This window comes from Streptomyces sp. NPDC047453 (assembly GCF_040643155.1).
Taxonomy (GTDB): domain Bacteria; phylum Actinomycetota; class Actinomycetes; order Streptomycetales; family Streptomycetaceae; genus Streptomyces.
Map to the genome: position 1 here is coordinate 168,718 of NZ_JBEYTS010000006.1, position 57,671 is coordinate 226,388.

General features: G+C 72.8%; 49 protein-coding genes and 2 pseudogenes (2 of these 51 only partly in view). 25 read left to right on the plus strand and 26 right to left on the minus strand.

All coding sequences use genetic code 11. The annotated features are described in order from the left end of the window. The 12 genes from ABZ818_RS08675 to ABZ818_RS08730 form a co-directional block, all read left to right on the plus strand. Positions 1–1,044, plus strand: the 3' portion of a protein-coding gene (locus tag ABZ818_RS08675; RefSeq protein ID WP_361412363.1) for a hypothetical protein. The gene continues 294 nt to the left of window position 1, outside the view; 1,044 of the gene's 1,338 nt are visible here — the last part of the coding sequence; its start codon lies off the left edge, out of view; its stop codon occupies positions 1,042–1,044. Positions 1,045–1,191: 147 nt separating this feature from the next. Continuing rightward, positions 1,192–1,764, plus strand: coding sequence for a GNAT family N-acetyltransferase (locus ABZ818_RS08680; protein WP_361412365.1), 573 nt, complete (start codon positions 1,192–1,194; stop codon positions 1,762–1,764). Between the two features lie 418 nt (positions 1,765–2,182). Then, positions 2,183–3,874 carry a nitrite/sulfite reductase gene (locus tag ABZ818_RS08685; protein WP_361412367.1) on the plus strand — a complete coding sequence of 564 codons (1,692 nt, stop codon included), beginning with the start codon at positions 2,183–2,185 and terminating at the stop codon, positions 3,872–3,874. Next, entirely contained in the window at positions 3,871–4,053 is a 183-nt protein-coding gene (locus tag ABZ818_RS08690) for a hypothetical protein (protein ID WP_361412369.1), read from the plus strand. Before ABZ818_RS08685 ends, ABZ818_RS08690 begins: the two co-directional genes overlap by 4 nt. Further along, positions 4,050–4,760, plus strand: a complete 711-nt coding sequence (locus ABZ818_RS08695) for a phosphoadenylyl-sulfate reductase (protein WP_361412371.1) — start codon at positions 4,050–4,052, stop codon at positions 4,758–4,760. The genes ABZ818_RS08690 and ABZ818_RS08695 overlap by 4 nt, the downstream gene beginning before the upstream one ends. Then, positions 4,757–5,356: an adenylyl-sulfate kinase gene (gene cysC / locus ABZ818_RS08700; protein WP_361412476.1), complete on the plus strand. Its 600-nt coding sequence runs from the start codon at positions 4,757–4,759 to the stop codon at positions 5,354–5,356. The genes ABZ818_RS08695 and cysC overlap by 4 nt, the downstream gene beginning before the upstream one ends. Further along, positions 5,353–6,297 carry a sulfate adenylyltransferase subunit CysD gene (gene cysD / locus ABZ818_RS08705; protein WP_361412373.1) on the plus strand — a complete coding sequence of 315 codons (945 nt, stop codon included), beginning with the start codon at positions 5,353–5,355 and terminating at the stop codon, positions 6,295–6,297. Before cysC ends, cysD begins: the two co-directional genes overlap by 4 nt. A 2-nt stretch (positions 6,298–6,299) precedes the next feature. Continuing rightward, on the plus strand, positions 6,300–7,634 hold the full coding sequence (locus ABZ818_RS08710) for a GTP-binding protein (RefSeq protein ID WP_361412375.1): 1,335 nt from the start codon (positions 6,300–6,302) through the stop codon (positions 7,632–7,634). Between the two features lie 225 nt (positions 7,635–7,859). Continuing rightward, a complete protein-coding gene (locus tag ABZ818_RS08715; RefSeq protein WP_361412377.1) occupies positions 7,860–9,008 on the plus strand; it encodes an aliphatic sulfonate ABC transporter substrate-binding protein in 1,149 nt (382 codons plus the stop codon). Between the two features lie 36 nt (positions 9,009–9,044). Then, positions 9,045–9,824 (plus strand): ABC transporter ATP-binding protein, encoded by a 780-nt coding sequence (locus ABZ818_RS08720; protein WP_361412379.1) that lies wholly within the window; start codon positions 9,045–9,047, stop codon positions 9,822–9,824. After that, positions 9,811–10,701, plus strand: coding sequence for an ABC transporter permease (locus ABZ818_RS08725; protein WP_361412381.1), 891 nt, complete (start codon positions 9,811–9,813; stop codon positions 10,699–10,701). Before ABZ818_RS08720 ends, ABZ818_RS08725 begins: the two co-directional genes overlap by 14 nt. A gap of 6 nt (positions 10,702–10,707) precedes the next feature. After that, a complete protein-coding gene (locus ABZ818_RS08730; protein ID WP_361412383.1) occupies positions 10,708–11,454 on the plus strand; it encodes a sirohydrochlorin chelatase in 747 nt (248 codons plus the stop codon). A 231-nt stretch (positions 11,455–11,685) separates the two neighbouring features. On the opposite strand, the gene ABZ818_RS08735 is transcribed toward ABZ818_RS08730, so the two are convergent. Both ABZ818_RS08735 and ABZ818_RS08740 read right to left on the minus strand, forming a co-directional pair. After that, complete coding sequence (locus ABZ818_RS08735; protein ID WP_361412385.1) at positions 11,686–12,303, minus strand: DsbA family protein; 618 nt, start codon at positions 12,301–12,303, stop codon at positions 11,686–11,688. A gap of 229 nt (positions 12,304–12,532) precedes the next feature. After that, a pseudogene (locus ABZ818_RS08740) lies at positions 12,533–12,664 on the minus strand (2-dehydropantoate 2-reductase N-terminal domain-containing protein); the annotation flags it as partial. 59 nt (positions 12,665–12,723) lie between these two features. On the opposite strand from ABZ818_RS08740, the gene ABZ818_RS08745 reads away from it, so the two are divergent. Beyond that, a complete protein-coding gene (locus tag ABZ818_RS08745; protein ID WP_361412387.1) occupies positions 12,724–13,563 on the plus strand; it encodes an aldo/keto reductase in 840 nt (279 codons plus the stop codon). A 39-nt stretch (positions 13,564–13,602) separates the two neighbouring features. Here the strand turns inward: ABZ818_RS08745 and ABZ818_RS08750 are convergent, their stop codons facing one another. After that, complete coding sequence (locus ABZ818_RS08750; RefSeq protein WP_361412389.1) at positions 13,603–14,151, minus strand: DUF1697 domain-containing protein; 549 nt, start codon at positions 14,149–14,151, stop codon at positions 13,603–13,605. A gap of 259 nt (positions 14,152–14,410) precedes the next feature. Between ABZ818_RS08750 and ABZ818_RS08755 the strand changes: the two genes are divergently transcribed. Next, the gene (locus ABZ818_RS08755) at positions 14,411–16,663 is read left to right on the plus strand and encodes an MMPL family transporter (RefSeq protein ID WP_361412391.1); all 2,253 of its coding nucleotides are present in this window, start codon (positions 14,411–14,413) and stop codon (positions 16,661–16,663) included. A gap of 21 nt (positions 16,664–16,684) precedes the next feature. Here the strand turns inward: ABZ818_RS08755 and mgt are convergent. After that, positions 16,685–17,924: pseudogene (gene mgt / locus ABZ818_RS08760) on the minus strand (macrolide-inactivating glycosyltransferase). Positions 17,925–18,066: 142 nt separating this feature from the next. Here mgt and ABZ818_RS08765 point away from each other — a divergent pair. Further along, positions 18,067–18,930, plus strand: a complete 864-nt coding sequence (locus ABZ818_RS08765; RefSeq protein WP_361412393.1) for an aminoglycoside phosphotransferase family protein — start codon at positions 18,067–18,069, stop codon at positions 18,928–18,930. A gap of 337 nt (positions 18,931–19,267) precedes the next feature. Here ABZ818_RS08765 and ABZ818_RS08770 read toward each other — a convergent pair whose 3' ends face one another. After that, complete coding sequence (locus tag ABZ818_RS08770) at positions 19,268–19,990, minus strand: 3'-5' exonuclease (protein ID WP_361412395.1); 723 nt, start codon at positions 19,988–19,990, stop codon at positions 19,268–19,270. Positions 19,991–20,099: 109 nt separating this feature from the next. Next, a complete protein-coding gene (locus ABZ818_RS08775) occupies positions 20,100–21,368 on the minus strand; it encodes an SAV2148 family HEPN domain-containing protein (protein WP_361412478.1) in 1,269 nt (422 codons plus the stop codon). Positions 21,369–21,836: 468 nt separating this feature from the next. On the opposite strand from ABZ818_RS08775, the gene glgX reads away from it, so the two are divergent. The 3 genes from glgX (at position 21,837) to ABZ818_RS08790 (ending at position 27,778) form a co-directional block, all read left to right on the plus strand. Next, on the plus strand, positions 21,837–23,954 hold the full coding sequence (glgX, locus tag ABZ818_RS08780; RefSeq protein ID WP_361412397.1) for a glycogen debranching protein GlgX: 2,118 nt from the start codon (positions 21,837–21,839) through the stop codon (positions 23,952–23,954). Between the two features lie 161 nt (positions 23,955–24,115). Next, positions 24,116–26,470: a malto-oligosyltrehalose synthase gene (gene treY / locus ABZ818_RS08785; RefSeq protein WP_361412399.1), complete on the plus strand. Its 2,355-nt coding sequence runs from the start codon at positions 24,116–24,118 to the stop codon at positions 26,468–26,470. A gap of 57 nt (positions 26,471–26,527) precedes the next feature. Further along, positions 26,528–27,778: a M14 family zinc carboxypeptidase gene (locus ABZ818_RS08790; protein WP_361412401.1), complete on the plus strand. Its 1,251-nt coding sequence runs from the start codon at positions 26,528–26,530 to the stop codon at positions 27,776–27,778. 110 nt (positions 27,779–27,888) lie between these two features. Here ABZ818_RS08790 and ABZ818_RS08795 read toward each other — a convergent pair whose 3' ends face one another. From ABZ818_RS08795 to ABZ818_RS08805, 3 genes are all read right to left on the minus strand, one after another. Next, positions 27,889–28,314: an SSI family serine proteinase inhibitor gene (locus tag ABZ818_RS08795; RefSeq protein WP_361412403.1), complete on the minus strand. Its 426-nt coding sequence runs from the start codon at positions 28,312–28,314 to the stop codon at positions 27,889–27,891. Next, entirely contained in the window at positions 28,311–29,633 is a 1,323-nt protein-coding gene (locus ABZ818_RS08800) for a M14 family zinc carboxypeptidase (protein ID WP_361412405.1), read from the minus strand. The genes ABZ818_RS08795 and ABZ818_RS08800 overlap by 4 nt, the downstream gene beginning before the upstream one ends. Positions 29,634–29,813: 180 nt before the next feature. Further along, positions 29,814–30,365 (minus strand): DUF1707 and FHA domain-containing protein, encoded by a 552-nt coding sequence (locus ABZ818_RS08805; RefSeq protein ID WP_361412407.1) that lies wholly within the window; start codon positions 30,363–30,365, stop codon positions 29,814–29,816. 173 nt (positions 30,366–30,538) lie between these two features. On the opposite strand from ABZ818_RS08805, the gene treZ reads away from it, so the two are divergent. Continuing rightward, positions 30,539–32,293 (plus strand): malto-oligosyltrehalose trehalohydrolase, encoded by a 1,755-nt coding sequence (gene treZ / locus ABZ818_RS08810; protein WP_361412409.1) that lies wholly within the window; start codon positions 30,539–30,541, stop codon positions 32,291–32,293. A gap of 25 nt (positions 32,294–32,318) precedes the next feature. On the opposite strand, the gene ABZ818_RS08815 is transcribed toward treZ, so the two are convergent. The 6 genes from ABZ818_RS08815 to ABZ818_RS08840 all read right to left on the minus strand — a co-directional run bounded on the left by ABZ818_RS08815 (position 32,319) and on the right by ABZ818_RS08840 (position 39,432). Continuing rightward, positions 32,319–33,281 (minus strand): aminoglycoside phosphotransferase family protein, encoded by a 963-nt coding sequence (locus ABZ818_RS08815; RefSeq protein ID WP_361412411.1) that lies wholly within the window; start codon positions 33,279–33,281, stop codon positions 32,319–32,321. A 45-nt stretch (positions 33,282–33,326) separates the two neighbouring features. Beyond that, on the minus strand, positions 33,327–34,454 hold the full coding sequence (locus ABZ818_RS08820; protein WP_361412413.1) for an aminopeptidase P family protein: 1,128 nt from the start codon (positions 34,452–34,454) through the stop codon (positions 33,327–33,329). 237 nt (positions 34,455–34,691) lie between these two features. Continuing rightward, positions 34,692–35,270 (minus strand): PDZ domain-containing protein, encoded by a 579-nt coding sequence (locus ABZ818_RS08825; RefSeq protein WP_361412415.1) that lies wholly within the window; start codon positions 35,268–35,270, stop codon positions 34,692–34,694. Between the two features lie 34 nt (positions 35,271–35,304). Next, positions 35,305–37,467, minus strand: coding sequence for a germacradienol/geosmin synthase Cyc2 (cyc2, locus tag ABZ818_RS08830; protein ID WP_361412417.1), 2,163 nt, complete (start codon positions 37,465–37,467; stop codon positions 35,305–35,307). Positions 37,468–37,583: 116 nt separating this feature from the next. Then, on the minus strand, positions 37,584–38,762 hold the full coding sequence (locus ABZ818_RS08835) for a damage-control phosphatase ARMT1 family protein (RefSeq protein WP_361412419.1): 1,179 nt from the start codon (positions 38,760–38,762) through the stop codon (positions 37,584–37,586). Positions 38,763–38,784: 22 nt separating this feature from the next. After that, entirely contained in the window at positions 38,785–39,432 is a 648-nt protein-coding gene (locus ABZ818_RS08840) for a ScbR family autoregulator-binding transcription factor (RefSeq protein WP_361412421.1), read from the minus strand. Positions 39,433–39,731: 299 nt separating this feature from the next. Between ABZ818_RS08840 and ABZ818_RS08845 the strand changes: the two genes are divergently transcribed. Further along, entirely contained in the window at positions 39,732–40,727 is a 996-nt protein-coding gene (locus tag ABZ818_RS08845) for a lytic polysaccharide monooxygenase (protein ID WP_361412423.1), read from the plus strand. A gap of 34 nt (positions 40,728–40,761) precedes the next feature. Here ABZ818_RS08845 and mgtA read toward each other — a convergent pair whose 3' ends face one another. Both mgtA and ABZ818_RS08855 read right to left on the minus strand, forming a co-directional pair. After that, complete coding sequence (mgtA, locus tag ABZ818_RS08850; protein WP_361412425.1) at positions 40,762–43,395, minus strand: magnesium-translocating P-type ATPase; 2,634 nt, start codon at positions 43,393–43,395, stop codon at positions 40,762–40,764. Continuing rightward, positions 43,385–43,741: a metalloregulator ArsR/SmtB family transcription factor gene (locus ABZ818_RS08855; RefSeq protein WP_225075702.1), complete on the minus strand. Its 357-nt coding sequence runs from the start codon at positions 43,739–43,741 to the stop codon at positions 43,385–43,387. Before ABZ818_RS08855 ends, mgtA begins: the two co-directional genes overlap by 11 nt. Positions 43,742–43,939: 198 nt before the next feature. Here ABZ818_RS08855 and ABZ818_RS08860 point away from each other — a divergent pair, with 198 nt between their 5' ends. Further along, positions 43,940–44,395, plus strand: a complete 456-nt coding sequence (locus ABZ818_RS08860) for a TerB family tellurite resistance protein (RefSeq protein WP_141357183.1) — start codon at positions 43,940–43,942, stop codon at positions 44,393–44,395. A 103-nt stretch (positions 44,396–44,498) separates the two neighbouring features. Here ABZ818_RS08860 and ABZ818_RS08865 read toward each other — a convergent pair whose 3' ends face one another. From ABZ818_RS08865 to ABZ818_RS08885, 5 genes are all read right to left on the minus strand, one after another. Continuing rightward, positions 44,499–45,458, minus strand: coding sequence for an ABC transporter substrate-binding protein (locus ABZ818_RS08865; RefSeq protein ID WP_361412428.1), 960 nt, complete (start codon positions 45,456–45,458; stop codon positions 44,499–44,501). Positions 45,459–45,681: 223 nt separating this feature from the next. Continuing rightward, positions 45,682–46,350: an ABC transporter permease gene (locus tag ABZ818_RS08870; RefSeq protein ID WP_361412430.1), complete on the minus strand. Its 669-nt coding sequence runs from the start codon at positions 46,348–46,350 to the stop codon at positions 45,682–45,684. Then, the gene (locus tag ABZ818_RS08875; RefSeq protein WP_361412432.1) at positions 46,347–47,063 is read right to left on the minus strand and encodes an ABC transporter permease subunit; all 717 of its coding nucleotides are present in this window, start codon (positions 47,061–47,063) and stop codon (positions 46,347–46,349) included. The genes ABZ818_RS08870 and ABZ818_RS08875 overlap by 4 nt, the downstream gene beginning before the upstream one ends. After that, a complete protein-coding gene (locus ABZ818_RS08880) occupies positions 47,060–48,256 on the minus strand; it encodes an ABC transporter ATP-binding protein (RefSeq protein ID WP_361412434.1) in 1,197 nt (398 codons plus the stop codon). The genes ABZ818_RS08875 and ABZ818_RS08880 overlap by 4 nt, the downstream gene beginning before the upstream one ends. Positions 48,257–48,628: 372 nt before the next feature. After that, a complete protein-coding gene (locus tag ABZ818_RS08885) occupies positions 48,629–48,994 on the minus strand; it encodes a DUF6479 family protein (RefSeq protein ID WP_361412436.1) in 366 nt (121 codons plus the stop codon). A 387-nt stretch (positions 48,995–49,381) separates the two neighbouring features. On the opposite strand from ABZ818_RS08885, the gene ABZ818_RS08890 reads away from it, so the two are divergent. After that, entirely contained in the window at positions 49,382–52,024 is a 2,643-nt protein-coding gene (locus ABZ818_RS08890) for a SpoIIE family protein phosphatase (protein ID WP_361412480.1), read from the plus strand. A 71-nt stretch (positions 52,025–52,095) separates the two neighbouring features. On the opposite strand, the gene msrB is transcribed toward ABZ818_RS08890, so the two are convergent. The 4 genes from msrB to ABZ818_RS08910 all read right to left on the minus strand — a co-directional run bounded on the left by msrB (position 52,096) and on the right by ABZ818_RS08910 (position 55,487). Continuing rightward, positions 52,096–52,503, minus strand: a complete 408-nt coding sequence (gene msrB / locus ABZ818_RS08895) for a peptide-methionine (R)-S-oxide reductase MsrB (protein ID WP_361412438.1) — start codon at positions 52,501–52,503, stop codon at positions 52,096–52,098. 14 nt (positions 52,504–52,517) lie between these two features. Next, positions 52,518–53,906, minus strand: coding sequence for a UDP-N-acetylmuramate--L-alanine ligase (gene murC, locus ABZ818_RS08900; RefSeq protein ID WP_361412440.1), 1,389 nt, complete (start codon positions 53,904–53,906; stop codon positions 52,518–52,520). Between the two features lie 73 nt (positions 53,907–53,979). Then, on the minus strand, positions 53,980–54,453 hold the full coding sequence (locus ABZ818_RS08905) for an indole-3-glycerol phosphate synthase (RefSeq protein WP_361412442.1): 474 nt from the start codon (positions 54,451–54,453) through the stop codon (positions 53,980–53,982). 206 nt (positions 54,454–54,659) lie between these two features. Beyond that, entirely contained in the window at positions 54,660–55,487 is an 828-nt protein-coding gene (locus tag ABZ818_RS08910) for a pyrimidine reductase family protein (protein WP_361412444.1), read from the minus strand. Positions 55,488–55,524: 37 nt separating this feature from the next. Here ABZ818_RS08910 and zapE point away from each other — a divergent pair, with 37 nt between their 5' ends. The 3 genes from zapE to ABZ818_RS08925 all read left to right on the plus strand — a co-directional run. Continuing rightward, the gene (gene zapE, locus ABZ818_RS08915) at positions 55,525–56,673 is read left to right on the plus strand and encodes a cell division protein ZapE (protein ID WP_361412446.1); all 1,149 of its coding nucleotides are present in this window, start codon (positions 55,525–55,527) and stop codon (positions 56,671–56,673) included. A gap of 99 nt (positions 56,674–56,772) precedes the next feature. Continuing rightward, complete coding sequence (locus ABZ818_RS08920; protein ID WP_361412448.1) at positions 56,773–57,351, plus strand: carbonic anhydrase; 579 nt, start codon at positions 56,773–56,775, stop codon at positions 57,349–57,351. A 122-nt stretch (positions 57,352–57,473) separates the two neighbouring features. Then, positions 57,474–57,671, plus strand: the beginning of a protein-coding gene (locus ABZ818_RS08925) for a slipin family protein (RefSeq protein WP_361412450.1). The gene runs 768 nt beyond the window's last position; only the first 198 of its 966 coding nucleotides appear in the window; it begins with the start codon at positions 57,474–57,476; its stop codon lies beyond the right edge, outside the window.

The following is a 57,671-nucleotide window of genomic DNA, read 5'->3' on the forward strand; positions in this document are numbered from 1 at the left end:
GCGGACGAGTGCAGCGCCCACGAGAAGAAGGCGCTGCCCGTCGAGCCGGCGGCCACGCGCGCGTACTGCTGGGACCCCGCGGACTCCGCCACCCGCCGGTGGCGGCCGGAGTCGGTGACCACCTCGGGGGACGCCGAGGACAACGGCCGGTGGGGCGCGCACCGGGTGATCCTCTCCGGCTGGACGCACGACACCGACGACGGCCGCGGACTGGCCCGGGTCGCCTTCGTCAACGCCGACGACCCCGGCCACCTCACGTACACCTGGGCGCTGCTCGCCGTCCCGGTCGACGGGGGACGCGACTTCCGCGGGCTCGTCTCGCGTGTGTCGGGGATGGTCTGGTACCGGGACAAACTGCTGGTCACCACCTCCGGCGGCGAGCGCGACGCGCTGTACGTCTACGACCTGCGCCGCATCCACCGCGCCACGGTCGACGGCCAGGAGGTGGGCCGGGTGCCGGGCGGCTGGTCGGCGCACGGCTACCGGTGGGTGCTGCCCGCGGTCGCCTCCTACCGCCCGGCCGACGGCAACTGCGTCCGGGCGGCCGGCGCGGACCTCTCGGCGCTGCCCTGCCCGGACGGCCTCTCCCTGGACCGCAGCTCCGCGCCGGCCAGCCTGGTCGCGAGTCAGGCCGCGCCCACGGACGGCGGCCGCCACACGCGCCTGTGGCGCTACTCCTTCAGCCTGGACCCCGTCCGCTCCGGCCTGCTGGCCACCGACTCCGGTGGCACGGCGGCCTCGGACGAAGCCTACGGGACGAAGGCGGAGGACGTCCGGGGCGTCCTGTCGCACCGTCCGGGCCCGTCCACGGAACCGGACTGGTACCTGGGCCGCCCCGCGGACGAGGGCACCCACGGCACGCTGTGGCGGCAGGACGAGCGCGGCGCGAAGGCCGCCGAGTGCGGCTCCGAGGACACCCACCGCTGCTGGGGCGACGGCACCGGCTCCCTGTCCTACTGGCAGGAGACCGGCGACGTCTGGTCCCTGTCGGGCCGGATGCTGTTCGCGCTGCCGCTGTCCGCGGTCGAACGGGAGCTGCGCTAGGCCGTCGAACGGGACCGCGCCAGGTCTCCGAGCCGGAACCGCGCCGGGCCGACGCACGGGAACCGCGCCGGGCCGACGGGCGCGTCCCGGGTGAGACCCCGCACTCCCGATCGACACGGGCCCGGCGCGGATGATTCCCTGACCGGCATGACGAGCATCGCCGTGACCACCTGGTCCCTGGAGCAGACCTCCCCCACCGACCTCCTGCCGGCCGCCGTGCCCGAGGGGGACGTACGGGTCGTCCGCTCCGAGGTTCCCTCCCCCGAGTTCAGCCGGTTCCTGTACGCCTCGGTCGGCGGCGACATCCGCTGGACGGACCGGCTGGGCTGGACGTACGCGCGGTGGCGGGAGCACCTGGAGCGTCCGGGTGTCGAGACATGGGTGGCGTACGACCGCGGTACTCCGGCCGGTTACGTCGAGCTGGAGGCACAGGACGAGGGCGTCGTGGAGATCGTCTACTTCGGGCTGATCGAGGCCTTCCGCGGCCGGCGGATCGGCGGCCACCTGCTGTCCAGCGGCACCGCCCGCGCCTGGGACCTGGCAGACCGCTGGCCCGGGCGCACGCCGACGAAGCGGGTGTGGCTGCACACGTGCAGCAAGGACGGCGAGTACGCGATGGACAACTACCAGCGTCGTGGCTTCAAGCTCTTCGACACCAAGGTCGAGGAGGAGGCGGAGGTGGCCACTCCGGGGCCCTGGCCGGGGGCTTACCCGGCCTGACCTGCAGGTGCGCGCACGATCGCGGCCGACGCGCCGAACGACACCCCTGTCCTGAATGCCGGGACAGGGGTGTCCGCATGCCGGACGAAGCTGGACGCTGTCCAGATCGCCGTGCCAGGCTTTCCACCATGTCTGGAACTGGAGTCGCCTTGGTGAGCCGACGGCACGTCGACCACGGCCGCATGTCCAGCGCCATCTGTCCGGCGAGCTGACCTCACCCGCTGTGGCCTGACGGCCACGGGCCCGGGTCCATCGGTTTCCCGATCTCCCGTTTTGCTGCTTTTCCGTTTTCCCCGGTTTTCCGCTTTCCCCCGCTTTCCCCCTGCGCACAGACGCGCATGCCTGCCCGTCTGCCCATGTGCCCTGCGCCCGCACAGTTCAGAGCCGCATTCCCGCTGTCCCGAAGGACGTATCGACCATGGCCGCCTCTCCGCAGAACCCCACCGCGCCCCGCCGCAAGGTGAGCCGTCACCGCGGCGAGGGGCAGTGGGCCGTGGGGCACCTGACCCCGCTCAACGGCAACGAACAGTTCAAGAAGGACGACGACGGTCTCAATGTGCGGACACGCATTGAGACGATCTACTCCAAGCGCGGTTTCGACTCGATCGACCCCAACGACCTGCGCGGCCGGATGCGCTGGTGGGGGCTCTACACCCAGCGCAAGCCCGGCATCGACGGCGGCAAGACCGCGATCCTGGAGCCGGAGGAGCTGGACGACCGCTACTTCATGATGCGCGTGCGCATCGACGGTGGCCGGCTCACCACCCGGCAACTTCGGGTCATCGGCGAGGTCTCGCAGGAGTTCGCGCGCGGCACCGCCGACATCACCGACCGGCAGAACATCCAGTACCACTGGATCCGGATCGAGGACGTGCCGGAGATCTGGAACCGCCTGGAGGCCGTCGGCCTGTCCACCGTCACCGCCTGCGGCGACACCCCGCGCGTGATGATCGGCTCCCCCGTCGCCGGCATCGCCGAGGACGAGATCGTCGACGCCACCCCCGCGCTGGAGGAGATGCAGCGCCGCGTCCTGGGCAACAAGGCGTACTCGAACCTCCCCCGGAAGTTCAAGACGGCCATCTCCGGCTCCCCGCTGCTCGACGTGGTCCACGAGATCAACGACGTCGCGTTCGTGGGCGTGCGCCACCCCGAGCACGGGCCCGGCTTCGACCTGTGGGTCGGCGGCGGCCTGTCCACCAACCCCAAGCTGGGCGTGCGGCTGGGCGCCTGGGTGCCGCTGGAGGAGGTCCCGGACGTCTACGAGGGCGTCCTGTCGATCTTCCGTGACTACGGCTACCGGCGGCTGCGCAACCGGGCCCGGCTGAAGTTCCTGGTCGCCGACTGGGGCGCGGAGAGGTTCCGCCAGGTGCTGGAGGACGAGTACCTGAAGCGCAAGCTCGTCGACGGGCCCGCCCCCGAGGAGCCGGTCCAGCAGTGGCGCGACCACGTCGGCGTGCACCGGCAGAAGGACGGCCGCCACTACGTCGGTTTCGCCCCGCGGGTCGGCCGTATCGACGGCGCCACCCTGACGAAGATCGCCGAGCTGGCCGAGGCGCACGGCTCGGGACGGGTCCGTACCACCGTCGAGCAGAAGATGATCATCCTCGATGTCGAGGAGGGCCAGGTCGACTCGCTGGTCGCCGGTCTGGAGGCCCTGGACCTCACCGCCCGGCCGTCCACGTTCCGGCGCGGCACCATGGCCTGCACCGGCATCGAGTTCTGCAAGCTCGCCATCGTCGAGACCAAGGCGCGCGGCGCCACGCTGATCGACGAACTCGAGCGCCGGCTGCCGGACTTCGACGAGCCGATCACCATCAACCTCAACGGCTGCCCCAACGCCTGCGCCCGCATCCAGGTGGCGGACATCGGCCTCAAGGGCCAACTGGTCGTCGACGACCGGGGCGAGCAGGTCGAGGGCTATCAGGTGCACCTGGGCGGCGCGCTCGGCCTGGAGCCCGGCTTCGGCCGCAAGGTGCGCGGGCTGAAGGTGACGGCGCGGGAGCTGCCCGACTACATCGAGCGGGTCCTGACCCGCTACCAGGAGCGGCGCGAGGACGGCGAGCGGTTCGCCACCTGGGCCGCACGGGCGTCCGAGGAGGAGCTGTCATGAGCGAGCGGGCCGCCCCCTTCTACTGCCCGTACTGCGGCGAGGAGGACCTCCGTCCCAGCGAGGAGGGCCACGGCGCCTGGGAGTGCGCGGGATGCAACCGGGCCTTCCGGCTGAAGTTCCTCGGGCTGCTCGCCCGGGGCGTCGGGCGAGCCGGCCACGAAGGGGACGAGGGGATATGACCACGACTCCGGAAGCAGGCGTGGAAGTCGGGTTGAAGGCAGTGGCCGAACAGGCGGGCCGCGACCTGGAGGACGCCTCCGCGCTGGAGATCCTCCAGTGGGCGGCCGACACCTTCGGCCGCCGGTTCTGCGTCACCTCGTCCATGGAGGACGCGGTGGTCGCCCACCTCGCCTCCCGTGCGATGCCGGGTGTGGACGTGGTGTTCCTCGACACCGGCTACCACTTCCCGGAGACGATCGGCACCCGCGACGCGGTCGAGGCCGTGATGGACGTCCACGTCATCACCCTCACCCCGGAGCAGACGGTCGCCGAGCAGGACGCCGAGTACGGTCCGAAGCTGCACGACCGCGATCCGGACCTGTGCTGCCGGCTGCGCAAGGTGCGGCCGCTGGAGGAGGGCCTGAAGGGCTACACGGCGTGGGCGACCGGGCTGCGCCGCGACGAGTCCCCGACCCGGGCGAACACCCCGGTCGTCGGCTGGGACGAGAAGCGGCGGAAGGTCAAGGTCTCCGCGATCGCCCGCTGGACCCAGGACGACGTGGACGCCTACGTCGCCGAACACGGCGTCCTGACCAACCCGTTGCTGATGGACGGCTACGGCTCCGTGGGCTGCGCGCCCTGCACCCGGCGCCTGCTGGAGGGCGAGGACGCGCGCGCCGGCCGCTGGGCGGGCAGCGCCAAGACCGAGTGCGGACTGCACGGCTGACCCATGACCGTGCTTTCCACGACCGCTTCCAGACACCTTCCAGACACAGGGAGACACACGTGACGACCGGAGCCACCGTCTGGCTCACGGGTCTGCCGAGCGCCGGCAAGACCACCATCGCGCACGAACTGGCCGGGCGGCTGCGTGCGGAGGGCCATCGTGTCGAGGTGCTCGACGGCGACGAGATCCGCGAGTTCCTCTCCGCGGGCCTCGGCTTCAGCCGCGCGGACCGGCACACCAACGTGCGGCGCATCGGCTTCGTCGCCGAACTGCTCGCCCGCAACGGCGTCAAGGCGCTGGTCCCGGTGATCGCGCCGTACACCGACAGCCGCGACGCGGTGCGCGACTGGCACGCGAAGAACGGCACCGCGTACCTGGAGGTGCACGTCGCCACCCCGGTCGAGGTGTGCTCCGTACGCGATGTGAAGGGTCTGTACGCCAAGCAGGCCGCGGGCGAACTGACGGGGCTGACGGGCGTCGACGACCCGTACGAGGAGCCCCTGTCGCCGGACCTGCGCGTCGAGTCGCAGCACCAGACGGTCCGGGAGTCGGCGGCTTCCGTGCACACGCTGCTCAGCGAAAGGGGACTGGCATGACGACCGTCGCCAAGACCAAGGCGGGCGACGAGGGGACGGGCAGCCCGTACGCCCTCTCCCACCTGGACGCGCTGGAATCCGAGGCGGTGCACATCTTCCGCGAGGTGGCGGGCGAGTTCGAGAACCCGGTGATCCTGTTCTCCGGGGGCAAGGACTCCATCGTCATGCTGCACCTGGCGCTGAAGGCGTTCAGGCCCGCCGCGGTCCCCTTCTCGCTGCTGCACGTGGACACCGGGCACAACTTCCCCGAGGTCCTCGACTACCGCGACCGCACGGTGGCCGGGCACGGCCTGCGGCTGCACGTCGCCTCCGTGCAGGACTACATCGACCGGGGCGTCCTCAAGGAGCGCCCGGACGGCACCCGCAACCCGCTCCAGACCCTCCCGCTGACCGAGAAGATCCAGTCCGAGCGGTTCGACGCGGTCTTCGGCGGCGGCCGCCGCGACGAGGAGAAGGCCCGCGCCAAGGAGCGGGTGTTCTCGCTGCGGGACGAGTTCTCCCAGTGGGACCCGCGCCGTCAGCGGCCCGAGCTGTGGAACCTCTACAACGGCCGGCACGCGCCCGGCGAGCACGTCCGCGTGTTCCCGCTGTCCAACTGGACCGAGCTGGACGTGTGGCAGTACATCGCCCGCGAGGGCATCGAGCTGCCCGGGATCTACTACGCCCACACGCGCGAGGTCTTCCGGCGCGACGGCATGTGGCTGACCGCCGGCGACTGGGGCAGCCCCAAGGACGGCGAGGCCGTGGAGAAGCGGCTCGTGCGCTACCGCACCGTCGGCGACATGTCGTGCACCGGCGCCGTGGACTCCGACGCCGACACCATCGAGAAGGTGATCACCGAGATCGCCGCCTCGCGCCTCACCGAGCGCGGCGCCACCCGGGCCGACGACAAGCTGTCCGAGGCCGCGATGGAAGACCGCAAGCGCGAGGGGTACTTCTAGAGATGACCACGACCACGACCACGGACCTGGCGGCCACCACCCTGCTGCGGTTCGCCACCGCCGGCTCCGTCGACGACGGCAAGTCCACCCTGGTGGGCCGGCTGCTGCACGACTCCAAGTCGGTCCTCGCCGACCAGCTGGAGGCCGTGGAGCGCGCCTCCGCGAGCCGCGGCCAGCAGGCCCCGGACCTCGCGCTGCTGACGGACGGGCTGCGCGCCGAGCGCGAGCAGGGCATCACCATCGACGTGGCCTACCGCTACTTCGCCACCCCACGCCGCCGGTTCATCCTCGCCGACACGCCGGGCCATGTGCAGTACACGCGGAACATGGTCACCGGCGCGTCCACCGCCGAGCTGACGGTGATCCTGGTGGACGCCCGCAACGGCGTGGTGGAGCAGACCCGCCGGCACGCGGCGATCGCCGCGCTGCTGCGCGTGCCGCACGTGGTCCTGGCCGTGAACAAGATGGACCTGGTCGACTACCGCGAGTCCGTGTTCGCCGCGATCGCCGAGGAGTTCACGGCGTACGCCACCGAACTGGGCGTCCCCGAGGTCACCGCGATCCCGATCTCGGCGCTGGTCGGAGACAACGTGGTGGAGCCTTCCTCGATCATGGACTGGTACGGCGGCCCGACCGTCCTGGAGCACCTGGAGACGGTCCCCGTCAGCCACGACCTGGCGCACTGCCACGCACGGCTGCCCGTGCAGTACGTGATCCGGCCGCAGACCGCCGAGCACCCCGACTACCGCGGCTACGCCGGCCAGATCGCCGCCGGCAGCTTCCGCGTCGGCGACGAGGTCACGGTGCTGCCGTCCGGCCGCACCAGCCGGATCTCCGGCCTCGACCTGCTCGGCGAGCCGGTCGACGTGGCCTGGACGGCGCAGTCGGTGACGGTCCTGCTCCGGGACGACATCGACGTCTCGCGCGGCGATCTGATCGTGCCGAGCAAGGACGCGCCCGCCACCACCCAGGACGTGGAGGCGACCGTCTGCCACGTCGCCGACCAGCCGCTGACCGTCGGCCACCGGGTGCTGCTCAAGCACGGCACCCGCACGGTCAAGGCGATCGTCAAGGACATCCCGTCCCGGCTCACCCTGGACGACCTGTCCCTGCACCCGCACCCCGGGCAGCTCGTCGCCAACGACATCGGCCGGGTGAAGATCCGCACCGCCGAGCCGCTGCCGGTCGACTCCTACGCCGACTCGCGGCGCACCGGCTCGTTCATCCTGATCGACCCCTCCGACGGCACCACGCTCACCGCGGGCATGGTCGGCGAGTCGTTCGCCTCGCCGATACCGGTCAAGGACGCGGCGGACGAGGACGGCTGGGACTTCTGACCATGAACTCCCCCGACTTCTACTCGACGTTCGCCAAGGAGGGCGGCCGGGTCGGCAGCGGCGCCCTCGGCAGCGGACAGGGCGGAGTGGCCCGATGTGCGCGCTGACGTACGCGCACCGCACGCGCGCCCTCACCCCCCACCCCCCGCGTAGAAGAAGACCTGCCGACCTCCCGGCCACGACCTGACGGGCGTGACCGCCGGGCCTGCGAGAGGACAGCCTCCCGTGCCAGCCAACCTTCCCCCGTTCCGCGACCGCCCGACCGGGGGCACCCGCACGCCCGTACTCCGCCGCGGCCTCGCCGTGGTCGCCGCCCTGCCCCTGCTCACGCTCGCCGCCTGCGGCTACGGCTCCCAGGCCGCCGACGACGGCGCCAAGCAGAAGGTGGCCGCCGGGGCCGAGAAGACCGACGGTCTCGACTCGGTCAGGATCGGCTACTTCGGCAATCTGACGCACGCGACCGCGCTGGTCGGCGTGAACAAGGGCTTCTTCCAGAAGGAGCTGGGCGCCACGGTCGTCAAGCCGTCGGTCTTCAACGCCGGCCCGTCCGAGATCGAGGCCCTCAACTCCGGCTCCATCGACATCGGCTGGATCGGCCCGTCCCCGGCGATCAACGGCTACACCAAGTCGGGCGGCAAGAGCCTGCGCATCATCGGCGGTTCGGCCTCCGGCGGGGTCAAGCTCGTGGTCGACCCGAAGAAGATCAAGTCCCTGAAGGACGTCAAGGGCAAGAAGATCGCGACCCCGCAGCTCGGCAACACGCAGGACGTGGCGTTCCTCAACTGGATCGCCGAGCAGGGCTGGAAGGTCGACGCGCAGAGCGGCAAGGGCGACGTCTCCGTGGTCCGCACCGACAACAAGATCACCCCGGACGCCTACAAGTCCGGCTCCGTCGACGGCGCCTGGGTGCCGGAGCCGACCGCGTCCAAGCTGGTCGCCGAGGGTGCCAAGGTGCTGCTGGACGAGGCGTCGCTGTGGCCCGACAAGAAGTTCGTGATCACGAACATCATCGTGTCGCAGAAGTTCCTCAAGGAGCACCCGAAGGCCGTCGAGGCGGTACTGAAGGCCTCCGTGGACACCAACAAGTGGATCAACGCCAACCCGGACGAGGCGAAGGCCGCGGCGAACAGGCAACTGGGGGTCGACTCCGGCAAGGAACTGCCGGAGAACGTCCTGGACCCGGCGTGGAAGTCCATCCAGATCACCGACGACCCGCTGGCCTCGACCCTCGACGCCCAGGCGCAGCACGCGGTCAAGGCGGGCCTGCTGCAGAGCCCGAAACTGGCCGGCATCTACGACCTCGCCCCGCTGAACAAGGTCCTGAGGGCCGCGGGCGAGCCGACCGTCAGCGACGCCGGTCTCGGCGCCGAGTAAAGCCCGTAGCCGAAGAGTTCCCAGGAGGTGACGACCATGGCCACGACCCTCGCCAGGGCCGCCGAGACCGTAGAGCACGCGGCCCGCCTCGAGAACGTCTCGAAGTCCTTCGCGGGACCGGGCGGACAGCAGCTCGTCCTGGACGGCATCAGCCTCGATGTCGCTCCGGGCGAGTTCGTCACCCTCCTGGGGGCCTCGGGCTGCGGCAAGTCCACCCTGCTGAACCTGGCGGCGGGGCTGGACCAGCCGACCGCCGGGTCCATCACGACGGACGGCCGCCCCGCCCTGATGTTCCAGGAGCACGCCCTCTTCCCCTGGCTGACCGCGGGCAAGAACATCGAACTCGCCCTCCGGCTGCGGGGGGTGGCGAAGCCGGAGCGGCGCGGCCGGGCCGAGGAGCTGCTCGAACTCGTCCGGCTGAAGGGCGCGTACGGCAAGCGCGTCCACGAACTGTCCGGCGGGATGCGCCAGCGCGTCGCGATGGCCCGCGCGCTGGCCCAGGAGAGCAACCTGCTGCTGATGGACGAGCCGTTCGCGGCGCTCGACGCCATCACGCGGGACGTCCTGCACGACGAGCTGACCCGGATCTGGCAGCAGACCGGGGTGTCGGTGCTGTTCGTCACGCACAACGTGCGCGAGGCGGTGCGGCTGGCCCAGCGCGTGGTGCTGCTGTCCTCCCGCCCGGGCCGGGTGGCCCGTGAGTGGACGGTGGACATCCCGCAGCCGCGCCGTATCGAGGACGCGCCCGTGGCGGAACTGTCCCTGGAGATCACCGAAGTCCTGCGTGGGGAGATCCGCCGACATGGCCAGCACTGAGACGAAGACGGCGCGGGGCGCCGAACTGGCCGACGTGGAGGCCGGTCTGGACGCCCTGGAGGCCACGACGGCCGGCCGTACGCCGCTGCGCCAGACCCTGGTCAACAAGGTCCTGCCACCAATCGTGGCGATCGCGGTGGTCCTGGTGGTCTGGCAGGCACTGATCTCCTTCAAGGTGGTCGACGACCCGAGCAGGCTGCCCTCACCCGCCGACGTGGGCGGCGAGTTCAAGGACGCCTGGTTGCAGGGCAAGCTGCTCGGCTTCATCTGGACGTCCGTCTCGCGCGGGCTGCTGGGCTTCCTGTTCGCGCTGGCGATCGGCACCCCGCTGGGCCTGCTGGTGGCCCGGGTGAAGTTCGTGCGCGCGGCCATCGGCCCGATCCTGTCCGGTCTCCAGTCGCTGCCCTCGGTGGCGTGGGTGCCGCCGGCGGTGATCTGGCTGGGCCTGGACAACTCGATGATGTACGCGGTGATCCTGCTCGGCGCGGTCCCGTCCATCGCCAACGGGCTGGTGTCCGGCATCGACCAGGTGCCGCCGCTGTTCCTGCGGGCGGGCCGCACGATGGGCGCGACGGGTGTCCGGGGCGCCTGGCACATCGTCCTGCCGGCCGCGCTGCCGGGCTATCTGGCCGGTCTGAAGCAGGGCTGGGCCTTCTCCTGGCGCTCGCTGATGGCGGCGGAGATCATCGCCTCCTCGCCGGACCTGGGCATCGGCCTGGGCGCGCTGCTGGAGAACGGCCGCAACGCCAGCTCCATGGCCATGGTGTTCGAGGCCATCATCCTGATCCTGTTCGTCGGCATCGCCATCGACCTGCTGATCTTCAGTCCACTGGAGCGGTGGGTGCTGCGCAGCCGCGGTCTTCTCGTGAAGAGCTGAACGCCCGTGATCTCCCCGCCGGTTCTCCTCGTCGTCGCCCACGGCAGCCGCGATCCGCGCCATGCCGCGACCGTGCACGCCCTGGTCCGCCGGGTCCGGGCGCTGCGCCCCGGGCTGCGGGTGGAGACGGGCTTCCTGGACTTCAACGTCCCGTCCGTGCCGGGCGTGCTGGAGTCCCTGGCGGCCGACGGGGTGCGGGACGTCGTGGCGCTGCCGCTGCTGCTGACCCGCGCCTTCCACGCCAAGGCGGACATCCCCTCGGTGCTGCGCCGGGCGCCGTCGCGGCTGCGGATCCGGCAGGCGGAGGTCCTCGGCCCCTCACCGCTGCTGACGGACGCCCTGGAACGCCGTCTGTACGAGGCGGGTCTCGACCCCGCCGACAAGTCCTCGACCGGGGTCGTACTGGCCTCGGCGGGGTCCTCCGACCCGGAGGCGAGCGCAGTGATCGCAGAAATCGCGCGGGAGTGGCGGCACACCGGCTGGTGCGCCGTGCGGCCTGCGTTCGCCTCCGCATCCACACCCCGCACCGAGGACGCGGTGCGGGAACTGCGAGAACTGGGCTGCGCCAAGGTCGCGGTCGCGCCGTACGTGCTGGCACCGGGTTTCCTGCCGGAACGCATCGCTCGGGGCGCGGCCGAGGCCGGGGCCGACCTGCTGGCCGGGGTGCTCGGCCCCGCGCCCGAGGTGGCCCGGGTCCTGCTGGAGCGCTACGACACCGCCCGGCTGCCGCTGTCCGCGGCCCTGGGAGCCTGACGGACGGGCGCCTGCTCCGGCCGCGGCCCGGCACTCCCCCGTGGTGCCGGTCCGCGGACGGTCCGACCACCGGCCGCCGATGATCGGCGAGCGGTGGTGTCGTTCAGTTCAGCGCACGGCGGTACGCAAGTGTCACTTCCGTACAGCGGGCGGGGCTCCGAATGTGGATCATCCGGTCCAAGCCGTGCGCCGAGGGGTGCGCGGCCGGTGCACGGCCCGGTCGGTCGCCACTCAGTCGAAGCGGAGTGATCCGGTGCGGGTGCGCTTGAGCTCGAAGAAGTCCGGCCGGGCCGCCAGGACCCGGAAGGCGTCGAACAGCTCGGCCGCCTCGGCCCCGCGCGGGATGGCCCGCAGTACGGGGCCGAACCACACCGTTCCGTCGACATGAATGGTGGGCGTACCCACATACACGCCCGTGTCCGCCTCGGCGCCGGCCTCGTGACTGCGCCGTACCGCCTCGTCGTAGGACGGGTCGTGCGCGGCCGCCGCCAGGTCCTGGTCGAGTCCGAGTTCGGACAGGGACCCGGCGACCACCGCGTCGAAGTCCTCCTCCCCGCGTTCGTGGATGCGGACGCCGAACGCGGTGTACAGGTCCCGCAGCACCTTCTCGCCGTGCCGCTCGGCGGCGGCGACCGCGACGCGCACCGGGCCGATCGACTTGTCGACCAGTTCCCGGTACCAGTCGGGCAGTTCGTTGCCGGTGTTGTGCAGGTACAGGCTCATGACGCGGAACCCGAGGTCGAGCGGACGCTCGCGTTCCACCTCCAGCAGCCAGCGGGAGGTGATCCAGGCGAAGGGGCAGGCGGGGTCGAAGAAGAAGTCGACGCGGGTCGGCGAGTCAGGGGTCATGGCGTCGACGCTAGTGCCCGATTGGCACAGGGTCGCGGTCCAATCAGAAGGTCTTTTCATGGGCCACCTGGTCCGCCTGGCCCACCTGGCCTGCCGGGTCCGCCGGTTCCGTCTGGCTCCCCTGACCCGCCCGGTCCGCCTGACCCGCCTGACCCGCCCGGTCCGCCCCGTCCGCCTGGCCCACCTGGCCCACCTGGTCTGCCAGGTCCGCCCGGCCCCCCTACTCCGCCCGCAGCCCTCCCTCCCGCAGCGCCGCGAGGTGCGCTCCGTGCGCGACCAGCACGACCTCGCGCCCGCTCTGCGCCAGCCACCCCCCGATGGCACCGCCGACCGCCCCTGCCCCGATGATGATGTAGCGCAGGGGACGAGCCTCCCACAGCCATCCGTGCGCTTCTCTTACCGGACGATCAAGGAGACCGTGTGACCCCGGAGTTGTTCACGCTCGGCGGCGACCTGCCCGTACGGCGCCTCGGCTACGGCACCGCGCAGCTCACCGGCCCCGGCTACTGGGGCCCGCGCGGCGACGCCCGGGACGCGGTGGCCGTGCTGCGGCGGGCGGTCGAGCGCGGGGTGACCCTGATCGACACCGCGGACAACTACGGGCCGTGTGTCGCCGAGGAACTGGTGGCCGAGGCCCTGCGCCCCTACCCCGAGGACCTGGTGATCGCCACCAAGGGCGGGGTGGTCCGCACCAGCGACAGCGCCTGGCACATCGACGGCCGGCCGGAAGCGCTGCGGGCGATGTGCGAGGCGAGCCTGCGCCGGCTGCGGCTGGAGCGGATCGACCTGTACCAGCTGCACCGGCTCGACCCCGCCGTGCCGATGGCCGAACAGCTCGGCGCGCTCGAGGAGTTGCGCAAGGAGGGCAAGATCCGCCACATCGGCCTGGACTCCGTCTCCGCCGAACAGCTCGCCGCGGCACTGGAGTCGACCGCCATCGCCTCCGTCCAGAACCGCTACAACCTCCTCGACCGCGCGTCCGAGCCGCTGCTGGAGCTGTGCGAGGAGCACGGGATCGCGTTCCTGCCGTGGTTCCCGCTGGGCAACGGCACGTTGACCGGGCACCCGGAGTGCGCCCGGGTCGCCGCCGCGCACGGCGCCACACCGGGGCAGGTGGCCCTGGCGTGGCTGCTGCACCGCTCCCCCGTGCTCTGCCCGACACCGGGCACGGGCACGCTCGCGCACCTGGAGGAGAACCTGGACGCGGCCGGTGTGTCCCTCCACGCCGACGAGCTGTCCCGGCTGTCCGCTCTCGGGTGAGCGCGCCCGCCCGGATCGCGTCGACCGCGTCCGCCCGGGTCAGGCGTCCGGGGCGGTCAGTTCGACGAGTTTGAGCACCGTGTTCCAGTTCCGGCTGGTGGCGATCAGGTCCTTGTTCAGCCGCTTCCTGGACAGGTGCTCGGCGAGCTTGGAGCGGCCGAGCCCGTCCGGCGCGTACAGGTACAGAGCCCGGTCGCCGAGGCGGAACTCCTCGGGCAGGTAGGCGTCCCGGTCTATCTCCGCGTAGCGCCCCGCTTCGACGGGCGCGGAGAAGTAGGTCACGTGCAGCTGCCTGCCCTCCAGCTCGGCGGCCGGGAACGGGCAGGCCTCGGCGACCGCCCGCAGATAGGCGTGGTCGCGCACGATCACGTCCACCGGGAAGCCGAACCGCTTCTCCAGCGCCGCCGTGAGCTCCGCGGCCAGCGACTCCTCGTCGCCGTGACCGGCGGCGAAGACGGCCTGGCCGCTCTGGAGATGGGTGCGCACGCGGGTGTGACCGAGTTCCGCCACCAGGGTACGCAGCTCGGCCATCGGGACCTTCTTGCCGCCCACGTTGATTCCGCGCAGCAGCGCGGCATACGTCGTCATCCGCCCACGATAGAGCGGCCGGCGGAACGGACACCCTGATCCGCGCCCCCGAGAAGCCGGGATAGGTGTAAGGGGTCGGCGTACTCCCCAGTGCGGAGGAAACGGGGTCCGGCAGGAGGAGCCCCGGCGGGGGCACTTCACCGGTCAGCACGACGAGCGGGGCATCCCCCCTCCCCTACCTTCGATGCGGAAGGTGACGGCAGGGGGCCGTCGCCGCGCACGAGGTCCGCAGGGCCTCTCAAGAAGGGGCAAGCCCGTCATGGTGAACGGAGAGACACGGGTGCGGGGCCTCGCCGCGCGGGCCGGCGGCTGGAGTGCCCGGCATCGATGGGCTGCCGTCGGTATCTGGGTGCTGTTCGTCGTCCTGGCGATGGGGCTCGGTACGGCGGCCGGCCGGCTGGACGTCAAGGAGAGCGACCAGCTCAAGGGCGAGACGCACACCGCAGCGAGGATCATCGAGGACGCGGGGATCAAGGAGCCGGCGAGCGAGACGATCCTGATCCAGGCGAGGGACGGATCCGGCAAGGCCACGGACGCCGGCTTCCGGGCGGCCGTCGGCGACGTGATCACGGCCGTCGAGGGAACCGGCCTGGTCACGGACGTGACCTCGCCGTACGACACGAAGACCATCTCCGGGGACGGCCGCAGCGCGCTGGTGCAGTTCGCGCTGCGCGGCGAGGCGGACACCGCGGGCGAGCGGGTGGAGCCCGTGCTGAAGGCCGTGGCGGACGTGCAGAAGGGCCACTCCTCGCTGCGGATCGAGGAGATCGGCGGCGCCAGCATGCAGAAGCAGTACTCCGACGCCTTCGGGGACGACTTCCAGCAGGCCGAGTTCTCCGCCGTGCCGGTGGCCCTCGGCATTCTGCTGATCGCCTTCGGCGCGCTGGTGGCCGCGCTGCTGCCGGTGGCGCTGGCGATCACCGCGATCATGGCGACGATGGGTCTGATGGGCATCGTCAGCCACCTGCAGCCGATGAGCGACACCGCCAACTCCGTGATGCTGCTGGTCGGGTTGGCGGTCGGCGTCGACTACTGCCTGTTCTACCTGCGCCGCGAGCGCGAGGAGCGGGCGGCCGGGCGGGACCCGGGGACCGCGCTGCGCATCGCCGCCGCGACCAGCGGGCGCGCGATCATCGTCTCCGGCGTCACGGTGTGCGTGGCGATGGCGGGCATGCTGTTCACCGGGGTCGCCGAGTTCGAGGCGATGGGCCTGGCCTCGCTGATGGTGGTGGCGGTCGCCATGGTCGGCTCGGTGACCGTGCTGCCGGCGCTGCTGTCGCTGCTGGGCGAGCGGGTCGAGAAGGGGCGCTTGCCGTTCCTGCGGCGGAGCCGGCGCGGCAACGGGGAGAGCAGGTTCTGGACGGCCGTGCTGCGGCGTGTGCTGGCCCGGCCCGTGGTGTCGGCCGTGGTGGCCGTGGGCGCGCTGCTCGCCGTCGCGGCTCCGGCACTGGGCATGAAGACCTCACAGCTCACGCTGGACCAGGAGTTCGGCGACTCGCTGCCCATCGTGCAGACCTACCAGCGGCTCAACGAGGCCTTCCCCGGCGGTTCCCAGCCGGCCCAGGTGGTCGTGAAGGCCGAGGACGTCAACGCCCCCGAAGTGCGGCAGGCGTTGACCGCGTTCAAGGAGCGGGCCATCGCCTCGGGCGCCTCGCGCGGCCCGGTCGACATCAGGCTGCACGAGGACCGGAACGTCGCTCTCGTCTCCGTCCCGCTGGTCGGCGGCTCGGACCTCGACAAGGCGGGCAGGAGCCTGGAGAAGCTGCGTGACGAGGTGCGGCCCGCCACGCTGGGCAAGGTCGACGGCCTCCAGGCGCCGATCACCGGCCAGGTCGCCGGCTCGCACGACTTCAACGCCCAGCTCGTCGGCTCCGTCGTGCCGGTCTTCGTCTTCGTCGTGGTCTTCGCCTTCCTGCTGATGCTGCTGTCGTTCCGCTCGCTGACCGTCGCGATCACCTCGATCGTGCTGAACCTGCTGTCCGTGGGCGCCGCCTACGGCATCCTCGTCGCGGTCTTCCAGCACGGCTGGGGCGCGTCCCTGGTGGGCGCCCACGGCGTCGGCGCGATCGTCACCTGGCTGCCGCTGTTCCTGTTCGTGATCCTGTTCGGCCTGTCGATGGACTACCACGTCTTCGTGGTCTCCCGGATCCGCGAGGCGCGGCTGCGCGGCCGCGGCACGAAGGACGCCATCCAGCACGGTGTGGTCACCACGGCGGGTGTCGTCACCAGCGCCGCGGTCATCATGGTCGCCGTGTTCGCGATCTTCGGGACGCTGTCCATGCAGTCGATGAAACAGATGGGCGTGGGCCTGGCGGCCGCGGTGCTCATCGACGCCACGGTCATCCGCGGTGTGCTGCTGCCCGCGGTGATGTCCCTGCTGGGCGAACGCAACTGGTACCTGCCCAAGTGGCTGCACCGCCTGCCGGACCTCACCCACGACGAGACCCCCGAGGCGGTCGCGTCCCCGCCCGCACCACCCGCCCCGAGCAAGGGCGAGCCACTGGGCGTGTGAGCCCTCCGCGGGCGGCGCTCGTCACCTTCGCCCGGCGGGCAGTTCGGCCTCGATGAGGTCGGCCGCCCGCCGGGTGCCGCCTTCCTGGGCCATGGCGGCCTGAACGTCCTTCAGCCGCCGGGCCGCCTCGGGGTCGTCGACGAGGGCGAGGGCGGTGGCACGCAGGGTCTCGGCGGTCGCCTCCTCCATGGGGAGGTGACGGGCCACACCGAGGCCCTGGAGCATGTCCGCGTTGCCGAACTGGTCGACGGCCTGCGGTACGGCGATCATCGGCGTCCCGGTGGCCATGCCCTCCTGGCTGCCCCCGGCCCCGGCGTGCGTGACGAACAGGTCCGCCTTGCGCAGGACCGCCAACTGCGGCACCCAGGAGCGCACTTCGACGTTCGCGGGGACGTCACCGAGTTCATCCGGGCGCACGTGCCTGCCGACCTGGAGCACCGTGTGCCAGCCCGGCAGCTCGCCGAAGGCCCTGACGCACTCCCGGTAGAAGTCGGGCTGTTTGGTGAAGGCGGAGCCGAGCGAGACCAGCACCACCTTCTCGGCCCCGGCGGGCCGCTCCCAGTCGCCCTGCGCCGAGCGGTCGCCCTGGCAGGCGCCGACGAAGCTGTAGACCTTCTCGTCGACCCGGTCGGCGTGCGGTTGCAGCGCGCGCGGGATCAGGACGATCGAGCGGTCGGGGCGGCCGACGAACGGGTCCGGGTGCAGGGTGATCCCGTTCTCCGCGAGCCACGCCTCGAAGCGGGCGTAGTAGGCCCGGCCCCGCTCCGTCTTCCTGGGCTCGGCCCACATCGGTTCGGCGACCTCCTCCTCGTACCCCTCCCAGGCCACGAGGTTCGGCGAGAGGGAGATCGCGGGCACGCCCCAGCGGTGGGCGAGGACGCGGGCCGGGTAGGAGGTGATGTCGTGCAGGACGAGGTCCGGCTCGTCGTCCCGGTAGGCCTCGATCAGCTGGGGCAGGGCGTGGATCGCGTCGTTCAGGAACGGCTCGACGTTGTCGAGCAGTGTGCTTCCCCACGCGGAGGGGTCGTCGTCGGGCGAGGGCAGCGTGGAGTGCCAGGGCTTCACCTCCGCGCCGGTCTCGGCGACCTTGTCCGCGAAGACGGGCGGGATGGCGTACGTCACCCGGTGTCCGCGCGCGACGAGTTCCCGGATCACATCGAGGCTGGGGTTCACGTGTCCGTGGGCGGCGATGGAGAACATGGCGATGTGGGTGCGAGTGGGCATGCCCCGGACCCTAGGCGAGACGATACGTCTCGTGCAAAGCGTTTTCGGCCTGCGGTCGGATCACCCCGGCCGGGACACCGGACACCGGCCCCGACCTGTGCGGATGCGACACTGACCCGGCGAAAGGGCGGGGCTTCGGCGCGGATGCCGTGGCCCGGACGAGGACACGGAGGCGGACGATGGACGAGGCGCGGGCTCGGGAGGTACTGGCCGGAACGGGGGTGTTGCCCGGTCCGGCACGCGACGCGCGGCTGCTCGCCCTGGGCGAGAACGCGGTGTTCGCCGCCGGGGACCTCGTCGTCAAGGTGGGCCGGGACGCCGAGCTGTGGGACCGGGCGCGGCGCGAGCTGCGGATCGCGCTGTGGCTGGCCGAGGCCGGTGTCCCGGCGGTGCGGGCCGCCGCCGCGGAGGCGATCCTCACCGAGGGGCATCCGGTGACCGTGTGGCACCGGCTGCCCGACCCGGTGCGGCCCGCCGAGCCGCGGGACCTGGCCGAACTGCTGCGTCTGGTCCACGCCCTGCCCGCCCCCGGCTTCGAGCTGCCGCGCCGCGAGCTGCTCGGCGGCGTGGAACGCTGGCTGCGGCTCGCGGGCGACACGATCGACCCGGCCGACGCGGCGTATCTGCGGGAGCGCCGCGACGGCTTCGCGGCGGCCGCCGCCGCGCTCACCCCGCAGCTGCCGCGGGGTCCGATCCACGGCGACGCGCTGCCGCGCAACGTCCACGTCGGTCCGGACGGGCCGGTCCTGGTCGACCTGGAGACCTTCTCCTCCGACCTGCGCGAGCACGACCTGGTGGTCATGGCCCTGTCCCGGGACCGCTACGGCCTGCCCGCCGAGGCGTACGACGCCTTCACCCAGACGTACGGCTGGGACGTACGCGAGTGGGAGGGCTGCCCGGTGCTGCGCGGCGCCCGCGAGACGGCAAGCTGCGCCTGGGTCGCCCAGCACGCCCCCAGCAACCCCAAGGCACTGGCCGAGTTCGAACGCCGGGTGGCGTCCCTGCGGGACGGGGACACCACCGTGCGCTGGTACCCGTTCTGACCTTTCCGCCCCGGCTGACCTTTCCGCCCCGGCCCGGGATCCGTCGCCGAAGCGGCAGCAGCCGCCGGCGCGGGACGAGCGGAAGCCGGTCCGCGGGCCCGCCGACCGCGACCGCGACCGCGACCGACCAGGCAAGCCGACCGGGACGAACCGGAGCCGACCCTTGGGGCCGACGAGCATGGCCGAATCAGCAAGCCGGCCGCCCGGACCGCGTCCCCCGGCGACCGTGACCGGACCGGCAGGCCCGCCGGGACGAACGGAAGCCGGTCCGCGGCCACGACGAGCGTGACCGGAACTGCGAAGCCCGCCGCTCGGGCCGCGCCCCCGGCGCCCGGGCTCAGACCGTCTCGCCCGCCGGTTGCCGCAGCGGCCACGCGCCGTCGACCACCGCGTCCGGGTCGCCCTTGCGGCGCAGGAAGTCCTGGAAGTCCGCCGCCCAGGCGGCGTGCCACTCGATCTGGCGGCGGTGCAGCTCCGCCGGGCCGAGGGCCGCGACCTTGGAGTGGCGGCCGGCTATCGCGGCGGCCAGCCGGGCCGCCGCGAGGGCGTCGGCCGAGGCGTCGTGGGCGGCGTCCAGGACGATGCCGTACTCCGCGCAGACCGCCTCCAGGGTGCGCTTGCCGCGGCGGTAGCGGTCGGCCCAGCGGTCGATGGTGTACGGGTCGACGACCGGGCCCGGCTCCGCTCCGCCCAGGCGGTCGCTCAGGGACGGCAGTCCGTACCGGTGCAGCTCGGCGGAGAGCAGGGTCAGGTCGAAGGCCGCGTTGTACGCCACGACCGGCACGCCCGTCTTCCAGTAGCCGGTCAGGGCGTCCGCGATGGCGTTCGCGACCCGGTCGGCCGGCTCGCCCTCGGCGGCCGCGCGTTCGTTGCTGATCCCGTGCACCGCCACCGCCTCCGCCGGGATCTCCACGCCGGGATCCGCCAGCCACTCCCGGCGTCCCCTCGGCTCCCCTCCCCTGACCTCGATCACGGCCCCGGTGACGATGCGCGCCTCGCGCGGATCCGTCCCGGTCGTCTCCAGGTCGAAGCCGATCAGCAGCTCCCGGTGCCAGCCCATGGCGGCCCCCCTTCTCGGTGGTGCGTTCCCCCAGTGGCCTCCACGATCGCACGCGCCACTGACAATCCGAGGACCACGTTCCGCTTTCCGCCCGGGGATTGAGGGCGTTTCAGGACACCGGGCGCGAATCCACCCACATCAGCTCGAACTCCTCGCGATAGGCGGAGAAGAGTCCGCCCTCGTCGATCTCGCCGGGTTTGACCACCTTGTTCCCGTTCCGCAGGACGAAGACGGGGGCTTCCATGCCACGGCTGCGGCGCAGATAGGACTGCACGACCGCGATGCCGTCCGAGCCGTCCCCGTCGACCAGGTAGGCGGTGACGCGGGGGGTCTCGTCGTAGACCTGGATCTCGAAGGCGCCCGGGTCTCGCAGCCGGCCGCGCACCCGGCGCATGTGGAGGATGTTCATCTCCACCGAGCGGCTCAGCTCGCCGCGCTTGAGCCCGAGTTCACGCTCGCGCCGCTTCACCGCACTGGACGCCGGGTTCAGGAACAGCAGCCGCACCCGGCAGCCGGACTCGGCGAGCCGCACCATGCGGCGGCCGGAGAAGTTCTGCACGAGCAGGTTCAGGCCGATGCCGATGACGTCCAGGCGGCGGGCGCCGCCGAAGATGTCCTCGGCCGGGAACTGGCGCAGCAGCCGCACCCGGTCGGGGTGCACCGCGACCACGTCCGCGTACCGGTCGCCGACGAGGTCCTCGACCGCGTCGACCGGCAGCCGCCGGGCGGAGGGCACGTCGCCGCCGGTGCCGAGGATGTCGAGCAGCCGTGCGGAGGCCCGCTCGGCCTGGCTGAGCACCGTCTCGGACAGGGCCCGGTTGCGGGAGACGACATTGCGGGCCACCTCCAGCTCGTCCAGGGCGAGTTCGACGTCCCGGCGCTCGTCTATGTAGGGCGCGAAGCACGGCCAGTGCTGCACCACCAGCTCACGCAGTTGCGGCAGGGTGAGGAAGCTGATCACGTTGTCGTCGGCCGGGTCGAGCAAGTAGCCCTTGCGACGGCTTACTTCGCGTACCGCGACGGCCCGCTGCACCCACTCCTGGCCGGCCGGTCCGGCGGCGGCCACCACCCAGTCGTCGCCGTGGACGGGCTCGTAGACGGGGCGCAGCACGGCGGCCACGACGGCGCGCAGCCGCTGTTCGACGAGGTTCAGCCAGATGTAGGCGCGGCCGGCCCGCTGGGCACGCGTGCGCACCTCGCGCCAGGCGCCCGCGTCCCAGTCCAGCTCCGGCCCGATGGCACCCGCGTCCATCGGCCTTGCCAGGGACACCGCACCGGACGGGACGTCTGCGGAGTGCCCCTCGTGACCCTCGTCACCAGGGGGCAGCTCCAGGCCTCCCGAGCCCACCCGTGCACCGCCTTCCGCTCCCCCGGGCACTCCCCGTCCCAACGATCAAGGAAGGGTACTCCGGGAGCGGCGCGCGACGCAGCCGGATGCACAGCTCCTTTCTCAACTTCCGCACGCTGTTTGCCCGTTCCGGCGGGCCGACGCCTGACGAGTGAGCTGATTCATAGCCGGTGACCGGCACCGGCCGCCGTCCGCGACCCGGGCGGCGCGGTGGAACCCCGTGTCCGCCACCTCACCGGGTGAGTGCCGGCCCGCCCGTTGACCTGCGGGCACGCCCTGGCCCCATGGCCCACTCGGACCACCGCGCCCCCTCTGTCCACTCTGCCCACGCTGTCCATCCTGTCCGCGCTGTTGACAGGGGCCCTCCTCGCCCCACGGGCATCTTTCACCCCAGCGGTTCGGCACACGGACGTGCGTCATAGGCGCTTCCCCGACTTTCCTGGAGACTCGGAGCCAAGGCGCCACCCGCGGCGCCGCACACCTGAAAGAGTCTTGTCCATGCAGGTCTGGCCTGGAGAGGCGTACCCACTCGGCGCCACGTACGACGGCGCCGGCACCAACTTCGCGGTCTTCACGGAGGCCGCGGACCGAGTAGAGCTGTGTCTGCTGCACGACGACGGCTCGGAGACGGCGGTGGAACTGCGGGAGAGCGACGCGTTCGTCCGGCACGCGTACGTGCCCGGTGTCATGCCGGGACAGCGGTACGGGTTCCGGGTGCACGGTCCCTACGTCCCGGAGCGCGGACTGCTCTGCAACTCGGCGAAGCTGCTGCTCGACCCGTACGCGCGTGCGATCAGCGGCTCGATCCGGTGGGGGGAGGAGGTGTACGGCTACCACTTCGACGACCCCGGCCGGCGCAACGACCTGGACTCGGCGCCGCACACCATGACGTCCGTCGTGGTCAACCCGTACTTCGACTGGGGCGACGACCGGCTGCCGCGCCGCGGCTACCACGAGACGGTGATCTACGAGGCCCATGTCAAGGGCCTCACCATGCGCCACCCGGGACTGCCCGAGGAGCTGCGCGGCACCTACGCGGGCCTGGCCCACCCGGCGGTCATCGACCATCTGACCGAGCTCGGCGTCACCGCCCTCGAACTGATGCCCGTACACCAGTTCGTGAACGATCACCGCCTGGTCGACCTGGGCCTCAACAACTACTGGGGCTACAACACGATCGGCTTCTTCGCCCCGCACAACGCCTACGCCTCCTGGGGCGACCGCGGCCAGCAGGTCCTGGAGTTCAAGTCGGCGGTCCGGGCGCTGCACGAGGCCGGGATCGAGGTCATCCTGGACGTGGTCTACAACCACACCGCCGAGGGCAACCACCTGGGCCCCACACTGTCGTTCAAGGGCATCGACAACCCGCGCTACTACCGGCTCACCGACGACCCGCGCTACTACATGGACACCACGGGCACCGGGAACTCCCTGCTCATGCGGTCCCCGCACGTGCTCCAGCTGATCATGGACTCGCTGCGCTACTGGGTCACCGAGATGCACGTCGACGGCTTCCGCTTCGACCTGGCGGCCACCCTGGCACGGCAGTTCCACGAGGTGGACCGGCTGTCGTCGTTCTTCGACCTGGTGCAGCAGGACCCGGTGGTCTCCCAGGTGAAGCTGATCGCCGAGCCCTGGGACGTCGGCGAGGGCGGCTACCAGGTGGGGAACTTCCCGCCGCTGTGGACCGAGTGGAACGGCAAGTACCGCGACACCGTGCGGGACCTGTGGCGCGGCGAACCGCGGGCGCTCGCCGAGTTCGCCTCCCGGCTGACCGGCTCCTCCGACCTCTACCAGGACGACGGCCGCCGCCCGCTGGCCTCGATCAACTTCGTCACCTGCCACGATGGTTTCACCCTGCACGACCTGGTGTCGTACAACGACAAGCACAACGAGGCCAACGGCGAGGACAACCGGGACGGCGAGAGCCACAACCGGTCCTGGAACTGCGGCACCGAGGGCGACAGCGACGACCCCCGGGTGCTCGAACTGCGGGCGCGGCAGACGCGGAACTTCGTCGCGACGCTGATGCTGTCCCAGGGCGTGCCCATGATCAGCCACGGCGACGAGTTCGCGCGCACCCAGCGCGGCAACAACAACGCCTACTGCCAGGACAACGAGCTGTCCTGGGTGCGCTGGCCGGAGCCCGGCGAGCAGGACGCCGAACTGCTGGACTTCGTCCGGGCGATGGCGGGGCTGCGCAGGGACCACCCGGTCTTCCGGCGGCGCCGCTTCTTCCACGGACGGCCGGTGGAGGGCACGCACGACGAGCTGTCCGACATCGCCTGGTTCACCCCCGAGGGCCGGGAGATGACCCAGCAGGACTGGGACTCGGCGCGGGCCTCCGCGCTGACCGTGTTCCTCAACGGCAACGCGATCTCGGAGCCCGGCACGCGCGGGGAGCGGATCGCCGACGACTCCTTCCTGCTGATGTTCAACGCCGCGCCGAAGCCGCTCGACTTCGCCGTGCCGGTCGATCACGGACGCCAGTGGCAGGTGGTGGTGGACACCGCGCGCACGGACCCGGTCCCGCCGGGCACCGGCCCCAAGGTGCGGGCCGGGGAACGGCTCACCCTGACGGACCGCAGCCTGACCGTGCTGCGACGGCCCGCGTAGCACCCGTTCCGCGCCGGGCGAGGAGCCGGCGCGCCACCCCCGTCGAGGAGCCGGCGCGGCGCTCACCCATCCGGGCGAGGACGGGCACCCGCCCGGGTGGGGCCCGGGGCACATGGCGGCCGGGTGACACCAAAGGCGGCCGGAGGGGTACGTAGCTCTCCATGACATCCGAGACACCCGAGCGTCCCGAGCCCGTCGTGCCCACGGCCACCTACCGGCTCCAGCTCCAGCCCGAGTTCCCGTTCGCGGCCGCGGAGCGGGCCGTGCCGTACCTGGCCTCGCTCGGCGTCTCGCACCTGCACCTGTCACCCGTCCTCCAGGCCGTGCCGGGCTCCGCGCACGGCTACGACGTCGTGGACCCCACGCGGGTGCGCGACGAACTCGGCGGCGAGGAGGGCCTGCGGGCGCTGGCGCGCACCGCGCGGGAGCACGGGCTCGGCCTGGTCGTGGACATCGTGCCGAACCACATGGCCATGGCCCCGCGGTACAACCACGCCCTGTGGGAGGTGCTGCGGGAGGGCCCCGCGTCGCCGTACGCGCGCTGGTTCGACATCGACTGGGAGGCCCAGGGCGGCAAGGTGCTGCTGCCCGTGCTCGGCCACCCGGTCGGCCGGGAGACCGGCGAGCTGACAGTGGACGGCGACGTCCTGCGCTACCACGACCACGCCTTCCCACTGCGCGAGGGCACCGGGAGGCTGCCGCTGCCCGAACTGCTGGACGCGCAGTGGTACCGGCCGGTGTGGTGGCGGCTGGCCCGTACGGAACTGAACTACCGGCGTTTCTTCAGCATCTCGGAGCTGATCGGGGTGCGGGTGGAGGACCCGGAGGTGTTCCGGGCGACGCACGCCAAGATCCTCCAGCTGCTGGCGGAGGGGGTGGTCGACGGGCTGCGTGTCGACCACCCGGACGGGCTCGCCGACCCCGACGCCTACCTCCGGCGGCTGCACGAGGCGACCGGCGGGCGCTGGACGGTCGTCGAGAAGATCCTCTCCGACGGCGAGCACCTGCCGGCCTCCTGGCCGGTCGCGGGCACCACCGGCTACGACGCCCTGCGGCACGTCGACGGCCTGTTCACCGACCCGGCCGGAGCGGACGAACTGGCCGAGCGCTACCGCGGGTTCGCCGCTCCGCGCGATGACAGCGGCGGCGACTGGGAGGCGACGGTACGGCGGGCGGCGGACACGGTGATCACGCACGAACTGGCCGCCGAGACGGAGCGGCTGACCCGGGTGGCGAGCCGGCTGTGCGCCACCTCCCCGGACCCGGCGCTGCGCGACCGCGCGCCCTGGGCGCTGCGCACCGCGCTGCGGGAGCTGCTGGTCCGACTCCGCGTCTACCGGCCCTACGCCTCCGTGGACCCGGCGTCCGTGGTCACCGAGCAGGCCGCCGAAGAGGCCCGGCACGCCTTCGTGGTGCCGGAGGAGGGCGAGGCCGTCGACGTGGTGCGCGACCTGGTCGTCGGGCGGGCCGGATCCGGGCCCGGCGCCATGGAGTTCCGCACCCGGTTCGCGCAGGCAGCCTCCGCGCTGCGTGCCAAGTCCGTGGAGGACACCGCCTATTACCGGTACGTGCCGCTGCTGTCGGCCAACGAGGTGGGCGGCGATCCCGGTCACCCGGCGGTGTCCCCGGAGGACTTCCACACGTACTGCGCACGGGTGCAGCGCGACTGGCCGGACACCGGGACCGTGGTCTCCACGCACGACACCAAGCGCAGCGCCGACGTACGGGCGGCGCTGGCCGTGCTCACCGAGTGCCCGCGCGTCTGGGCGGACCTGCTGGACGAGGTGACCGGCGGCGGGGAGGGCGTGCCGGACGCGCAACTGGCGTGGGCGGCCTGGCAGACGGTGTTCGGCCTCGGCCCGGCGGACGGGGAACGCGTGCGGCAGGCGCTGCTGAAGCATGTGCGGGAGGCGGGCCTCCGCACGAGCTGGACCGAGCAGCGGCCCGCCTACGAGGAGGCGGTGGCGCGGTTCGTCGACGAGGGGCCGTGCGGGGCACCGGCGGGGCCGGTGACCGCCCTGCGTACCGCGCTCGAACCGCATATCCGGGCGAACGTCCTGGGCACGGCGCTGGTGCACCTGACGATGCCCGGCGTGCCCGACGTGTACCAGGGCACGGAGGCCGAGTACCGGGCCCTGGTCGACCCGGACAACCGGCGCCCGGTGCGGTTCCCGCCCGCCGACGCCGGAGACAAGGGCGCGGTGACGGTGGCGGCGCTGCGGCTGCGCGCCCGCCGGCCGGAGGTGTTCGGCCCGGCGGCGACGTACGCCCCGCTGCTCGCCGAGGGGACGGCGGCGGCCCACTGTGCGGCGTTCGAGCGCTCCGGGGAGGTGGTCACGGCCGTGACCCGGCTGTCGCTGCGCCTGGCGGAGGCGGGCGGCTGGCGGGACACCCGACTGCCCCTGCCGCCGGGCCGGTGGTCCGACGCACTGGCCCCGGGGCGGGAGTTCGAGGGGCACGTGCTCGTGGCGGAGCTCTTCGAGCGGCTGCCGGTGGCACTGCTGGAGCGTGCTTGACAGGACTCGGCGTCCGTGGGGTACTGCGGAATGCGAAGCCGGGAGGACAGGTCGGGGGTGAGTCTCCTGCCGGATCTGCGCTACCCCAGTGTTCCCGAACTGGTCGCCGCCGCCCGTGCGCTGGCCGCGTACCGGCCGGACCGGTGCGTGCTGAGGGAGGTCGGCCACTCCCGCGCGGGACGGCCGCTGCACCTGCTGTCCGTCGGGCACGCCCGGCGGGCGGTGCTGGTGGTCGCCGGCGCCCACGCCAACGAGCCCACCGGCGGCTCCACCCTCCTCGCCGTCGCGCACCGCGTGCTGCGCGAGGAGCGGTTGCGGGCGGACACCTCCTGGCACTTCCTGCTGTGCGCGGACCCGGACGGGGCGAGTCTGCACGTCACTCCGGCCCCGCGCAGCCTGCTCGACTACCACCTCGGGTTCTTCCGGCCCGCCGGGCCCGAGCAGCCGGAGTGGTCGCCCTCCGTGCTGCCGCCCGACCGGCTGCCGCCGGAGACGCGGGCACTGACCGGGGTCATCGACGAGCTGCGGCCCTACCTCCAGGTGACGCTGCACGGCACCGAACTGGGCGGCAGCTGGGTGCAGTTGACCCGGGACGTGCCCGGGCTCGCCGAGCCGTTCGGCAAGTCGGCGGCACGGCTGCACATCCCGGTGGAGACGGGCGCCTCGGACGCGGCGGGCTGGCCGGTCTCGGGGCCCGGGGTCCGGGTGATGCCGGGGCCCGGCGCGGGCCCGGCGTATCCGAGCATGCCGGACGACGCGCGGCACAGCACCTGGTTCCGCCCGCACCGGTACGGCGGCATGACCGCGATCGTGGAGGTGCCGATGTGGGCGAGCGACCTGGTGGACGATCCCGCGCCGCATCCCGCCCCGGCGGCGGCGATACGGCGGCTCGCGCACCGGCTGCTGCGGGACGCGCGGGAGGTGGAGCTGGTCCTCACCGACGCGCTGCCGCGCCTGCACGGGGCCGACGGGCCGCTGTTGCGGGCGGCGAAGTGGGGGCTGAGCCTGGTGCCGGGACTGGCCGCGGACTGGATCCACACCCCGCCCGCGGACACCACGATGGCCTACGTCGGCAGCGTGGACGCGTTCGGGCGCCGCCTGCCGCTGCGGGCCGCGGCGATGCTCCTGCGGACCCTGCGCGAGGCCGACGACCGCGCCGCCCCGGACCTGGAACACCTCGTGACCACCTGGAGCGAGTCCTTCGCCCACCGCTTCCACGCCCGCTGGGTCCCCGTGGAACACCAGGTGGAACACCAGAGCCGCACAGTAGTCACCACAGCCCACCAGGCCCGCACGTCCCCCACGTGACCCGTGGGCCGCGCCGCACGCATGGAAGCGGCACGCCCCCTCAACCCCGCCCCAGGACACGCACGCGTGTCGGGCGCGCGGCGGACGTCCCAACCGCCGTGCGTCGGGCCTCAGTTGCTCATGGCGAAGACGGCGCCCGTTCGGGCGTTCAATTCGCAGGTGTTGGAGAAGGTTTCCGTGTAGTCGATCAGTCGGCCGTGCCACTGGCCGCGGGCGTGGGCCGTTGCGGGGGCGTAGATCATCGGGCAGAGGACGTCCCGGTGGGGAATGCCGTGGATGTCGCCGCCGGAGGAGCGGAGCTGGGTGCAGGCGTCGGCCGCGTGGGCGTGGCCCCGGGGCGGGTCGCACAGGAGCAGGGCGCCGCGGACGTCACCGGAGCGCTCGTCGCCGTGGGTGACCGTGACGTAGAGCCAGTCGGACTGGCCGGTCGGCCGGTGGGCGGCCGTGGCCGGGGCGGCGCCGGCGAGCAGGAGTGCGGCCCCTGCCATCAGGCCACGCCGCAGGCGGGTCGTGGCCGCCTTGGTGAGGTGGGTCATTCCCGGTGTATCGGCACGGCCGCCCGCGTCCCCCACCCCGGCTCACCCGATCGTGAGCGCACGCGCGCGTGCCGCCCGGCGAGTTCGCACACGGCCAGCACCACCCGCGTCTGGTACTCGGCCTGCCGGGCGACCGGTATCCAGCGCGCCCGCAGGTTGTCACGGTAGTCGGCGCACCCCTGCTCGATGAACCGGTCCAGTTCGGGCAGGACCCCGGCCCGGTCGTACCCGGCACCGCGCACGAGCCGGTGCAGCAGTCCGGCGGTGCGCAGCGCCAGCCGCCGCCCCGCGATGCGCAGCGCGGCCAGGTGGGCGTTGGTCAGCGGCGGGAGCGGGCGCAGCGTGCCGTCGTCGGTGTCGGGGTCCCACGCGTCGGCGAGCCCGGGACAGACCAGGAGGTAGTCGTCCACCGGCGCGAGCAGCCGGCCCGCGTCCGGCACGTCGGCGAGGTGCGGCCGGACCCGCTCCAGCAGCCGCTCCATGAGCCGGATGTCCTCGCGCAGGGCGCGACTGACGGCGCGCAGCACCCCGTCCGGGTCCGCGGGCGCCGAGCCGTCGGACACGGCGTCCACACCCCACATGGGCGCCTCGACGACGGCGGTCACGGTGCCGTGCCGCTGCGGGTGGAACCATGTCGACTCCACCGCCGCCTCGGTGATGGCGGCGGCCAGGCCGCCCCGGCGCGGCGGCGGGATCCGGTAGACGGCGGGCCCCAGACGCGGCCAGTACAGGGGGTCGTACGCGCCGAGTTCACGCGGGATGCCGAGCCGGGCCGCGGCGTGCCCGACACGCCGTGCGAGGCCGGGCAGTTCGCGGGTCACCTCGACGAAGCCGCCGCCGACGTCGACGCCGTGCAGCGAGCACTGGACGAAGGGCCGAAGCTCGTCCTGGAGTTCGAGCAGCGCCCGGGTCTCCGGCAGCGCGGCGGCCGCGGCGCCGTCGGGCAGCCACTCCGGCTGCTCCAGGAACCCGGGCCGGAAGAAGTCCCGGAAGTAGTGGCCGAGGTCGTAAGGCCCCCTGAGCCAGCCCTCGTTGTGCCGTGAGCCGTCGGGGTCGAGGCACAGCAGCAGGTTCCAGGTGACGTCGGTGTCCGCGCCGCCGCGGCCGGCCAGCACGCGTTCGGCCAGCCTCAGTGCGGTGGCGCCGCCCACGGGCTCGTTGGCGTGCGGTCCGGCCACCACGAGGGCCTGGCGGCTGCCGTGGCCGACGGAGAGCAGCCACAGGGGCAGGCCCCCACGGGAGGTGCCGACGCGGCGCAGCCGGGCGTCCCGGGGCCGGCGGGCGACAAGTGCGGCGGCGTGTGCGCCCAACTCGTCCACGGACGGATAGTGCGGGAGTGGCGGCAGAGCACACCTCCACAGTGCGGCGCCGGCGCTTCACCACATGTACATGGCGTACACACAGTCAGTCATGACTTGTCGGATACGTCAACACCAGCGTCCGAAAAAGGACTTGACCCGCCGTATCGGATGGGCCGGGGCCGGTGGCGGCGGGGTGGCTCAGTTCGCGGAGAGCCGGAACGCCACCTGGCCGAACCCGACCTGGTCGCCCTCGCGCACGACGGCCGCGCCGACCACGCGCCGCCCGTTGACGGTCGTGCCGTTGGTCGAGCCCAGGTCCCGCAGCACCCACATCCCGCCCTGGTGGCGCAGTTCGGCGTGCACGCGGGAGACCGTCTCGTGGGTCAGCCGCAGACCGCTGGCCGGATCGCGCCCTATGCGCAACGGGTGACCGCTGCCGGGAAAGGGCAGCAGCAGCTTGGGCAGCCGCTCGGCCTGCCAGGCCCGGCGCAGCCGTACGCCGAAACCGGACACCGCCTCGACCGTGCCGAACACCAGCCGGGACACGCGCCCCTCGGTGCGCAGATCGGAGGTGAGCGCGGCGAGTTCGTCCGGCCGGCGGGCGGCCAGGGCCAGTTCCATCCGCCGTACGAACGTGTCGTGCGACAGCCGGCCCATCGCGACGCCGTCACGGAGCACCTTCAGCGCCTTGTCGCGCTGCGCGTCGGAGAGCCGCGCGGGGTACGTGTGGGACTCGAAGGACGACGTCACGTTGGTGATTGTCGGTCAGTCGACCCCGCGTGTCCAGCTACCACGGAGACACACACCAGCCACGCGGATCCGGCGACACCCGCCGGAAAAGAGGGAATCCAAAAGCGGATTGATCTCTTGTGGCGCACCATGGACAGGCTACGTCACGGTGAGCGAACGAAGGGGAACCGTCCGTGCAGTTCGAGGTGTGGGCACCACAGGCCGGCCGTGTGACGCTCCAGTGCGACGGCGCCACGCGCGCGCTGGAGCGCGATCCGGAGCGAGAGGGGTGGTGGACGGGTGAGGCCGAGGCGCGCGACGGCTCGCGGTACGGATTCGCGCTGGACGGCGGCCCCGTGCTGCCCGACCCGCGCTCGCCGCGGCAGCCGGACGGCCCGGACGGGCTGAGCGCGGTCGTCGAGCACGCGCGGTACACATGGCGCTCCGCCGACCGGGCCGGGCGCCCGCTGCCCGGCGCGGTCCTGTACGAGCTGCACATCGGCACGTACACGCGTGAGGGCACCTTCGACGCGGCCGCCGAACGGTTGCCCCATCTGGTGGAACTGGGCATCACCCACGTGGAGTTGCTGCCCGTGTGCCCGTTCCCCGGCCGGCACGGCTGGGGCTACGACGGCGTGTCGCTGTGGGCGGTGCACGAGCCGTACGGCGGACCCGAGGGGCTGAAGCGCTTCGTCGACCGGGCCCACGAGCTGGGCCTGGGCGTGGTCCTGGACGTGGTGCACAACCACCTGGGTCCGTCGGGCAACCACTTGCCGCGGTTCGGACCGTACTTCACCGACACCCACCACACCCCCTGGGGCGCCGCCGTCAACCTGGACGCGCCCGGCTCGGACGAGGTGCGCCGGTTCCTGGTCGGCAGCGCGCTGGCGTGGCTGCGCGACTACCGGATCGACGGTCTGCGCCTGGACGCGGTGCACGCCCTGGTGGACACGCGCGCGTGCCACTTCCTGGAGGAACTGTCGACGGCCGTGCACGCGCTCTCCGCCGACCTGGGCCGCCGTCCGTTCCTGATCGCGGAGTCGGACCTGAACGACCCGCGGATCATCACCCCGCGCGCGGAGGGCGGTCTCGGCCTGGACGCCCAGTGGAACGACGACTTCCACCACGCGCTGCACTCCGCGCTGACCGGCGAGTCCCAGGGCTACTACGCCGACTTCGGGCGGGCCCCGCTCGCGGCGGTCGCCAAGACGCTCACCGGCGGCTACTTCCACGACGGGACGTACTCCGGCTTCCGGGGCCGCCACCACGGCCGCCCGCTGGACCGCACCCGGGTGGCCGGGCACCGGCTGCTCGGCTACGGCCAGACCCACGACCAGGTCGGCAACCGCGCCCGGGGCGACCGCCTGTCCACGCTGCTCGCCGGCTCCCCCGGGCTGCTGGCCTGCGCGGCCACGCTGACGCTGACCGCGCCGTTCACGCCGATGCTGTTCATGGGCGAGGAGTGGGCGGCCGGCACGCCGTGGCAGTACTTCACCGACCACACCGATCCGGAACTCGCGGAGGCGGTGCGACGAGGCCGGCGGCGGGAGTTCGCCGAGCACGGCTGGGCGGAGGAGGACGTGCCCGACCCGCAGGACCCGGCGACCCGCGACCGCTCCTGCCTGGACTGGTCCGAGCCGGGGCGCGAGCCGCACGCGCGCGTGCTGGCCTGGTACCGCCGGCTGACCGCCCTGCGGCACGAGCAGCCCGACCTCACCGACCCCGACCTCGCCGACACCAAGGTGGCCTACGACGAGGAGGCCCGCTGGTTCGCCTTCCGGCGCGGGGACGTGCTGGTGGCGCTCAACCTCGCCAAGGAGCCTGCGGAGATCCTCCTCGGCAACCGCCCCACCGAGGTGCTGGCCGCCTGGGAACCGGTCGCGGCACCCGGAGCGGACGGGCTGCTGCACGTGCCCGCGGAGTCGTGCGCGGTGCTGTTGCAGCACTGAGCACGGCACCGCGCCCGGACGGCCCCTACTCCCCGGTGTCCGCAGTGTCGGCAGGGTCCGCAGGGTCCTCCCGGAACTCCGTCACCCGCTCCAGCAGGATCGCCTCCCAGGCGTGGCGCAGCTGGGACCTGAGGAGCGGCAGCGGACTGCCGTCGCGGCCGTCGAGACGTGCGGCGAGGCGGATCACGGTGTCGCAGCGGGCCAGCCACAGGCCGCGCAGGCAGGGCCGGGCGCTGTAGCCGGCGAGGGTGGCGGCGCGCACCGCGGCGGGGGAACCGACGGCGACGGCGACGCCGGCGATGTCCTCGGCCGGGTCGCCGACCACGGCGTCGGTCCAGTCGAGGACCCCACGCACCCGGCCGTCGGCGCTCACCACCAGGTGCTCGCCCTTGAGGTCGTGGTGGATGAGCACGGCGGTGCCGGGCTGGGCGGCGAGCTGGGCCGCGGCGGGCGCGGTGAGCTGGGCCATCCGCGCGGGGTCGAACTCGTCGGCGGCGCCGAGGCGTTCGGTGGCGTGCACGGCCATGCGGCGCAACGCCTCCAGGGAGCGCGGCGCGGTGCGCGGGACGCCGAGGGTCTGGGCCTGCCGGGCGGGGACCTCGCGCAGCCCGGTGAACAGCCCGGCCAGGTCGTCCTCGCCGACGGCGGAGACGTCGTGCTCGCCGGCCGTGCCGCCGGTGATCCGGGTGTCCAGCGTGTACGTCAGCCCGGGCGCCCACTCGCCGCGCGCGACGCTGGCCGGGACGGCGACCGGAAGGTGCGGGCGGATCAGTTCGCGCAGCCGCAGTTCGCGGCGCTGGCGCTCGGCGGCCTCACGGTCGGGCGCCAGGCGCAGCACATGGCGGGCGCCGACCCACCAGGTGGAGTGCTCGCCGCCCTCGGCGACGGGCCGGATCTCGGGTCCGGGGGCGGTGTCCGAGCCGTCCTTGAGCAGGGTGCGGACCAGTCTGCGGACGGTGTCCGCGGTGGGTGTCGGTGCCTGGGTCATCGTCGCGCCGTGTGGTTGCGGTTGCGGGGTGGGGACTACCGGTGGTCAGTCCACTATGACCATCTCCCGGGTCGTGTCGTTGAGGCGGCGGCCCCCGTCCTCGGTCACGGTGACGATGTCCTCGATGCGCACCCCGAAGCGGCCGGGCAGGTAGATGCCGGGCTCCACGGAGAAGCACATGCCGGGTACGAGGGGCTGCTCCTCGCCCTCGATCATGTAGGGCGGCTCGTGCGTGGTGACGCCGATGCCGTGGCCGGTGCGGTGGATGAAGTACTCGCCGTACCCGGCCCGGGTGATGACCGCGCGGGCGGCGCGGTCGACCTCCTGGCAGGAGACGCCGGGGCGCACCGCCCGGAAGCCGGCCTCCTGGGCCTCGCGGACGATGTCGTGCACCCGCCGCTCCTCGTCGGTCGGCTCGCCGACGTGCACGGTGCGGGTGGTGTCGGAGCCGTAGCCGTCCTTGAGGCCGCCGAAGTCGAGGACGACCATGTCGCCGCGCTCGATGACGCGGTCGCCCACCTCGTGGTGCGGGTTGGCGCCGTTGGGGCCGGAGCCGACGATGGTGAAGTCGACCTGGGAGTGCCCGAAGCGCCGCAGCAGGCCGGCGAGGTCGGCGGCGACCTCGGATTCGCGGCGGCCGGAGAACCGCACCTTCCGGATCTCCTCGAACGCGGCGTCGGCGGCCGCGCCCGCCGCCGCGAGCAGTTCCACCTCGGCCGCGTCCTTCACCGCGCGCAGCATGGGCAGGGCCTCGGTGAGGGAGGCGTAGGAGGTCTTGGGCAGCACCTGCTGCAGGGCGAGCAGGTGCATGGCCCAGGTGTTGTCGCTGATGCCGAACCGGCCGCGGTCGTCGAGGAGGGCCGCGGTGACGGCGTAGGGGTCGGTGCCGTCGGTCCAGTCGCGCAGGGCCAGTGCGGACGCGCCGGACGCCTTGGCGGCGTCCGGGGCCTCCAGGGTGGGGACGACGAGTACGGGTTCGCGTCCGGCGGCGACGACGAGCAGCGTGAGCCGCTCGGTGACGGCGGTGGGCGCGTACCCGGTCAGCCACACCAGGTCCGGCCCCGGCGCCACCAGCAGTCCGGCCAGCCCGGCATCGGCCGCCGCGCGGGCGGCGCGTTCCAGCCGGGCCCTGTAGTCGTCGGCGGTGAAGGGCGCGAGCGCGATGCCGGTCATCCGGGCCTCCGTATGCGGCTGAAACGGTGAGGAAGGCTACGGGCAGCATCCTGCCCGGCCACGCCGTGCGACGCGAGCCGGTTGGAGATCTCGACCACGCCCGCGCCGCCCGTCCGCACCGGCCGGGCCCCAAATCGCACTCGGCCATCGAACGAGGGACGAACCACGGCTCGGAGCGCGGGCCACAAGCCAGGCAGGCCACGGACCGGGGCGGGGCACGGGACGTGGTGGGGGTCGTCATGTGACGATGCCCGGGGTGACGGTCAGTTGCTGGTGGCCGCCGCCGGCGTGGCGCACGGTGAGGACCACCGCCTGCCCCGGGCGGGACCCGGCGACCGCGCGGGCCAGGTCCGCCGCCGTGTCGACCCGGGTTCCGCCGAAGACGAGCAGTACGTCACCGCGGATCAGGCCCGCCGTGTACCCGGGGCCGGGGACGTGGATGCCGACCACCCGGGCTCCGGACTTGCCGTCGTCCACCACCTCCACGCCCAGCGTCGGACGCACCGGCACCGGCACGGGCGCGGCGGGCGGTGTCGCGGGCGCGGAGGCCGGCGCCCGATCCGTGCGCACCCGGGTGCCGGCCTGCCGCTGCGGCTCGGCGGGGGCAGGCCGGCTCGTGCCGATCACCGTGAGGCCCACTGTGCCGAGGCCGACCCCGGACAGGACCAGGACGATCGCGGCGAGCAGCCCGCACACCAGGGCCGCTAGGCGGCGGCCGCGGCGGCGCACGGCGAGCGGGCGCCGGACCGGGCCGTGCTCGCCGCCGCCGGGCTCCTGTCCTGGCATCGGCTTGGGACGCAACGCTGTCTGATCCATCGAACGCCTCCGGCTGCCGCTGTTCGGTGGGCGGTCAGCCCACAGGGAGGGCGGGGGCGGGCGGGCGGTCCGGGAGGAAGGCGTGGGCCCGGCGGCCCAGCCACTCGGCCTTGTAGCGGTCGACGCTCCGGTGCCAGTTGAGGATGCCCGCCATCCAGTTCTGGAGGTCGGCCACGTAGCCGAGCGTGGCCGCGCGCCCCTCCTCGGAGAGCTCGAAGTCATCGTGGACGACGGGGAGTTCGTGGGCGACGACGTGCTCGAACTGGCGCATGCGCTGGTTCATCATGTCCTGGACGACCTTGAGCGCGGCCGGGTAGTCGATGCCGAAGAAGTGCTGTACGACCAGGATCGCGTTGTGGATCTCGCCCTCGTACTCGATCTCCTTCTGGTACGAGAAGACGTCGTTCAGCAGGCAGGCGTAGTCGACGGCCGCGTTCTCCAGGGAGCGGACCGGGCCGCTGCGGTAGACCTCCGCGGGGATGGCCGGGCCGTATCCCATCCGGCACAGGCTCAGGGTGAGGTCGGAGCCGAAGGTGGCGCGCCGCATCTCCAGGTAGTCGACCGGGTCGGGGACGCGGTTCTGGAGCTGGTTGGAAAGCTCCCACACCCAGCTCTCGGTCATCGAGTCGATCGCGTGCTTCAGGGTGCGCCGCTGGTCGGGGGTCATCTCCGCGGTGGTCCGCGCCCACAGGTCGGTCAGGCTCCGCTCCATGGCGTTGAGCGGGACCGGCGCCGCCTCCCCCGCCACGGGCATGCAGGCCGACAGGCGGGCCGTGGTCGCCTTCGCGGCGACCAGGTCGCGGCGGTGGCCGTACACCAGCGGGTAGTAGTCGTCGCCGTAGGTGCCGAAGGCGAGCCACTGCGCGCTCAGGTCGAGCGCCTCGGGCGTGGCGTCCGGGTCGATGCCGGCCGAGCACAGCGCCAGGTCGTAGGCGGCGAGCTTGTCCTCGTCCCACACGCCCTCCTCGAGGATGCCCATGCTGTGGCACCAGTCGACGAGGCTTCGCCGGGAGCGGTCCAGATGCGGGCTCAGCCTCAGCGGGTAGGGCATGCGGAGGTCGGGGATGCGGGACGGGCCGACCTTCTCGAAGGGCACGTGCGTGTACGCGCGCAGCCTCTCCGCCCCGGCCGCTGCGAGCAGCGCGTCCACGTCGGCCGCCGAGGTGCCGGGGCCTGCCACTCGCTGCCAGGGGCTGGTGGACCGGGCCCGCTCGTTCATGTACCGGCTGGAGCGCATGTGCCACTCGTGGCCGCCGGACTGCCAGTCCTGGAGGCCCTTGGCGTACGCCGCCACCGCCGCGGTCTCTGCCGGGTTGAGGCCCTTCTCCAGGGCCACGGCGGGCACTTCGGTGAGCGCGGTGTGCTCGAACTGGTGGAGGCGGGAGGTGAGGACGTCGTTGACGGAGTCGGCGGCCTCCTGGGTGGTGCACCCGAAGAAGGTCTCCAGGACCAGGACGCCGTTGCTCAACTCGCCCTCGTCCTCGACCTCCCGCTGGTAGGAGAACAGGTCGTTGCGCAGGTGCACGGCGTCGGAGAACGTCTCCATCAGCACCCTGAGCGGCCGGGTTCCGGCGACGGCGGCGGGCACTTCGGCGGTCGCGTACTCCACCAGCCCCGCCGACCAGGGCGCGCCGCCGACCTTGCGGCGCATCTCGATGTACTCGACGGGGTTGGCGATCCGCCCCTCGTTGATGTTCGACAGCTCCCACAGGGACTCGTTCAGCAGGTGCTCGGTGGCCACCGCGAACCGGTGGCGCCAGTCGGCCGACATCGACGGCACCGTACGCGCCCACAGGTCGGCGAGGCCGGCCTCGACCGGGTTGCGCGGCTCGGGGACGGGGGTCTCGGGGTCGAGGGGCATGAACAGGGGGAGCCGGTCCAGGTAGGCCTTGCCGCCCGCGCGGTCCTGGCTGCGCTTGAAGGTCTCCAGGAAGTGGTCGTCGAAGAAGAAGACCCACACGTACCAGTCGGTGATGAGCGACAGGGCGGGCCCGTCGCAGTCGGGGTGGGTGTAGGCGCAGAGCAGTCCGTAGTCGTGCGCGTCGAGGTCGGACTGCTCCCAGATCCCGGAGCCTTCCAACATGCCCATGTCGCGCGCCCACCGCGTCGAGTGGGCGCGGGCCTCGTCGACGTTCGGGTTGAGCCGCGCGGGATACGGCATGTAGAAGTGCGGGAGTTCGAAGGGCTGCTGCGTCATGGCCGGGCCCTACCCGCGACACTCCGGCACCATCCGTACGCACCAACCCGATCACTCCATCGCGTGAATCCGCACGTGAACGGGGTTGTCGCGCGGCGCGGCAGGCCGCCCGGCGGTCAGGTCCTGACCTGGATCAGCGCGTGCGTGCCCGCGACGCGCCAGTGCTCGCCCTCGGCGGCGTCCAGCGCGGCCTCGGTGTCCGCGTCCAGGCCGGTGATCACGTCGGACTTCAGGGTGCGCAGAGCGGCGAGGGGGCCGGGGAAGTAGCCGGTGGTGTCGGCGAACGGGGTGGTCGGGGGCCACAGGCGGTCCCCCACCAGCCTCCGGTAGTTCAGGTCGCCCTTGAACACGGTCAGCGTGGCCGCGGCGAACTCCTCGCGCAGGTCGGCGGGCATGGCGCCGTAGGGCAGCGGGGCGCAGGAGAAGGGGTGTGCCCGGACCGTCAGCCGGCCGTCTGCCATCGCCGACCACAGGTGACGCCCGTACTGCGCGGCCGCGCCGGGAGCCGCCGTCAGCCGGCGTACGGCGTCGACGACATCGGCGGTGGTGGCGTCGGAGACGTAGTACGGGTACGGCTTGACGTGCAGGACCGCCCGCCGGACACGGCCCTGGGCGAGGAGGTGGGCGACGAGGAGGAGATCGGGGACGAGTTCGCGACCGGCGTTGTCGGCGACCAGGCAGAGCGTGCCGGTGCCGGAGGACGGCAGCAGCGACCAGAGGGCCGCCCTGTCGTCGGCGACCAGGGCGGGGACGGGCGGCCCGGCCTCGGCGCCGCCCGCCGACAGCCGGAAGCCGAGGTCGGCGCGGTTGCCCCAGAGGGAGCCGTGCAGCAGGGCGTCCGCGCGCTCCGCCGCCGGCTTGCCCTCCAGCTCGTCGAGCGCCGCGAGTTCCTCGTCGGTCTCCGGGGAGTCGAGTTCGGCGAGTTTGGACGGGCGGAAGGGGTCGATGCCCTGCCAGGGCCCGGGCCCGAAGTAGCCGACGGCTTCGAGGAGACGGCGGTAGAAGTAGCTCTCGGACCACAGCCACGGCACGTCGAACCAGGAGTGCCCGGCGTACTGTCCCATGCCCCAGGCCTGCCAGCGGTCACGGTCGGGCGCGGCGGCGGGAAGGTCGTCGATGACGCCCTCGGCGCAACTCTCCAGCAGCACGTCCAGGGCGCGGTGCTGCTCGGGGCCGTAAGGGAAGGCGTCGCGCACCTGCCGGACGATGGCCGGGTGCCGTTCGGCCAGCACGCTGTGCGGGAAGGAACCGGGTTCGTCGCCGACGAGTACGGGCGCGGACGGGTTGGCGGGCATGCGCCTCACCGTACCCGGCGGGTCATACGACGACGATCTCCCGCTCCAGCCGGGTGACGAGGCTCAGATAGCGGGGGCGCCGGTGCACCGGCACCAGGCCGCGGATGAGCAGGTGCCACATCTCGGTCGTCCTGCGCGGCAGCCGCCCCATGGGTTCCAGGGGCCGGCCGGCGACCCGGGTGCCGACGAAGAAGCAGACGAGGGAGTGCGCGACGGCGTGGACGTCGACGTCCTGCTGGATCTCGTACTCCTTGACGGCGCCGAGGAGTTTGCCGGTGGCGATGTCCAGCCACTCGGTGAACGGGTGCCGCAGCGGCGGGCGCACCTCGACTCCTCCGGTGGCCAGCCGCAGGCCGGCACGGGTGACGGGGCCCTCCACGGTGAGGCGGGTGAGCGCGTAGGTGATGCGGATCAGGGCCTCCAGCGACGAGTAGCCCTGCTCGTCCACGCGGCTGGTCACCTGCCGGGCGGCCCGGGACTGCAACTCCAGGATGGCGTGGGCCAGATCCTCCTTGGCCGCGAAGTGGAAGTACAGGGCGCCCTTGGTGACGTGTGCGTGTGCGACGATGTCGCTCAGGCTGGTCCGTTCGTAGCCGTGCCGGTCGAACAGGTCGGCGGCGGCCGTGATGATCGTCGCGCGGGTCTGTTCGGCGCGTAACTGCCTCGGCATGGACAGAACACTCCCGGGGCCGTAACGAACGGGGCGTGCCGTTTGTTTCTCACTCCGCGTACACGATAGCTCACGGCTCCGAGGCGTCCACCAGGGCCCCTTGGAGCTTCCGCCGTCACCCGCGGCGCTCCGGAAACGCAGACCTCCGGCGGAAGCAGACGGGACGCGCTGTATCGGCGCCCGCGGCACTTCCCCGCTCATGTGCCGCCGCTCGCGGGCCGGTTGAACGCTTCGCGCCCGCCGCCCGTACTGGACCGCGCAGCAGTCCGTTTCCCCGCCGGCCCAGGAGACGTCTCCCGATGACCCGGACGACCGCGCCCCTCGGGCGCACCGCAGCCGCCGCGGCGGTGTCGGTCCTGCTCACGTTGTGGGCGGCCGGGCCCGCACGAGCGCACGGCGCCCCGACCGACCCGGTCAGCCGGGTGTTCGCCTGCTCGCCGGACGGGGGCGGCCGGGCCGGTTCGTCCGCCTGCCGGGCGGCCGTCGCCGCGAACGGCGCCCCCTTCACCGCGTGGGACAACCTGCGGGTGGCCAACGTGGGCGGCCGGGACCGCCAGGTCGTCCCCGACGGAAAGCTGTGCAGCGGAGGACTTGCCGCGTACAAGGGCCTCGACCTCGCCCGCGCCGACTGGCCGTCGACCCGTCTGGTGCCGGGCGCGGGGCTCACGATGTCGTACGCCTCGACGATCCCGCACGAGGGCACGTTCAAGCTCTATCTGACCAGGCAGGGCTACGACCCGGCGAAGCCGCTGACCTGGTCGGATCTGCCCGCCCGGCCCTTCGCCGAGGTCAAGGACCCGCCGCTGACGGGCGGCGCGTACCGCATCGGGGCGACGCTGCCCGCCGACCGGACGGGCCGTCATGTGCTGTTCACCATCTGGCAGAACAGCAGCACCCCGGACACCTACTACTCGTGCTCGGACGTGGTGTTCGCGAAGGCGACGAACGGGACCGGCGGTACGAGCGGTTCGGGCGGCACAAGAGGAACGGCCGCACCGGCCGGACCGAGCGACTCCGGCCGCTCGGGCGGCAGCCCGGCCGTCACTACGCCGAAGCCGGGCACTCGGGCCCCGGGTCCGAGCCCCTCGCACGGACCGCACACGACCGCTCCGGCGCGGCAGACGCCGGACTCCGCCGCCGCCCAGGCGCGTTCGGGCGCTCCCGACAGCAGCCCGGTGGCGTCCGAGACCGACACCGGCCAGGGTCCCTCCGCGCCACTGCCGGCCGTCGCCGCCGCTGCGGTGCTGGTGCTCACCGGGGGCGCCGCCCTAGCCCTGCGGCTGCGCGGCCGCTGAACACGCTTGTGCCGGCCGGCGGCCGGCTGTTGCCTCACCCTCGGCCGGCTCCCGGACCGGGAGCCGCGGCGGTGTACCCGGCCGCGACGGCTTCCGGACCTCGCCGCTCGTACCGCCGGACCGCCGCCGCGAGGGCGAGTCCGTACGGTGCCAGGACGGCGGCGAGCAGAACGTAGGAGGACAGCGGAAGCCCCGTCATGCCCAGCAGCGGGCCCAGCGGACTGACCGGGAGCAGCAGCCCGACGAGCGCGAGGGCGGCCGCGGCCCGGCCGACGGGTCCGGGCAGCCGCCGCCGGCCGCCCTCGTTCCGGCCGGTGCGCAGGAGCACCATCACCAGGGCCTGGGTCAGCAGGTTCTCGGTGAACCAGGCCGAGTGGAAGACGGCCTCGTCGTTCAGCGCGTCGGGCCCCCACAGGACGAGGGCGAGGACGGCGAAGGTGGCGAAGTCCGCGACCGCGTTGAGCGCGCCGAACCCGGTGATGAACCGCAGGAAGGCGCGTGGCCGCAGCGCGGTCGGGCGCCGCAGCGCCGCCTTTCCCGGACGGTCGTGGGCGAAGGACGACTGGGCCGCGTCGAAGCAGAGGTTCTGGACGAGCACCTGCACCGGGAGCATCGGCAGGAAGGGCAGCAGCAGGCCCGCGACGAGCATCGCTGTGACGTTGCCGAGGTTGGAGGAGAGCGTGACGCGCAGATAGGAGGCGATGTTGCCGCTGGCCCGCCGGCCGGCCGCCACGGCGTGGCCGATCGAGGTGAGGTCCTTGTCGGCGAGCACCACGTCGGCGCTCTCCCGGGCGATGTCGCAGGCCGCCCGCGGCGCGACGCCGACGTCGGCGGCCCGCAGCGCGGGCACGTCGTTGGCGCCGTCGCCGAGGAAGCCGACGGTGTGTCCCGCGGCCCGCAGCGCGGCCACGACCCGGGCCTTGTCGTCCGGCGTGCAGCGGGCGAAGACGGTGGAACGGGCGGCGGCCGCCGCGAGGGCGCCGTCCTCGCCGGGCCCGGAGCCCACGGTGTGCACCTCCCCCACCTCGACCCCCAGGTCACGGCAGACGCGCGCCGCCGTGCCGGGGTGGTCGCCGGTGAGGATCTTCACGGTGACACCGGCTTCGGCGAGCCCGCGCAGGGCCTCGGCCGCGGTCGGCGCGAGCGCGTCGCGGAAGGCGATCAGGCCCCGGAAGGTGAGACCGCGCTCGTCGGCGGGGGTGTAGTCGCCGGTGCGGGCGGTGCGTTCGGCCGTGGCGAGGGCCAGCAGCCGCAGCCCGGCGTCCGCCTCGCGCGCGGCGAGCTCCCGCAGCCGCTCGCGCTCGGCGGGCTCCAGCGCGCAGCGCTCCAGTACGTCCTCCACGGCGCCCCGGACGACGAGGACGTGCCTGCCGAACCGGCCCCGCACCACGGCGGTGGCCAGGCGCCGTACCGGGTCGAAGGGGACGACCGCGACCCCGTCGTGCTCCTCGCCGACCGCTCCGGCGGCCTCCAGGAGTGCCTCGTCGAGCGCGTCCGGCGCGGGCAGTTCGGCGAGCTGGAGGGTCCACCAGGCGCCGACCGCGGCCCAGCGCAGCACCTCCGGGTCGTCGCGGCCGTCCGCGTCGAGGGCCCGTTCGACGACGGGCCGGTCCTGGGTGAGAGTGCCGGTCTTGTCGACGCAGAGCACGTCGACGGCGCCCAGGTCGTGCAGTGCGGGCAGCCGCTTGACGATGACGCCGTGCGCCCCCGCGAGCTGCCGGGTGCCGCGGGCCAGGCAGAGGGTGACGATCACCGGCAGCATCTCGGGCGTGAGTCCGACGGCCACCGCCACGGCGAAGGGCAGCGTCTCCAGGCCGCGCCCGCGCAGTGCCGCGTTCGCCATCAGCACCAGCGGCGGCGTCAGCAGCATGAACCGGATGAGCACCCAGGAGATGCCCTGCACGGAACGGTCGAAGGCGCTGGGCTCCGTCCGGTCCCCGCGCCCGCGGCCCGTGGTGCCGTGGGCGGCGGCGAACCGCGTCCGCGCTCCCGTGTCCACCACCACGGCGGTGGCCGTGCCGGTGGCGACGCTGCTGCCCTGGAAACACAGGTGCGCCTGTCCGAACGGGCCGCGTTCCCCGAGCCCCGGCTCCTCCACGGCCGCCTTGGCGACCGGGGCGGACTCGCCGGTCAGCGCGGCCTGATGCACGGTCAGCCCTCGGGCGCGCAGGAGTCGTACGTCGGCCGGTACGCGGTCGCCGGGGCCGAGGCGGAGCACGTCGCCCGGCACCAGTTCGGTGACCGGGACCTCCCGGGCGCGCGGCTGTTCCCCGCCGTCCGTCCGCCGCAGCACGGTGGCGGTGCCGGCGATCAGTTCGCGCAGCGCGGCCATGGACCGGTCGGCCCGGTGCTCGCCGGTCGCGCGCAGCACGCAGCTGACCACGACCAGGCTCAGGATCACCGCGGCGGTGCCCCAGGAGGCGACGAGCGTGGAGACCAGACCCAGGCAGAGCAGTACGGCCGTGAACGGATCCCGCAGGGAGCGCACCCACAGCAGAGGCCAGGACGGGGTGCGCACCTCGGGGACCGTGTTCTCGCCGACCGCCGCCAGCCGGGCCTCCGCCTCGGCGTCGGTCAGCCCGCGCGGGCCGCTGTCGAGCTGCCGCAGTACCTGGAGGGGTGTTCCGTCGGGCGCGGCCGGGCGGGCCGCCGCGAGCTCAGAGGCCACGGAGGCGGCGCGCCGGGGCGTCGGCGGCGGCGCCCCGGTCGGTGAGCCGTGCGACCGTGAGCCGTACGACGTCGACCACGTCGGGGTCGTCGACGAAGTAGACCTGCCGCCGGCCCTCGCGGCGGGAGCGGACGAGCCCGGCGAGCTTCAGCTTGGTCAGGTGCTGGCTGACGGCGGGCAGCGCGCCGCCGACCCGCTCGGCGAGCCCGGTGACATCGCTCTCGCCCTGGGCCAGTGCCCACACGATGTGCAGCCGGGCGGGCGAGGCGAGCAGCCCGAAGGCCGCGGCCGCCTCCGCGAGTACGTCGGCGGGCGGATCCTCGAAGCCACTGCCGGCTGCCGCCACGGTCGTCTTCCTCCTGTTGGCGCACGCGTGCGCCAATGCACGCCTGGTACGAGTCGCACCAGTCTAGGCGGCCCGGTACGAACGGGACCCGCCGGAACTCGTCCGCCGGAACTTATCCGTCGCTCCGTTAGTTTCTACGTTGCTGTAGATGCAGCACGGAACGTGTTAGGCCACCCCGACACCACACTTGGAGAGCACATGGCCCTGTGGGACCGCATCAAGGACTCCGCGACGCAGATGCAGACCCAGCTCGTGGCGAAGAAGAACGACCTGAAGAGCGGTGCCTTCCGGGACGCGAGCATGGCGATGTGCGCCCTCGTGGCCGCCGCCGACGGCACCGTCGACCCTTCGGAGCGCCAGCGAGTCGCGCAACTGATCGCCACCAACGAGGTGCTGCAGAACTTCCCCGCGGACGATCTGCGCCGCCGCTTCGAGGAGAACCTGAACAGGCTGACCGCGGACTTCGACTTCGGCAAGGTCAGCGTGTTGCAGGAGATCGCCAAGGCGAAGAAGAAGCCCGCCGAGGCCCGTGCCGTCGTCCAGATCGGCATCGTCATCGGCGGCGCGGACGGCGACTTCGACAAGACCGAGCAGGCCATGGTGCGCGAGGCCTGCTTCGCCCTGGGACTGCCGCCGCACGAGTTCGACCTCTGAGCCGGCGGGTCCTTGAACGCCCGGGTGCCGGACGGTCGTCCGTCCGGCACCCGTTGAGCGAGCGGTGTCACGGCCCCGCGGGCCGTGTACCCACCGCGGTGGATCAGCCGAGGCCCGCCGACTTCAGCCAGGCCTTGGCCACGTCGAGCGGGTCCTTGTTCTGCGACTGCACCTGGGTGTCCAGGTCCAGCAGGGTGGCCGTGTCCAGCTTGGCGGAGACCGCGTTGAGCGCGTCGACGCCCTTCTGGTCCAGGCCGGACTTGTACACCAGCGGCTGGACGTTCTCGAAGCCGAAGAGGTTCTTCGGGTCCTGGAGGACGACGAATTTCTCCTTGGCGATGGTCGGATCCGTGGTGAACACGTCGGCGACCTGCACGGTGTTCTTCTTCAGCGCCGCCTGGGTCAGCGGGCCGCCCGCGTCCAGCGCCTTGAAGGACTTGAACTCCAGCCCGTACTCGGACTTCAGGCCCTTCAGGCCCTGATGCCGGGCCTGGAACTCCGGCGAGCCGCCGATGACCAGGTCCTTGGCGGCGTCCTTGAGGTCCGCGATGGAGGACTTCTCGGTGAGGCCGTACTTCTTCGCCGTCGCGGCGTTGACGGTGACGGAGTCCTTGTCCTCCGCGGGCGCCGGCTCCAGCAGCGTCAGCCCGGAGTCCAGCTTGGCGCTGATGGCGGCCGTCGTCGCCTCGACCGTCTTCGGGGCGGCCTTGGAGTCGAGATAGGCCAGCAGCGCCCCGTTGTACTCGGGCAGCACGGTGATCGAGCCGTTCTTGAGCAGACCGTAGGTGGTCTCGCGGCTGCCGATGTTGGGCTTGTACTCGACCTTGATGCCCTTGGCCTTGAGGGCCTCGCCGTAGATGTCGGCGATCAGGATGCTCTCGGCGAAGTTGTTGGAGCCGACGACGACCGTGCCGCCGGCCGCCCTGCCCTCCGCGAGCGGGTCCTTGCCGGAGGAGCCGCCGGAGGAACACCCCGCGAGAAGCGCCGCGGTGGCGGCGAGTGCGACGGCGGCCGCCCCGAAGTGGCTCTTGCTGGACTTGGTGCTCTTCGTGTTGGAAGTCACAATTCCTGTTCCCGGCTGAGAGGTTGTTCGGGCGCATGGCAGCGGCGGCAGCACGCGGGGCGCGAGTACCGCCGTTTGATCCAATCCAGCGGCTTCTTCGTCAGTCAAGAGGCGCCGGGTCACCGATCGGCTTCGATGCGTGGCAGGTGGTGAGGACGGAGGGCACCCGGGGAGGCCGGGGATCCAACCCGGCCTCCCCGGGGTGCCGCTCCGCCGCCCGCGGTCAGCCGCCATGGCGCACCCCGGGCGACACCGTCACCCGCGCGACCGCCCAGAACACCGCGAGCGTCGCCAGCGCCATCACGGCGACCAGCGCGGCGCCGCCCACGACCTTCTCGTAGTCGTGCTGGTAGAGGCCGTCGACGATGTACCGGCCGAGGCCGCCGAGGCTGACGTACGCGGCGATGGTGGCCGTGGAGACGATCTGGATGGCCGCCGAGCGCAGTCCGCTGAGGATCAGCGGGAGGGCGACGGGCAGTTCGACCTGGAACAGGACGCGCGACTCGGCCATGCCCATGCCCCGGGCGGCGTCCACCGGTGAGGGATCGACGGAGCGCATCGCCTCGTAGGTCGTGATCAGGATCGGCGGGACGGCGAGGACGACCAGCGGGATCATCACGGGGATCTTGCCGAAGCCGAGCAGGATCACCATCAGCACCAGCAGGCCGAAGCTGGGCAGTGCCCGCCCGGCGGTGGCGATCAGGGCGAGGGCGTTGCCACCGCGCCCGTAGTGCCCGGTGAGCAGGCCGACCGGCAGGCCGATGACGGCGGCCAGACCCAGGGCCATCAGCGAGTACTGGATGTGCTCGACGAGGCGGGTCGGGATGCCGTCGTAGCCCTTCCAGTGGGAGGCGTCGCTGAAGAAGGCGTTGATGAAGTGCAGTACGTTCACCGGGCTGCGTCCTCCAGTGCGGGCGTGGCCGGTTCGGGCCGGGCCTCGGCGTCCGTGATGGTGCGGCGGCGGGTGCCGCTCGGCATCCAGGGGGTCAGCAGCAGGCGGACGAGGACGAGCAGGGCGTCGACGACGACCGCCAGGGCCGCCGTGGTGAGGACGGAGTTCCAGGCGAGTTCGGGCCGGTTGTAGATCTGCGCGTCGTGGAGCAGATTGCCGAGGGCGCCCTGGTTGCCGATCAGCATCCCGACGCTGACGAGCGAGATGCTGGAGACGGCGGCCACCCGCAGCCCCGCGATGATGGCGGGCACCGCGATCGGCAACTGCACCTGGAGATAACGGCGTACGGGTCCCAGGCCCATGGCGGTGGCCGCGGCCAGGGTTTCCTGCGGCACCGAGCGGACGCCGTCGACGATCGCCGGGACGAGCACGACGAGGCTGTAGACGGCGAGCGGGATCATCACGGTGAGCTCGGTCTGGCCGGTGTAGTCGATGAGGACGACGAAGAACGCCAGCGACGGGATCGCGTACAGCACGGTCGTCAGGCCCAGCACGGGCGGGTACAGCCAGCGGAACCGCACGCACAACTGGGCGAGGGGCAGGGCGGCGACGAGACCGGCCAGCACCGGCAGCAGGGCCTCGCGCAGGTGCAGTCCGATCAGGCCGAACCAGCTGTGCTGGAGGTCGCTCGGAATATCGAAGAAACGGTTCATCCGGCGACCCCGGCCTCGGCGCCGGCTTCAGCCCCGGCGTCGGCGCCGGCCTCTGCCGCGACCCCCGCGCCGGCCTCCGTCCCGGTACGCCCCTCGGCGTGGGCGCTGCGGATCGCCTCGCCGATGGTCTGCTGCGAGACGACGCCGACCGCACGGCCGGTGCCGTCCACGGCGACCGCCCAGCCGGTCGGCGAGAGCACGGCGCCGTCGAGGGCGGCGCGCAGCGAATCGTTGCCGTACTCGAAGGGCCGCCCGTGCGACAGGAGCCGTGCGGCGTCGAGGGGGCCGTCGGCCAGCGCGCCCGGCTCGCTCCAGCCGAGGGGTCTGCCGTCCGGGTCGGTGACGAGGAGGTAGGGCACGTCGGGGGTGGCGCGGGCGGCGATCTGCTCGGCGGTGGAGTCGGCGGTGACGATCGGGGTCTTCGTCAACTCCAGTCCCCCGGAGGCGAAGAAGGACAGCCGTCGGATGCCGCGGTCGATACCGAGGAAGTCCTCGACGAAGTCGTCCGCGGGCGCGGAGAGCAGTTCGGCGGGCGGGGCGTACTGGGCGAGCCGGCCACCGGTGCGCAGGACCGCGACCATCGTGCCGATCTTGACGGCCTCGTCGATGTCGTGCGTGACGAAGACGATGGTCTTGCCCAACTCTTCCTGAATGCGGAGCAGTTCGTCCTGGAGGCCCTTGCGCACCACCGGGTCCACGGCGGAGAACGGCTCGTCCATCAGCAACACCGGCGGGTCGGCGGCGAGCGCCCGCGCCACGCCGACGCGCTGCTGCTGGCCGCCGGAGAGCTGGTACGGGTAGCGCTTGGCGAGCGAGGCGTCGAGGCCGACCCGCTCCATCAACTCGGCCGCCCGCGCCCGGGCCTTCTGCTTGCCCCAGCCGAGCAGGCGGGGCACGGTCGCGATGTTGTCGACGATGGTGCGGTGCTGGAAGAGCCCCGCGTTCTGGATGACGTACCCCATCGACCGGCGCAGGGTGTTGACGGGCTGTTCCTGGATGTCGACGCCGTCGAGGAGGATGCTGCCCCCGGTCGGCTCCACCATCCGGTTGATCATGCGCAGAGTGGTGGTCTTGCCACATCCCGACGGTCCGACGAGGACGGTGATCGAGCGGTCCGGTATGTCGAGCGAGAGCCGGTCGACAGCCAGCGTGCCGTCCGGATACCGCTTGGTGACTGAATCTATCCGTATCAAAACGCCGAATACCCTTCGGGTCTGGCAGGAGCTGTCCGCTCTCCGCCAAGGTCGCGCGGGCCGTTGCGGGAAGAGTCCGAGCACCTCGTGACGTGCGACGTCCGCACGCGACACCCCCGTCCCCCGTAACCGCTCTGTGCGCAAGCTGTGAGTCCCCGGTGCGTGGGACCGCCCGACCGGACGGCTCCCAGGCCCCGAGGCGCCTTTCGACACCCACGCCTACCCAGCATCGCGTCCGCGACACCGGCCGATTCGATCCGCCCCGCGCGCGCCGCGCCACAGCCGTCGGCCGCCACGGCGCCCCGGCCCCGGCAAAGGGCGGGGGCGGGCCCGTGAAGGCCCGTCCCCTGGACGGGTGCGGCCGGGGCCGGGTCAGGTCCGACCGGGGCCGCCACCGCCGAAGGATCCGCTGCTGCCCGGGTGCCAGCGCCGCCGGTGCTGGTCCTGGCTGCGGCGGGTTCCGGTGGCGTGCAGCTCATAGGGCATGAGCCGCTCCCCGTCGTCCACATGGAGCTCGTCGAGCTCCCGCATCTCCCTGATCTCGTGGACGGCGCCGGTGACCGGCAGGTGCGGCTGCTCCGCCTCGGTCGGCCGGTCCGGCTCGCGGCGCATCACACCGATACCCATGCCGACGGCCCACACCAAGGCGATCACGATGACGAGTCCACCGATGAAGGCGCCGAAGGTGGCCCACACATTGGGCGCCACGGCCAGTACGGCGTAGGAGGCTATGTCCATGTCTTCCACCCGCCTCACCAAGGAAAGCGAAGAGTGCCGGTGGCGCCGATGACGCCACCTGTGTCCCACATTGTCCCACCGTGCGAGTGCCCCGCAAAGTGCCCGCGACTCCCGGGGCGGCCGTCGCCCCGGTAGCCGCCGGTGACTCCGCCGTGGCCGCAGGTGCTGGAAAATGAACACATGGCCGGACTTCTCGACCGATGCCGGATCCTGATGTCCAGCGTCCACACCGGCCGTCGTCCGCTCCGGCACCGCGCGGACCCGGAGCCGGAGCGGGAACGGCGGGCTCGGACCGGCGACGCGCACGGACCTGCGCACGGGCCCGCGAAGCCGCGGCGCCCGGCGCCGGGCGTGCGCAGCTTCGCCGCGCAGGCGTTCGCCGTCCAGATGGTGATGCTGCTGGTGCTCATCATCGCCGCGGGCGCCGTCCTCGTGCTCGAGACCCGGAACAACAGCCTGGCGGACGCCCGGCACCGCACCCGCTCCGTGGCCGAGTCCTTCGCCAGTGCCCCCGGGACGGCGCAGGCCCTCGACAGCCGCAATCCGACGGCGATCCTCCAGCCACGCGCCGAGGAGACCCGGAAGCGGACGGGGGTGGCCTTCGTCGTCGTGTACCGGCCGGACGGGATCCGGCTCACGCACCCCGACCCGGCCCTGATCGGCAAGCACGTCATCGGCCCGTACAAGCAGGCGGCGGAGGGCAGGCCCTTCACGGAGGTCATCAACGCGAGCCGCGGCCCCGCGGTCGACTCGATCGTCCCCGTCTTCCGACCGGACGGCTCGGTCGCGGGCGTCGTGGACGTCGCGATCACGCTCGGGACGGTGAACGCGACGGTCCAGCGCCAGCTCCCGGTCCTGCTCGGTGGCGTCGGGGGCGCGCTCGTCCTGGCCACGTGCGGATCGGCGTGGGCGAGCAGGCGGCTGCGGCGGCAGACCCACGGTCTGGGCCACGTCGAGCTGACGCGGATGTACGAGCACCACGACGCCGTCCTGCACTCCGTGCGGGAGGGCGTCCTCGTCCTCTCGGGCGAGGGCCGGCTGCTCCTGGCCAACGACGAGGCGCGGCGGCTGCTGGACCTGCCGGCGGACGCGGAGGGACGCCGGATCGCCGATCTCGGCCTCGAACCGCGGGTGGCCGGGCTGCTGTCCTCCGGACGGGTGGCAAGCGACGAGGTGCTCCTCGCGGGAGACCGGCTGCTGATCGTCAACACCCGCCTCACGGACCTCGCCGGAGGCCCGGCCGGCAGTGTGACGACGCTGCGGGACACCACGGAGGTGCGCGCCCTCTCGGGCCGGGTCGAGGAGGCTCAGGAGCGTCTGCGGCTGCTGTACGACGCCGGTGTGCGGGTCGGCACCACGCTGGACGTCGTACGGACCGCCGAGGAACTGGCGGAGGTCGCCGTTCCCCGGTTCGCCGACCTGGTCACCGTCGAGCTCCTGGAGCCCGTCCTGCGCGGCGACGAGCCGACGGACACGGCGGACATGCGCCGCACGGTCATCCTCGGCGACAGCCTGGACCCGCCCGTCTTCCCCGTCGGCGGGCGGATCACCTGGATGCCCGGCACGCCGATGGCGGCGGCGCTGGAGACCGGTCACGCGGTGCTGGAGGCCGATCTGGGCGCCGCCCGCGACTGGCGGGTCCAGAGCCCGGAGACGACCGCGAGGATCCTCGACCACGGGATCCGCTCGCTCATCGCCGTGCCGATGCGGGCGCGGGGCGTCCTGCTGGGACTGGCCGACTTCTGGCGGACGGACCGGCGCAGCCCCTTCGAGGACGACGACCTCTCCCTCGCCGAGGAGCTGGTCGCGCGGGCGGCCGTGTCCGTCGACAACGCACGCCGCTACACCCACGCGCACGGCGTCGCCGTGAGCCTGCAACGCAGCCTGCTGCCCCGCGGGCGGCCCGAGCAGGACGCCATGGAGGTGTCCCACCGCTATCTGCCCGCGCAGGCCGGCGTGGGCGGGGACTGGTTCGACGTGATCCCGCTGCCGGGCGCGCGCGTGGCCCTCGTCGTCGGCGACGTCGTCGGACACGGTCTGCACGCCGCCGCCACCATGGGCCGCCTGCGCACCGCCGTGCTCAACTTCTCGTCCCTCGACCTGCCGCCCGACGAGATCCTGGTCCATCTCGACGAACTGGTCACCCGGATCGACCAGGACCGGGCGGCCGAGGCCGAGACCGACACGGTCACCGGGGCCACCTGCCTGTACGCGATCTACGACCCCGCCACCGGACGCTGCACCGTGGCGACCGCGGGTCACCCCGGGCCCGCGCTGGTACGTCCCGACGGCGCGGTGCTCTTCCCCGAGGTGCCCGCCTCCCCGCCCCTCGGTCTGGCGGCGGGCCTGCCCGTCGAGACCGCCGGGCTGGACCTGGCGGAGGGTTCGCTCCTGGTCCTCTACACCGACGGGCTGGTCGAGGACCGGGACAGGGACATCGGCACCGGCCTCGCCCTGCTGCGCGACACCCTGGCCGGCCGGCCCGACCGGAGCCCGGAGGAGACGTGCCGGGCGGTGATCGACACCGTGCTGCCACCGCGCCCCAGCGACGACGTGGCGCTGCTGGTGGCCCGCACCCGGCTGCTGGACCCGGCGGACGTCGTGGAGTGGGACGTGCCCCGCGACACCGCGTCCGTCGCCCCGGTGCGCGCGGCGTGCGCCCGGCAGCTGGACGCGTGGGGGCTGGAGGAGGTGGGCTTCGAAACCGAGCTGATGCTCAGCGAACTGGTCACCAACGCGATCCGCTACGGCAGCGAGCCGATCCACGTGCGGATGCTGCGCGACCGCGACCTCGTCTGCGAGGTCTCCGACGGCAGCAGCACCTCACCGCACCCGCGCCGGGCCGCCCTGACGGACGAGGGCGGACGCGGACTGTTCCTCGTGGCCCAGCTGGCCCGGCGGTGGGGGACCAGGTACACACCTCACGGCAAGGTCATCTGGACCGAACAGCCGTTGCACGGCGGGGCGGCGCGACCCGGCGGGGACCTGGGCGACCTGCTGCTCGACCAGTGGGACGACGAGGCGTTCTGACGGACGCACCGCCCGTGCTTCCGGACGCCGTCCGCGGGTTCCGGCGGACGCCGGGACCCGCGACCGCCGCCTCAGCCCTCGTCCGGGACCAGCCGCAGGGAGATCGAGTTGATGCAGTACCGCTGGTCGGTCGGGGTCGCGTACCCCTCGCCCTCGAAGACGTGCCCGAGGTGCGACCCGCAGCGCGCGCACCGCACCTCGGTGCGCACCATCCCGTGGGAGCGGTCCTCCAGCAGCTCCACGGCGTCCGTGTCCTTCGGGTCGTAGAAGGACGGCCAGCCGCAGTGGGACTCGAACTTGGTGCCGGAGGTGAACAGTTCCGCGCCGCAGGCCCGGCAGGAGTAGACACCCTTGGTCTTGGTGTCCGTGTACTCACCGGTGAAGGCGGGCTCCGTGCCGGCCTTGCGCAGCACGGCGAACTCGGCCGGGCTCAGCTCGGCCTGCCACTGCTCGTCCGGCTTCTCGACGTCGTACGGCATGGGTCTCGCGCCCCTCACTTCGACAGACGGTCCAGGATGCGCGGTCCGAGGTCGGTGACGTCGCCCGCGCCCATGGTGAGAACGAGATCGCCGGCCTTCGCCATTCCCGCGACCGCGTCGGGCACCTCGGCCTTGTCGTGGACGGCCGTCACGTCGGCTTCCGCCGCCCGTGCGGCGGCGATGATCAGCTCGCTGGTGACGCCGGGGATCGGGTCCTCGCGGGCCGGGTAGATGTCGAGGACGACGGAGGCGTCCGCGAGGGCCAGCGCCCGGCCCATCTCCTTGCCCAGCTCCTGGGTGCGGGAGAACAGGTGCGGCTGGAAGACGACCAGGATCCGGCCGTCGCCCGCGGCCGCGCGCATCGCCTCGAGGTCGGCGGTCATCTCGGTCGGGTGGTGGGCGTAGGAGTCGACGACCTGTACGCCGGCGGCCTCGCCCTTGAGCTGAAGGCGCCGCTTGACACCGGTGTACGCGGCCAGCGCGGAGGCGAGTTCGGCGGCCGGGACGCCCAGGGCGGCGCCCGCGGCCAGCGCGGCGACGGCGTTGTGCGCGTAGTGGCGGCCGGGCACGGAGACGGCGAAGGTGAGCTCGGTGCCGTCCAGCAGGACGGTGACCTCGCTCCTGAGGCCCTGCGGCACGACCGACAGGATCCGTACGTCGGCGTCCTCGGCCTCGCCGTACGTCACCGTCCGCACCGCACCGGACACACGCCGGGTCAGTTCCCGCGCGCCCGGGTGGTCGGCGGCGATCACCAAGGTGCCGCCGGGGACGATCCGGTCCACGAAGGTCTCGAAGGACTCGTAGATCTCGTCCATCGAGGCGTAGTTGGCGTGGTGGTCGAGCTCGACGTTGAGGACGATGGCGACCTCGGGCGCGTACTTGTGGAAGCTGCGGTCCGACTCGTCCGCCTCGGCGACGAAGATCTCGCCGTCGCCGTGCAGCGCGTTGGAGCCGGGAACGTCCAGGTCGCCGCCGATGGCGTACGACGGCCGCAGGCCCAGCTCGCCGAGGGACACGGCCAGCATCGAGGTGGTCGTCGTCTTGCCGTGGGTACCGGCGACCGCGATCGGGCGCAGACCCTCCATCAGGGCGGCCAGCGCGTCGGAGCGGTGGACCACCGGGATGCCGAGCTCGGCCGCGCGGGCCAGCTCCGGGTTGTCCTCGCGGATCGCCGAGGAGACGACGACGCAGCTGGCGTCGTCGGCGAGGTGCCCGGCCGCGTGCCCGATGTGCACGGTGGCGCCCAGCGCGCGCAGTGCCTGCGCGGTCTCCGACTCCTTGGCGTCGCTGCCCGCCACCTTGGCCCCGCGCTGGGCGAGGATCTTCGCGATGCCCGACATCCCGGCGCCGCCGATGCCGATGAAGTGCGGTCGGTCCATGGCGGTAGGAAGGCCGGGTGCCATGCGCTTTTCTCCCCAGGTGGTGCGGCTGCGGTACGACGGTGCGGGCGCCCCCGTGCGGGGGCGCCGCCCAAGCCTATGCCTTGCTGTGGGAGAAGAGCTTCAGGACCGGTACGCCCACCTTGTGGCGGGCCCGGGAGGCCCAGTCGCGGTGGAAGAACTCCTCCACGTAGTGCGGGTCGGTCAGGACGATCACCTCGTCGGCGCCGACCTCGGCGACCAGGGACTTCAGGGCGTCCAGCGGGTGGTCCTCGACGAGCCGGCCCTCGGCCCGGCTGCCCGCCGCGCGCAGCGCGAGGAGGGACACGTCCAGGGCCTGCTCCCCGGCGCCCTTCGCGGCCGCGCCCTCCGGGGTCTCGCCCTCGCGCGCCGCCTCGTCCAGTTCGCCGAGCGCGATGTCGTCGATGGCCCGCAGCAACCGGTCCGCCTGATCGCCGCGCGGCTGGAGCAGCACGTGGAAGAACACCGGCTCCTCGCCGTGCAAGGTGGTGACGAACTCCACGTCGGCGGACGTCAGGGCCTTCTCGATCATCAATACGCTTGTGAACACCAGGCGCCCTTTCTCCTCCGAGGGTCCCTGGACCCTCCGTCTCCCTCCACGGGCCGTAGCAGCCCCTGCGGAAACCATCCTGCCCCGTGACCGCACGGGTATCGCGGGATTTGGCGCACCCGGCGCACACGGATCGGAACAATTGGTTCCGCTTGCCCGGAGCGCGAACCCGGGTAACCCTGGGTAAGCGGACGGCGGGGCTCCGGTCAGGGGCGGCGGTACCTGCCGAACAGGAAGCCGTCGTCCTCCAGCAGGGACGCCAGAGTGAAGCGGCGCGGGACCGCGACGGAGGGGCCGCCCGCGATGCGCTGGGCGTCACCGGCGGTGAGCATCGGGGAGACCGTGAGGCACATTTCGTCGAGGACGCCGGACGCCACCACCTGACCGAGCAGGCGGGGGCCGCCCTCGGTCAGCAGGCGAGTGTGACCGAGTTCGGCCAGCGCCCGGACGGCGCGGGCGGGGTCGACGCCGGGGCCGTCACCGGCGATCACCACCCGGGCGCCCGCCCTCTCCGCGGCCGCGATCCGCTCGGGGGCCGCCGCCGCGCCCGTGAGGACCAGCGTGGGCACCAGCGGCGAGGTGAACAGCGGCAGCGAGAAGTCCAGCTCCAGGCTCGCCGTGACGACCGCGATCGCGGGCGCCGGCCCCTGCCCGGCCGCCTCGCGCAGCGCCGCGAACTCCGCCCGGGCCCGGGCCGGGCGGTACCCCTCCTGGCGCACCGTCTCCGCGCCGACCACCACCACGTCGGCCAGTGCCCGCAGGGTGCCGAAGATCCGCATGTCGGCGGCGCTGGAGATGGGCTGCGAACGGCCCTCGTGCTGGGCGGCCCCGTCGAGGGTGGCGACCATGTTGGCGCGCAGCCACGGTTCCCGGCCCGCCGCCCCGCCCTCGGGGTAGGCGTACGCGGCGGCCAGTTCGGCGAAGGTCCACTCCCGGTCCACGAGGGCGCCGGGCACGCTCGTATCACCGGCCCCGTGCGTCCCGCCCGGGGTCTGGGCTGCTGTTTCGTCGGTCACAGGGAACAGGCGTCGCATGACGTGCAGTGTTCCATGCCGCTTACCATGGGGAACCGTGTCGACCTCCACAGCCGCCTCCGGGCTCAGCTCCCTGACCGCCGCGGCCCCGCTGTCCCTGTGCGCGCGCGAGCCGCACGTCCCCGCGGCCCGGCTGGTCGCCGAGATGGTGCCGCCGCCACGCTTCGACTCGGTGCGCTTCGCGACGTACATCCCGGACCCGAAGCAGCCCAGCCAGAACGAGGCCGTCGAGGTGCTGGACGACTTCGCCGCCGGACTCGGCGGGGGACCCGCGACCGCCTCCGGCAGGCGCGGCCTGTTCGGCTTCGGCAGGGCCAAGAGCAAGACCCACACCAACGACAAGGCCAGGGCGAAGGGGAAGGGCAAGGCCGCCGGTGCCGGGCCCCGCGGTGTGTACCTCGACGGTGGTTACGGCGTCGGCAAGACCCACCTGCTGGCCTCCCTGTGGCACGCCACCCCGGCCGAGCCCGCCCGCAAGGCGTTCGGCACCTTCGTGGAGCTGACCAACCTGGTGGGCGCCCTCGGCTTCCAGAAGACCGTCGAGACCCTCTCCGGCCACCGCCTGCTGTGCATCGACGAGTTCGAACTGGACGACCCGGGCGACACCGTGCTCGTGTCCACCCTGCTCGGCAGGCTGGTCGACGAGGGCGTCGCGCTCGCCGCCACCTCCAACACGCTGCCGGGCAAGCTCGGCGAGGGCCGCTTCGCAGCCACGGACTTCCTGCGCGAGATCCAGGGCCTGTCCGCGCGCTTCCGCACGCTGCGCATCGACGGCGAGGACTACCGCCACCGCGGCCTGCCCGAGGCGCCGGCGCCTTACTCCGACGAGCAGGTGACGAAGGCGGCGTACGCCACCGAGAACGCCTCGCTCGACGACTTCCCGCACCTGCTGGACCACCTCGCCAAGGTGCACCCCAGCCGTTACGGCGCCCTGACCGACGGGTTGGCGGCCGTCTGCCTCACCGACGTGCGGCCGGTGCCGGACCAGTCGACGGCGCTGCGGCTCGTGGTGCTCGCGGACCGGCTCTACGACCGCGAGGTGCCCGTGCTGGCCTCCGGGCTGCCCTTCGACCGGCTGTTCAGCGAGGAGATGCTGAACGGCGGCTACCGCAAGAAGTACTTCCGCGCGATATCCCGCCTGACCGCTCTCGCCCGGGACGCCAAGGGGCTCGTCGAGACGTACTGACCGGGACAGCGCCCCGGCGGACGGCTTCCCGGGGGTTACCGTGTCTCCTGGCCGGCTCTTGATCGTTGGCCGGTCCGCGCGGAGACACGGAGTCACCCCATGCAGCCCCTGATCCACAACGCCCGTACGTTCGGACGGCGCCCCGAGGACTTCGCCCGGCTCGCCGAGGGCCAGTCCCCCGAGGTCCTGTTCATCACCTGCTCCGACTCCCGGGTCGTCCCGGCCCTGATCACCGGCGCCCGGCCCGGCGAGCTGTTCGAGCTGCGCACCGCGGGCAACATCGTGCCGCCGTACACCTCGGCGCGGCCCACCGCCGAGGCGGCCACCATCGAGTACGCGGTGGAGGTGCTGGGCGTCGGCGACATCGTCGTCTGCGGCCACTCCCACTGCGGTGCGGTCGGCGCCCTCGTCCGCGGGGACGACCTCGACGCCGTGCCCGCCGTACGGGACTGGCTGGCCCACGCGACGCCCCGGCCCACCGGGACCGCGGAGGACCCGGCCGTCGCCGAGGGCGTCCAGAGCCACGCGCTGACCCAGCTGCTGCGGCTGCGCTCGTACCCGTGCGTCGAGAAGCGGCTCGCGGACGGCCGGCTCAGCCTGCACGCCTGGTACTACGAGGTGCACACCGGCGCGGTGCTGGCGCACTGCCCGCGGACGGACGCCTTCACGGCCCTGTGACGGCCCCGGGACGGCCCTGTGGGCCGGGGCCGTCCCGCGGCTCGACCATGACCTCGGAGCGGGCATATCGTTGAAGCGGGCGCATAACGCGCATACCGGCGACCGGTCGAGGAGTCCTCGTCATGGTGCAGGAACTGGTGACCGCCGTGATCACCGCGGGCTGCGTGGGGTTCGTGTACCTCGCCGCGGCGATGCGGGTCGTCAAGCAGTACGAGCGCGGGGTGGTGTTCCGCCTCGGGCGGCAGACCGGTGAACCGCGGCCGCCGGGCCTGGCGGTGATCATCCCGTTCGTGGACCGGCTCTACAAGGTCAACATGCAG

Coding starts and splice junctions, on each gene's coding strand:
- ABZ818_RS08680 (WP_361412365.1), top strand. CDS start 1,192: ATGACGAGCATCGCCGTGACCACCTGGTCCCTGGAGCAGACCTCCCCC.
- ABZ818_RS08685 (WP_361412367.1), top strand. CDS start 2,183: ATGGCCGCCTCTCCGCAGAACCCCACCGCGCCCCGCCGCAAGGTGAGC.
- ABZ818_RS08690 (WP_361412369.1), top strand. CDS start 3,871: ATGAGCGAGCGGGCCGCCCCCTTCTACTGCCCGTACTGCGGCGAGGAG.
- ABZ818_RS08695 (WP_361412371.1), top strand. CDS start 4,050: ATGACCACGACTCCGGAAGCAGGCGTGGAAGTCGGGTTGAAGGCAGTG.
- cysD (WP_361412373.1), top strand. CDS start 5,353: ATGACGACCGTCGCCAAGACCAAGGCGGGCGACGAGGGGACGGGCAGC.
- ABZ818_RS08710 (WP_361412375.1), top strand. CDS start 6,300: ATGACCACGACCACGACCACGGACCTGGCGGCCACCACCCTGCTGCGG.
- ABZ818_RS08720 (WP_361412379.1), top strand. CDS start 9,045: ATGGCCACGACCCTCGCCAGGGCCGCCGAGACCGTAGAGCACGCGGCC.
- ABZ818_RS08725 (WP_361412381.1), top strand. CDS start 9,811: ATGGCCAGCACTGAGACGAAGACGGCGCGGGGCGCCGAACTGGCCGAC.
- ABZ818_RS08735 (WP_361412385.1), bottom strand. CDS start 12,303: ATGACCCCTGACTCGCCGACCCGCGTCGACTTCTTCTTCGACCCCGCC.
- ABZ818_RS08750 (WP_361412389.1), bottom strand. CDS start 14,151: ATGACGACGTATGCCGCGCTGCTGCGCGGAATCAACGTGGGCGGCAAG.
- ABZ818_RS08755 (WP_361412391.1), top strand. CDS start 14,411: ATGGTGAACGGAGAGACACGGGTGCGGGGCCTCGCCGCGCGGGCCGGC.
- ABZ818_RS08765 (WP_361412393.1), top strand. CDS start 18,067: ATGGACGAGGCGCGGGCTCGGGAGGTACTGGCCGGAACGGGGGTGTTG.
- ABZ818_RS08770 (WP_361412395.1), bottom strand. CDS start 19,990: ATGGGCTGGCACCGGGAGCTGCTGATCGGCTTCGACCTGGAGACGACC.
- glgX (WP_361412397.1), top strand. CDS start 21,837: ATGCAGGTCTGGCCTGGAGAGGCGTACCCACTCGGCGCCACGTACGAC.
- treY (WP_361412399.1), top strand. CDS start 24,116: ATGACATCCGAGACACCCGAGCGTCCCGAGCCCGTCGTGCCCACGGCC.
- ABZ818_RS08795 (WP_361412403.1), bottom strand. CDS start 28,314: ATGACCCACCTCACCAAGGCGGCCACGACCCGCCTGCGGCGTGGCCTG.
- ABZ818_RS08815 (WP_361412411.1), bottom strand. CDS start 33,281: ATGACCCAGGCACCGACACCCACCGCGGACACCGTCCGCAGACTGGTC.
- ABZ818_RS08820 (WP_361412413.1), bottom strand. CDS start 34,454: ATGACCGGCATCGCGCTCGCGCCCTTCACCGCCGACGACTACAGGGCC.
- ABZ818_RS08825 (WP_361412415.1), bottom strand. CDS start 35,270: ATGGATCAGACAGCGTTGCGTCCCAAGCCGATGCCAGGACAGGAGCCC.
- cyc2 (WP_361412417.1), bottom strand. CDS start 37,467: ATGACGCAGCAGCCCTTCGAACTCCCGCACTTCTACATGCCGTATCCC.
- ABZ818_RS08835 (WP_361412419.1), bottom strand. CDS start 38,762: ATGCCCGCCAACCCGTCCGCGCCCGTACTCGTCGGCGACGAACCCGGT.
- ABZ818_RS08840 (WP_361412421.1), bottom strand. CDS start 39,432: ATGCCGAGGCAGTTACGCGCCGAACAGACCCGCGCGACGATCATCACG.
- ABZ818_RS08845 (WP_361412423.1), top strand. CDS start 39,732: ATGACCCGGACGACCGCGCCCCTCGGGCGCACCGCAGCCGCCGCGGCG.
- ABZ818_RS08860 (WP_141357183.1), top strand. CDS start 43,940: ATGGCCCTGTGGGACCGCATCAAGGACTCCGCGACGCAGATGCAGACC.
- ABZ818_RS08875 (WP_361412432.1), bottom strand. CDS start 47,063: ATGAACCGTTTCTTCGATATTCCGAGCGACCTCCAGCACAGCTGGTTC.
- ABZ818_RS08885 (WP_361412436.1), bottom strand. CDS start 48,994: ATGGACATAGCCTCCTACGCCGTACTGGCCGTGGCGCCCAATGTGTGG.
- ABZ818_RS08890 (WP_361412480.1), top strand. CDS start 49,382: ATGGTGATGCTGCTGGTGCTCATCATCGCCGCGGGCGCCGTCCTCGTG.
- msrB (WP_361412438.1), bottom strand. CDS start 52,503: ATGCCGTACGACGTCGAGAAGCCGGACGAGCAGTGGCAGGCCGAGCTG.
- murC (WP_361412440.1), bottom strand. CDS start 53,906: ATGGCACCCGGCCTTCCTACCGCCATGGACCGACCGCACTTCATCGGC.
- ABZ818_RS08910 (WP_361412444.1), bottom strand. CDS start 55,487: ATGCGACGCCTGTTCCCTGTGACCGACGAAACAGCAGCCCAGACCCCG.
- ABZ818_RS08920 (WP_361412448.1), top strand. CDS start 56,773: ATGCAGCCCCTGATCCACAACGCCCGTACGTTCGGACGGCGCCCCGAG.